Origin of the sequence: Streptomyces sp. NPDC057565, from assembly GCF_042801455.1 — a bacterium.
Lineage (GTDB): Bacteria > Actinomycetota > Actinomycetes > Streptomycetales > Streptomycetaceae > Streptomyces > Streptomyces yanii.
In genome coordinates this window covers 1-57,671 of record NZ_JBHVFU010000041.1, presented here as the reverse complement: position 1 = coordinate 57,671, position 57,671 = coordinate 1, and the positions used below count along the sequence as shown (strand labels likewise).

48 protein-coding genes and 1 tRNA gene (1 of these 49 running past the window's edge) are annotated in these 57,671 nt (G+C 69.7%); 19 read left to right on the top strand and 30 right to left on the bottom strand.

Annotated elements, in window-relative coordinates:
• The 6 genes from hflX to miaA all read right to left on the bottom strand — a co-directional run.
• Nucleotides 1-726, bottom strand: partial view of a GTPase HflX gene (gene hflX, locus ACFU8W_RS38570; RefSeq protein WP_345514357.1) — the 5' portion only. The gene continues 795 nt to the left of window position 1, outside the view; the window shows 726 of its 1,521 coding nt (coding positions 1-726); it begins with the start codon at nt 724-726; its stop codon lies off the left edge, out of view.
• 144 nt (nt 727-870) lie between these two features.
• The gene (locus ACFU8W_RS38565) at nt 871-2,325 is read right to left on the bottom strand and encodes a M1 family metallopeptidase (protein ID WP_384047885.1); all 1,455 of its coding nucleotides are present in this window, start codon (nt 2,323-2,325) and stop codon (nt 871-873) included.
• A gap of 99 nt (nt 2,326-2,424) precedes the next feature.
• Complete coding sequence (locus ACFU8W_RS38560; protein WP_384047882.1) at nt 2,425-4,578, bottom strand: RelA/SpoT family protein; 2,154 nt, start codon at nt 4,576-4,578, stop codon at nt 2,425-2,427.
• 142 nt (nt 4,579-4,720) lie between these two features.
• The gene (gene dapF, locus ACFU8W_RS38555; protein WP_384047879.1) at nt 4,721-5,593 is read right to left on the bottom strand and encodes a diaminopimelate epimerase; all 873 of its coding nucleotides are present in this window, start codon (nt 5,591-5,593) and stop codon (nt 4,721-4,723) included.
• Nucleotides 5,594-5,665: 72 nt separating this feature from the next.
• Nucleotides 5,666-6,103, bottom strand: a complete 438-nt coding sequence (locus ACFU8W_RS38550; RefSeq protein WP_345514361.1) for a hypothetical protein — start codon at nt 6,101-6,103, stop codon at nt 5,666-5,668.
• Nucleotides 6,104-6,210: 107 nt separating this feature from the next.
• The gene (gene miaA / locus ACFU8W_RS38545) at nt 6,211-7,149 is read right to left on the bottom strand and encodes a tRNA (adenosine(37)-N6)-dimethylallyltransferase MiaA (protein WP_384047876.1); all 939 of its coding nucleotides are present in this window, start codon (nt 7,147-7,149) and stop codon (nt 6,211-6,213) included.
• A gap of 235 nt (nt 7,150-7,384) precedes the next feature.
• On the opposite strand from miaA, the gene ACFU8W_RS38540 reads away from it, so the two are divergent.
• Both ACFU8W_RS38540 and ACFU8W_RS38535 read left to right on the top strand, forming a co-directional pair.
• On the top strand, nt 7,385-7,627 hold the full coding sequence (locus tag ACFU8W_RS38540) for a hypothetical protein (protein ID WP_384047873.1): 243 nt from the start codon (nt 7,385-7,387) through the stop codon (nt 7,625-7,627).
• Between the two features lie 23 nt (nt 7,628-7,650).
• Entirely contained in the window at nt 7,651-7,890 is a 240-nt protein-coding gene (locus ACFU8W_RS38535; protein ID WP_266980792.1) for an antitoxin, read from the top strand.
• Between the two features lie 118 nt (nt 7,891-8,008).
• Here ACFU8W_RS38535 and ACFU8W_RS38530 read toward each other — a convergent pair whose 3' ends face one another.
• Both ACFU8W_RS38530 and miaB read right to left on the bottom strand, forming a co-directional pair.
• Complete coding sequence (locus ACFU8W_RS38530) at nt 8,009-8,728, bottom strand: class III extradiol dioxygenase subunit B-like domain-containing protein (RefSeq protein WP_384047870.1); 720 nt, start codon at nt 8,726-8,728, stop codon at nt 8,009-8,011.
• Between the two features lie 110 nt (nt 8,729-8,838).
• Nucleotides 8,839-10,341 carry a tRNA (N6-isopentenyl adenosine(37)-C2)-methylthiotransferase MiaB gene (miaB, locus tag ACFU8W_RS38525; protein WP_266990422.1) on the bottom strand — a complete coding sequence of 501 codons (1,503 nt, stop codon included), beginning with the start codon at nt 10,339-10,341 and terminating at the stop codon, nt 8,839-8,841.
• A gap of 98 nt (nt 10,342-10,439) precedes the next feature.
• Between miaB and ACFU8W_RS38520 the strand changes: the two genes are divergently transcribed.
• Complete coding sequence (locus ACFU8W_RS38520) at nt 10,440-11,438, top strand: TAXI family TRAP transporter solute-binding subunit (protein WP_384047866.1); 999 nt, start codon at nt 10,440-10,442, stop codon at nt 11,436-11,438.
• 43 nt (nt 11,439-11,481) lie between these two features.
• Here ACFU8W_RS38520 and ACFU8W_RS38515 read toward each other — a convergent pair whose 3' ends face one another.
• The gene (locus tag ACFU8W_RS38515; RefSeq protein WP_384047863.1) at nt 11,482-12,876 is read right to left on the bottom strand and encodes an ATP-binding protein; all 1,395 of its coding nucleotides are present in this window, start codon (nt 12,874-12,876) and stop codon (nt 11,482-11,484) included.
• Between the two features lie 15 nt (nt 12,877-12,891).
• Complete coding sequence (locus ACFU8W_RS38510) at nt 12,892-13,584, bottom strand: response regulator transcription factor (RefSeq protein ID WP_345514371.1); 693 nt, start codon at nt 13,582-13,584, stop codon at nt 12,892-12,894.
• 340 nt (nt 13,585-13,924) lie between these two features.
• On the opposite strand from ACFU8W_RS38510, the gene ACFU8W_RS38505 reads away from it, so the two are divergent.
• From ACFU8W_RS38505 to ACFU8W_RS38470, 8 genes are all read left to right on the top strand, one after another.
• A complete protein-coding gene (locus tag ACFU8W_RS38505) occupies nt 13,925-14,710 on the top strand; it encodes an amino acid ABC transporter ATP-binding protein (RefSeq protein WP_358858882.1) in 786 nt (261 codons plus the stop codon).
• A 59-nt stretch (nt 14,711-14,769) separates the two neighbouring features.
• Nucleotides 14,770-15,612 carry a glutamate ABC transporter substrate-binding protein gene (locus ACFU8W_RS38500; protein WP_384047859.1) on the top strand — a complete coding sequence of 281 codons (843 nt, stop codon included), beginning with the start codon at nt 14,770-14,772 and terminating at the stop codon, nt 15,610-15,612.
• Between the two features lie 75 nt (nt 15,613-15,687).
• Nucleotides 15,688-16,353: an amino acid ABC transporter permease gene (locus ACFU8W_RS38495; RefSeq protein WP_345514374.1), complete on the top strand. Its 666-nt coding sequence runs from the start codon at nt 15,688-15,690 to the stop codon at nt 16,351-16,353.
• A complete protein-coding gene (locus ACFU8W_RS38490) occupies nt 16,350-17,261 on the top strand; it encodes an amino acid ABC transporter permease (protein WP_384047856.1) in 912 nt (303 codons plus the stop codon). The genes ACFU8W_RS38495 and ACFU8W_RS38490 overlap by 4 nt, the downstream gene beginning before the upstream one ends.
• Before the next feature lie 176 nt (nt 17,262-17,437).
• Entirely contained in the window at nt 17,438-19,054 is a 1,617-nt protein-coding gene (locus ACFU8W_RS38485) for an FAD-dependent monooxygenase (RefSeq protein WP_384047853.1), read from the top strand.
• Between the two features lie 33 nt (nt 19,055-19,087).
• The gene (locus tag ACFU8W_RS38480) at nt 19,088-19,174 is read left to right on the top strand and encodes a putative leader peptide (protein WP_311605579.1); all 87 of its coding nucleotides are present in this window, start codon (nt 19,088-19,090) and stop codon (nt 19,172-19,174) included.
• 73 nt (nt 19,175-19,247) lie between these two features.
• The gene (locus tag ACFU8W_RS38475) at nt 19,248-19,799 is read left to right on the top strand and encodes a cysteine dioxygenase (RefSeq protein ID WP_384047850.1); all 552 of its coding nucleotides are present in this window, start codon (nt 19,248-19,250) and stop codon (nt 19,797-19,799) included.
• Complete coding sequence (locus ACFU8W_RS38470) at nt 19,796-20,203, top strand: rhodanese-like domain-containing protein (protein ID WP_384047847.1); 408 nt, start codon at nt 19,796-19,798, stop codon at nt 20,201-20,203. Before ACFU8W_RS38475 ends, ACFU8W_RS38470 begins: the two co-directional genes overlap by 4 nt.
• Nucleotides 20,204-20,264: 61 nt before the next feature.
• On the opposite strand, the gene ACFU8W_RS38465 is transcribed toward ACFU8W_RS38470, so the two are convergent.
• The gene (locus tag ACFU8W_RS38465) at nt 20,265-22,826 is read right to left on the bottom strand and encodes an FtsX-like permease family protein (protein ID WP_384047844.1); all 2,562 of its coding nucleotides are present in this window, start codon (nt 22,824-22,826) and stop codon (nt 20,265-20,267) included.
• The gene (locus tag ACFU8W_RS38460) at nt 22,823-23,434 is read right to left on the bottom strand and encodes an ArsR/SmtB family transcription factor (protein ID WP_384047841.1); all 612 of its coding nucleotides are present in this window, start codon (nt 23,432-23,434) and stop codon (nt 22,823-22,825) included. The genes ACFU8W_RS38465 and ACFU8W_RS38460 overlap by 4 nt, the downstream gene beginning before the upstream one ends.
• Nucleotides 23,435-23,664: 230 nt before the next feature.
• Between ACFU8W_RS38460 and ACFU8W_RS38455 the strand changes: the two genes are divergently transcribed.
• Nucleotides 23,665-24,303 (top strand): hypothetical protein, encoded by a 639-nt coding sequence (locus ACFU8W_RS38455; RefSeq protein WP_384047838.1) that lies wholly within the window; start codon nt 23,665-23,667, stop codon nt 24,301-24,303.
• Nucleotides 24,304-24,448: 145 nt separating this feature from the next.
• Here ACFU8W_RS38455 and recX read toward each other — a convergent pair whose 3' ends face one another.
• Both recX and recA read right to left on the bottom strand, forming a co-directional pair.
• A complete protein-coding gene (recX, locus tag ACFU8W_RS38450; protein WP_384047835.1) occupies nt 24,449-25,171 on the bottom strand; it encodes a recombination regulator RecX in 723 nt (240 codons plus the stop codon).
• A 3-nt stretch (nt 25,172-25,174) separates the two neighbouring features.
• Nucleotides 25,175-26,305, bottom strand: a complete 1,131-nt coding sequence (gene recA / locus ACFU8W_RS38445; RefSeq protein ID WP_345514385.1) for a recombinase RecA — start codon at nt 26,303-26,305, stop codon at nt 25,175-25,177.
• Nucleotides 26,306-26,595: 290 nt separating this feature from the next.
• On the opposite strand from recA, the gene ACFU8W_RS38440 reads away from it, so the two are divergent.
• On the top strand, nt 26,596-27,480 hold the full coding sequence (locus tag ACFU8W_RS38440; protein WP_384047832.1) for an SDR family oxidoreductase: 885 nt from the start codon (nt 26,596-26,598) through the stop codon (nt 27,478-27,480).
• A gap of 98 nt (nt 27,481-27,578) precedes the next feature.
• Here the strand turns inward: ACFU8W_RS38440 and ACFU8W_RS38435 are convergent, their stop codons facing one another.
• Nucleotides 27,579-28,748, bottom strand: a complete 1,170-nt coding sequence (locus ACFU8W_RS38435; RefSeq protein WP_384047935.1) for an AI-2E family transporter — start codon at nt 28,746-28,748, stop codon at nt 27,579-27,581.
• Between the two features lie 186 nt (nt 28,749-28,934).
• Entirely contained in the window at nt 28,935-29,129 is a 195-nt protein-coding gene (locus tag ACFU8W_RS38430) for a DUF3046 domain-containing protein (RefSeq protein ID WP_384047829.1), read from the bottom strand.
• A 79-nt stretch (nt 29,130-29,208) separates the two neighbouring features.
• On the opposite strand from ACFU8W_RS38430, the gene ACFU8W_RS38425 reads away from it, so the two are divergent.
• Nucleotides 29,209-30,123, top strand: coding sequence for a hypothetical protein (locus ACFU8W_RS38425; protein WP_384047826.1), 915 nt, complete (start codon nt 29,209-29,211; stop codon nt 30,121-30,123).
• A gap of 200 nt (nt 30,124-30,323) precedes the next feature.
• Here ACFU8W_RS38425 and ACFU8W_RS38420 read toward each other — a convergent pair whose 3' ends face one another.
• From ACFU8W_RS38420 to ACFU8W_RS38410, 3 genes are read right to left on the bottom strand one after another with little or no spacing between them, the layout of a single operon-like run.
• Nucleotides 30,324-30,629 (bottom strand): AzlD domain-containing protein, encoded by a 306-nt coding sequence (locus tag ACFU8W_RS38420; protein WP_384047823.1) that lies wholly within the window; start codon nt 30,627-30,629, stop codon nt 30,324-30,326.
• Entirely contained in the window at nt 30,626-31,429 is an 804-nt protein-coding gene (locus ACFU8W_RS38415) for an AzlC family ABC transporter permease (protein ID WP_384047820.1), read from the bottom strand. The genes ACFU8W_RS38420 and ACFU8W_RS38415 overlap by 4 nt, the downstream gene beginning before the upstream one ends.
• A gap of 10 nt (nt 31,430-31,439) precedes the next feature.
• Nucleotides 31,440-32,333, bottom strand: a complete 894-nt coding sequence (locus ACFU8W_RS38410; protein ID WP_345514391.1) for an AraC family transcriptional regulator — start codon at nt 32,331-32,333, stop codon at nt 31,440-31,442.
• A 149-nt stretch (nt 32,334-32,482) separates the two neighbouring features.
• Here ACFU8W_RS38410 and ACFU8W_RS38405 point away from each other — a divergent pair, with 149 nt between their 5' ends.
• From ACFU8W_RS38405 to ACFU8W_RS38395, 3 genes are all read left to right on the top strand, one after another.
• Nucleotides 32,483-37,138 carry a DEAD/DEAH box helicase gene (locus ACFU8W_RS38405; RefSeq protein ID WP_384047816.1) on the top strand — a complete coding sequence of 1,552 codons (4,656 nt, stop codon included), beginning with the start codon at nt 32,483-32,485 and terminating at the stop codon, nt 37,136-37,138.
• An 87-nt stretch (nt 37,139-37,225) separates the two neighbouring features.
• Nucleotides 37,226-38,026, top strand: a complete 801-nt coding sequence (locus ACFU8W_RS38400; protein ID WP_384047813.1) for a DNA-formamidopyrimidine glycosylase family protein — start codon at nt 37,226-37,228, stop codon at nt 38,024-38,026.
• Between the two features lie 36 nt (nt 38,027-38,062).
• Nucleotides 38,063-38,827, top strand: a complete 765-nt coding sequence (locus tag ACFU8W_RS38395; RefSeq protein WP_384047810.1) for an SDR family NAD(P)-dependent oxidoreductase — start codon at nt 38,063-38,065, stop codon at nt 38,825-38,827.
• On the opposite strand, the gene ACFU8W_RS38390 is transcribed toward ACFU8W_RS38395, so the two are convergent.
• The 10 genes from ACFU8W_RS38390 to ACFU8W_RS38345 form a co-directional block, all read right to left on the bottom strand.
• A complete protein-coding gene (locus ACFU8W_RS38390; RefSeq protein ID WP_384047807.1) occupies nt 38,775-39,089 on the bottom strand; it encodes a hypothetical protein in 315 nt (104 codons plus the stop codon). The two genes, ACFU8W_RS38395 and ACFU8W_RS38390, sit on opposite strands and share 53 nt — an antisense overlap.
• A gap of 138 nt (nt 39,090-39,227) precedes the next feature.
• On the bottom strand, nt 39,228-39,431 hold the full coding sequence (locus ACFU8W_RS38385) for a hypothetical protein (protein WP_384047804.1): 204 nt from the start codon (nt 39,429-39,431) through the stop codon (nt 39,228-39,230).
• Between the two features lie 293 nt (nt 39,432-39,724).
• Entirely contained in the window at nt 39,725-40,108 is a 384-nt protein-coding gene (locus ACFU8W_RS38380) for a helix-turn-helix domain-containing protein (protein ID WP_018105285.1), read from the bottom strand.
• Nucleotides 40,109-40,217: 109 nt separating this feature from the next.
• On the bottom strand, nt 40,218-40,727 hold the full coding sequence (locus ACFU8W_RS38375) for a CinA family protein (protein ID WP_345514397.1): 510 nt from the start codon (nt 40,725-40,727) through the stop codon (nt 40,218-40,220).
• Nucleotides 40,724-41,428 carry a CDP-diacylglycerol--glycerol-3-phosphate 3-phosphatidyltransferase gene (gene pgsA, locus ACFU8W_RS38370; protein WP_345514398.1) on the bottom strand — a complete coding sequence of 235 codons (705 nt, stop codon included), beginning with the start codon at nt 41,426-41,428 and terminating at the stop codon, nt 40,724-40,726. Before pgsA ends, ACFU8W_RS38375 begins: the two co-directional genes overlap by 4 nt.
• Entirely contained in the window at nt 41,425-42,903 is a 1,479-nt protein-coding gene (rimO, locus tag ACFU8W_RS38365; RefSeq protein ID WP_345514399.1) for a 30S ribosomal protein S12 methylthiotransferase RimO, read from the bottom strand. Before rimO ends, pgsA begins: the two co-directional genes overlap by 4 nt.
• Before the next feature lie 123 nt (nt 42,904-43,026).
• The gene (locus tag ACFU8W_RS38360) at nt 43,027-43,827 is read right to left on the bottom strand and encodes a RodZ domain-containing protein (RefSeq protein ID WP_345514400.1); all 801 of its coding nucleotides are present in this window, start codon (nt 43,825-43,827) and stop codon (nt 43,027-43,029) included.
• 204 nt (nt 43,828-44,031) lie between these two features.
• Entirely contained in the window at nt 44,032-46,809 is a 2,778-nt protein-coding gene (locus ACFU8W_RS38355) for a DNA translocase FtsK (protein WP_384047800.1), read from the bottom strand.
• 168 nt (nt 46,810-46,977) lie between these two features.
• Nucleotides 46,978-47,655, bottom strand: a complete 678-nt coding sequence (locus ACFU8W_RS38350; RefSeq protein ID WP_266980848.1) for a two-component system response regulator — start codon at nt 47,653-47,655, stop codon at nt 46,978-46,980.
• Nucleotides 47,656-47,899: 244 nt separating this feature from the next.
• Nucleotides 47,900-53,329 (bottom strand): HAMP domain-containing protein, encoded by a 5,430-nt coding sequence (locus ACFU8W_RS38345; RefSeq protein ID WP_384047796.1) that lies wholly within the window; start codon nt 53,327-53,329, stop codon nt 47,900-47,902.
• Nucleotides 53,330-53,730: 401 nt separating this feature from the next.
• On the opposite strand from ACFU8W_RS38345, the gene ACFU8W_RS38340 reads away from it, so the two are divergent.
• Together ACFU8W_RS38340 and ACFU8W_RS38335 are read left to right on the top strand one after the other, a co-directional pair.
• Nucleotides 53,731-56,358 (top strand): SpoIIE family protein phosphatase, encoded by a 2,628-nt coding sequence (locus ACFU8W_RS38340; RefSeq protein ID WP_384047793.1) that lies wholly within the window; start codon nt 53,731-53,733, stop codon nt 56,356-56,358.
• A gap of 41 nt (nt 56,359-56,399) precedes the next feature.
• Complete coding sequence (locus ACFU8W_RS38335) at nt 56,400-57,305, top strand: oxidoreductase (protein ID WP_384047790.1); 906 nt, start codon at nt 56,400-56,402, stop codon at nt 57,303-57,305.
• 44 nt (nt 57,306-57,349) lie between these two features.
• On the opposite strand, the gene ACFU8W_RS38330 is transcribed toward ACFU8W_RS38335, so the two are convergent.
• Nucleotides 57,350-57,422: transfer RNA gene (locus ACFU8W_RS38330), tRNA-Thr, on the bottom strand.
• Nucleotides 57,423-57,671 lie beyond the last annotated feature (249 nt).

Below are 57,671 nucleotides of genomic sequence, written 5' to 3'. Positions count from 1 at the left end.
GGGACCACGGGTGGCCATGCCGCCACCGCCGCTGGAACCGCCGCCGCCCATCTGACGGGAGAGCGACTGCCCCCAACCGCGCAGGCGCGGCAGCATGTACTGCATCTGTGCCAGCGAGACCTGTGCCTTGCCCTCTCGGGACTTGGCGTGCTGGGCGAAGATGTCGAGGATCAGGGCGGTCCTGTCGACCACCTTGACCTTGACGACGTCCTCCAGATGGATCAGCTGGCCGGGGCTGAGCTCACCGTCGCAGACGACGGTGTCGGCTCCTGATTCAAGGACGATGTCACGCAGCTCCAGCGCCTTGCCCGAGCCGATGTAGGTGGCCGGGTCGGGCTTGTCGCGCCGTTGGAAGACGGCTTCCAGCACCTGAGCACCCGCCGTCTCGGCCAGCGCCGCCAGCTCCGCGAGGGAGTTCTCGGCGTCCTGCACGGTCCCCGAGGTCCAGACGCCGACCAGCACCACACGCTCCAGGCGCAGCTGTCGGTACTCGACCTCGGTGACGTCCTCAAGCTCTGTGGAGAGGCCCGCCACACGCCGCAGTGCCGCGCGCTCGGAGCGGTCGAACTGCTCGCCGTCCCGCTCTCCGTCGATCTCGTGGCTCCAGGCGACGTCCTCTTCCATCAGGGCGTGGGCCCGAAGGCTTTCGGTGAGGCTCTCGGTGACGTTCTCCGTGGCACTCTGCGCATTCTGCGCGTCCTGGGGAAGGGAAGAAGAGGAGGTCATTGGATCCTTACGTCGATGGGAGTCCGTTACGTCAGTCACAACGCGTGACCTGTCCGGAAGATTCCCGCTCGGGAGAATCTCCGGTCCGGCCGCCGCGGCGACCCGTCGATAGTGGCACGGCCCGGACGGCCCCGTCACCCGGGTTTACCGGTGTCCGGCGGGCTGCGTGCTGTGCCAGTCCGGGTGCCCGGGCATCGGCGGGGTCTTCTCGCCGTACAGCCAGCCGTCGAAGAATGCGGTCAGGTCGCGTCCCGCAATCTCTGACGCCAGCCGGACGAAGTCCGCCGTGGTGGCGGTGGAGTCCCGGTGCTTCCTCACCCAGCGGCGTTCCAGCCGGCCGAAGGCGCTCTTGCCGATCTCCTGTCGCAGCGCGTAGAGGACCAGCGCGCTGCCGTCGTACACCACGGGCCGGAAGAGGCTGATCTTCTGTCCCGGCGAGGGCGCGGAGGGACGGGCCGGCGGTCCTCCGACCGCGCGCCAGCCGTCGGACTGGGTGTAGGCGTCACGCATCCGGTTCACCAGGGACTTCTTGGCGTGCTCCTCCGCGTAGCGGGCCTCGTACCAGCTGGCATGTCCCTCGCTGAGCCAGAGATCGGACCATGCCTGCGGGGAGACGCTGTCGCCGAACCAGTGGTGGGCCAGCTCATGAACCATGAGCGAGTCGACGTACCACTGGGGATATGCCTTGTTGGTGAACAGGGTCCGTTCGAAGAGCGTCAGTGTCTGGGTCTCCAGCTCGAAACCGGTCTCCGTGTCGGCGACCAGCAGTCCGTACGTCTCGAAGGGGTAGCGGCCGACCTGGCGCTCCATCCACTCCAACTGTCCGGGCGTCTTCTTGAGCCAGGGCTCCAGGCGGGCGGCGTCCGCGGCCGGCACCACATCACGAACCGGCAGCCCGTGCGGCCCCGTCCGCTTCCGGACGGTCGAGTGCCCGATGGAGACCTGGGCCAGTTCGGTGGCCATGGGGTGCTCGGTCCGATACGTCCAGGTGGTCGAGGCGCCGTGCCGGACCGTCCCGGCGGGCAGGCCGTTGGCCACCACCGTCAGGTCCTTGGGGGCGGTCACCCGGAAGGTGAAGTAGGCCTTGTCGGAGGGGTGGTCATTGCTGGGGAAGACCCGGTGCGCGGCGTCGGCCTGGTTGGCCATGGCCAGGCCGTCGGAGGTGCGCAGCCAACCGCCACTGTCCTGGTCGCCGCGTGGGTCGCTGGTGTGCCGGACGGTGATCCGGAGCGGCACTCCGGCGGGCAGCGTGCCGAGGGGCTCGACGACAAGGTCCTCGCCCGTGACGGCGAAGTCGGCGCGCAGGCCGTTGACCGCGACGGAACGGACGGTGCCGCGGGTGAAGTCGAGGTTGATCCGGTCCAGCGGCTCGGTGGTCCGCGCGTCGATCGTGGTGACGGCGTCCAGGGGTGTGCGGTTGTTGCCGTGGTAGGTGAATCCGATGTCGTACGAGAGGACGTCGTACCCCGGGTTGCCGAGGGTGGGGAAGAGTGAATCCCCGATGCCGAGCGGCATGGGTGAGGGCAGGGTGGCGGCAACGAGGGTGGCCGATGCGGTGGCCAGCAGGGCGGCCCGCAGGCGGCGGGGGATGAGCGGCATGGACTACGGCTATCAGCGACCCGCGCGGGTACGGGCGCGGCACGCGCCGCGCCACTCGAACGAGGTCGCCAGGACAGCTGGGCGCCGCGGACGGCTGGTTCAGACGGCGGCGGCCGGGTGCTGGGCGCGGTTCACGTCGTACACCCCCGGTACGTCCCGCATCGCACGCATCAGTGCGGGCAGTCCGGCTGCGTCCGGGAGCTGCAGGGTGTAGGTGTGCCGAACACGTTGTTCGTTGGGCGGTTCCACGGTGGCGGAGATGATCGCCGCATCCGCCGACGCGATGGCCTCGGTGAGATCGGCGAGCAGCCCTGGCCGGCCGAAGGACTCGGCGACCAGCGTGACCCGGCATTCCGCCGCGTCGCCCCAGCCCACCGTGACGGGCGTCCGGCCCCCTGCCCGCATCCGGGCCACCCCGGGACACTCTCGCCGGTGTACCGTGACGGCGCCGCCGCGCACGGTGAATCCGGTGACGTCGTCGGGCGGTACGGGGGTGCAGCAGCCTGCGAGCCGTACGGTGGCGTCGGGCATGCCCACGACGACGGTCGCGGCGCGGCGTGCGGCCCGGTTGACTCCGGCGTCCGACGGGTCCGCCGGCTGCCGCTCGGGCCTGCGGCCCGCGGGCTGGCTGCCGTACGTCCCCTGGGCGCCCTCCGGGTGGGCGTCGAGCCACCCGGTGATGGCGATGCGCGCAGCGGCCGTACGGGCGTGGTCGAGCCAGTCCGGTGAGGGACCGGAGGCGGCGTCCTCGGCGAGCAGCAGCTGCACGGTGTCCCCGTCGCTGAGCACGGTGGAGAGCGTGGCGAGCCGACCGTTGACCCTGGCCCCGATACAGCTGTGGGCCTCGTCGCCGTACTGCGCGTAGGCGGCGTCGACGCAACTGGCGCCGGCGGGGAGTCCGAGTGTGCCGCCATCGGTACGGAAGACCGTGATCTCGCGGTCCTCGGCGAGGTCGGCGCGGAGGGTGGTCCAGAAGGTGTCCGAATCGGGGGCGGACTGCTGCCAGGCGAGGAGCCGGGAGAGCCAGCCGGGCCGGGTCGGGTCGGCGCGCTCGCCGTCCGCGGGTTCGGCCTGCGGCAGCGCGGAGGTGCCGTCCGCGGTGTAGGGGTTGCCGAGGGCGATCACACCCGCCTCGGCGACCTTGTGCATCCGATGGGTACGGATGAGGACTTCCGCGACTGCGCCCTCCGCGCCCACGACAGCCGTGTGCAGCGACTGGTACAGGTTGAATTTGGGAGCCGCGATGAAGTCCTTGAACTCGGAGATCACGGGGGTGAAGCAGGTGTGGAGCTCGCCGAGGACGGCGTAGCAGTCGGCGTCCTCGCCGACGAGCACGAGCAGCCGCCCGAAGTCGGTGCCGCGCAGCTCTCCGCGTTTGATCCTGACGCGGTGCACGGAGACGTAATGGCGGGGCCTGATGAGGACTTCTGCGGGGATGTCGGCGTCCCGCAGCACGGTTCTGACGTTCTCGGCGATGGCTGAGAGGAGGTCGCCGGTGGCTCCCGGGGAGCCGGATTCCGGTACCGAGGCCGCGGCGATCAGTGCCCGAGTGTGTGCGTACTCCTCGGGATGGAGGATCGCGAAGACAAGATCCTCCAGCTCGGTCTTGAGTGCCTGCACCCCGAGCCGTTCGGCGAGCGGGATCAGCACGTCGCGGGTGACCCTGGCGATCCTCGCCTGTTTTTCCGGGCGCATCACCCCGAGGGTGCGCATGTTGTGCAGCCGGTCGGCAAGCTTGATCGACATGACCCGGACGTCGTCCCCGGTGGCGACCAGCATCTTGCGGAACGTCTCGGGTTCGGCCGCCGCCCCGTAGTCGACCTTCTCCAGTTTGGTGACGCCGTCGACGAGGTAGCAGACCTCGTCGCCGAACTGTTCCCGCACCTGATCGAGGGTCACCTCGGTGTCCTCGACCGTGTCGTGGAGCAGCGAAGCGGTCAGTGTCGTGGTCTCGGCCCCGAGTTCGGCAAGGATCAGCGTGACCGCGAGCGGGTGCGTGATGTAGGGCTCGCCGCTCTTGCGCATCTGCCCCCGGTGGGAGGACTCTGCCAGGACGTAGGCCTTGTGGAGGATGCTGAGATCGGCGTCCGGGTAGTGGGCCCGGTGGGCCTCGGCGACGTGGCCGATCGCGTCGGGCAGCCGGTCACGGGAGACCGGTCCGAGCACGGCGACGCGGCCGAGCCTGCGGAGATCGATGCGGGGGCGGCCTCGTCTGCGGATGGGAGCACCTGGGTTGGTGGCCTCTGCGCTCATGGGGGCACCTCCGGCAAACGTCGACCGGCGGTGGGGAGGTGCGGACGCGCCTCCGGGCCGGTGCTTGATGCTACCGACCCCACCACGTGGGGGAGTCCGGCTCTCGCTCAGCGTGAACCGGATCACCCATTCGAGCGAGGCTCTAGCCAGTCACCGTTTCGAGCCAGGCCGGATCGATCTTGCCCTCGGCGACGATGACAGCGGCTCCGGTCATCTCGATCTCGCCGTCCGGCCGCTCGGTGATCACGAGGGTGCCGCCCGGCAGATCGACGGTGTACGTGACCGGCGTACCGGTCTCGGCGGGGTCCGCGCCGTCCCTACGGGCGGCGGCGACAGCCACGGCGCAGGCGCCGGTGCCACAGGAGCGGGTCTCGCCCGAACCGCGCTCGTGGACCCGCATCGCCACATGGCGCGGTCCGCGGTCCACGACGAACTCGATGTTGACGCCGTCGGGGTAGACGGCGGCAGGGCTGAACGGCGGTACGGAGCGCAGCTCGCCCGCGTGTGCCAGGTCGTCGACGAAGGCCACCGCGTGCGGGTTGCCCATGTTGACGTTGCGCGCGTCCCAGCTGCGGCCGTCCACGGTGACCGTGACGCCGTCCTCGGGGAGCAGGGCGCGCCCCATGAAGACCGTGATGTCGCCGCCCTTGGCGAGGTGGACCTTCTTCACGCCGCCGCGGGTCGCGACCGCGAGGTCGCCCTCCTCGACCAGGCCGGCGCGCTGCAGATAGTGGGCGAAGACCCGCACTCCGTTGCCGCACATCTCGGCGATCGAGCCGTCGGCATTGCGGTAGTCCATGAACCACTCGGCGTCGGCCGCCATGGTCCACGCCTCGGGGTGTGCGGCGGACCGGACGACGTGCAGCAGCCCGTCGCCGCCGATACCGGCCCGCCGGTCGCAGAGCCGGGCGACGACGGATGCGGGCAGGTCGACGGCGTTGTCCGGGTCGGGAACGATCACGAAGTCGTTCTCGGTGCCATGACCCTTGAGGAAGGCGATCTGCGAGGTGCTCACAGGGCAACTGTACGAGGCCGCGCCGACAGCGGACGAAGCCGGTCCGAACGGTGGACGGGCGCAAGCCCGGACTCAGCGCAGTCGCGCCACGCGCCAGATGGCCAGTGCGACCAGTGCGCCGGACACGGCCACGTACAGGGCGATCACGCGCCAGTCGGGGCGCTCCCCCGAGCCCCGGGGCGGCAGGCCCGGCCAGGTGTGGCCGACACGGCGGGCGGCCATCATCCCCCAGCCCGCCGCGCAGCAGCTGATCAGCAGACCGAGCATGGCGACGACCGCGCCCCCGTCGCCGAACTCGAAGGCGAGCGGGAAGGCGAACATCAGCGAACCGACCGCGGCAAGCATGACGATCGGGGCGAGCTGCCAGATCCTCAGACGGCGCGCGGGCCGCAGCTCGACCTCGACCTCGGGGGTCACCTGGGGCTCGTCGGGCCCGTCAGGGCTCAGACGTCCCGCCTCGTGCTGCGCGTTCGGTGCGTCTTGTTCTGTGTCGCGAGGGCCGGCCTCCATCGCCACGCGCCCTCCCAACTCGGACTCCACTGGTCGATCGATGCTCGATGATGGCACGCTCCCGGTCGCCTTCATGACGGGCAGGGCTTCCCGATGCCATCACGTGATCAGGCTGTAACCGCCCGTTCGACCAACGCCAGCGCCTGCTGCGGGAGTTCCCCGCGGTGCTCCGCAGCGCCGCTCAGCCACCGGACGCGGGGGTCGCGGCGGAACCAGGAGTCCTGACGCCGCGCGAAGCGTTTGGTGGCGCGAACCGTCTCGGCGCGTGCCTCGCCCTCCGTGCACTCGTTGGCCAGTGCGGCAAGCACCTGCTGATAGCCGAGCGCACGGGAGGCGGTGCGCCCCTCACGCAGACCGCGGGCCTCCAGAGTCCGCACCTCGTCCACGAGTCCTGCCTCCCACATCCGGTCGACCCGGACGGCGATGCGTTCGTCGAGTTCGGGGCGGGCCACGTCGACACCGATCTGGACCGCGTCGTAGACCGCTTCGTGACCCGGAAGGTTGGCCGTGAAGGGCTTGCCGGTGATCTCGATGACTTCGAGGGCCCGGACGATGCGGCGGCCGTTGCTCGGCAGGATGGCGCGACCCGCCTCGGGGTCCGCGGCGGCGAGCCTGCCGTGCAGTGCCCCTGAGCCGTGATCCGCCAGTTCCTGTTCCAGTCTGGCGCGCACACCGGGGTCCGTGCCGGGGAATTCCAGTGCGTCGATCGCACCCTTCACGTACAGCCCGGAGCCGCCGACCAGAACCGGGGTCCGGCCCTCGGCGAGCAGCCGGTCGATCTCGGCGCGGGCCAGCCGCTGGTACTCGGCGACGCTGGCCGTCTCGGTCACGTCCCAGATGTCCAGCAGACGGTGGGGTACGGATCCGCGCTCGGCGAGTGTCAGCTTCGCGGTGCCGATATCCATCCCCCGGTAGAGCTGCATGGAGTCGGCATTGATCACTTCGCCACCGAGCTGCTGGGCCAGGAATACCCCCAGATCGGACTTTCCGGCTGCAGTGGGACCGACGACGGCGATGACCCGCGGTGCGGGAGATGGACTACTCACCGCCCCAGTCTCGCAAATCTCCAGGCCTCTCCCCGAACGAGTTACGTGACGGCACGAAGCCGGGGTCGTTTGCTGTTCCGAGGTTTCGCGCGCCGGTTCGGACCGGCCCCCCGTCCGGCAGGTGGTCGGACGACCGAAGGCTCGACGAGGGCCGGCGAACGAGAGCCCGAGTGACACAAGGAGACGCTCCGGGCGGCGCGGAATTTCGATCGCACGAGTAAAATATGGAGCAAATATGGGCGTTTTTTCATGGTTCCGCCGTCCCTCCTCCGGAGCGGTCGAGGCGTCGGCCGAGGAAGCCGCCGGCCCGCCGACGGACGAGGCTTCCCAGGTCGCCGCGTCGGCCTCGTCCGGCGCGACGGTGGGCGAGTCGGTGAGGTCCACCGGGTCGGAGTCCTCCGAGGGCGTGGAGATCCCGAAGCAGCAGTCGGCCGACGAAGCGGTGGACAACGGGACCGGAGAGAACGCCCACACGTAGTCCCCCAGCAGGGAAGGTGTCCGATGGGCTTCATGGACAGTCTGAAGGCCAAGCTGAGTCCGGCGAAGGACAAGGTCGGCGGCCTCGCGCAGCAGCACGGGGACAAGATCGACCATGGGATCGACAAGGCCGCACGGACGGTCGATCAAAAGACAAAAGGCAAGTACAGCGACAAGATCGAGTCCGGCTCGCAGAAGGCCAAGGATGCGATTGACCGTCTGTCCCACATGGGCGAGGGCGGTACGCCGCCGCCGGCTTCCTGACCTCGGCACCTCGACCTGATCACGGTGGACGGCCGTGGAGCGGCTTCGCTCCACGGCCGTCACGTGCTGCGCCGCCCGGAGACTCTCCGGACCGGTCCGAAACCAACCAGGTCCGGTCTCAGGACCAGGTGGCGACCATGTATCCGACGCCGTACGGAGCGTCCTCGTAAAGCAGCCGCCCGCTCAGCCCGGCTCCTTCCGCCGCACCCGCCAGCACCTGCCACGGCGCCCGGCCCGCCACCTTCAGTTCGCACGCCAGCGACTCGTCCAGCGCACGCAGCACGGCGAGGTCCGCGGCGCCCAGGGCCCGTGCCACCTCCGTGTCGAACGAGAGGGCGCGCTCGTCCAGATAGCCGGGGGCCTTGACTGTGCGGCAGGCGCTGCCGTCGCCCATCACCAGCATGGCCACGCGGCGGGCCCTGGCCGCCAGCTCCCGTCCGGTGCTCGCGCAGAGCCCGGCTTCGAGAGTCTCCCCCACGCCGAGACCCTCGATCGGCGCGTCCGCCCACTTCGCACGGGCAAGGAGCCAGGCGCCGACGGAGAGGGACGGCGGAAGCGAGCGCTCCGCCGTAGCCCCGGGGGCTCCCCCGAGCCCGAGCCGGACGTCGAGATCGACGCCGAAGCCCTTGAAGGAGCCCGGGGCCCCCTCGGGATGCGACCCCCGGCCATCGGGATCCGCGGGCCCGACCACGATCAGCAGGTCGGGACGGGCCGCGGCGAGCACGCCGAGGGCGTCGATGCACGCGGTCCTCGCGGCTCGGAGCTCGGGCGCGGCTCCGGCGGCGACCTCGGGTACCAGCACGGGCGGACAGGGGCAGACAGCTGCGGCGACAAGCATGCTGGGAGCGTACTGCGTCAGCCGATTCCGCCTGTTTCCCCGTCCCCTCCGGCCACAGGTCCGCGACCCGGCGTACCGGCCGCGGGTTCATGCCGCCTTTTCCTGCGAGGTCAGTCGCACCCGCAGCCGGGAGCCGCCGCGGGCGGCAGCGGCGCCGGGGCGCCGATGCCGGGCAGCCCCAGCATCACTCCGGCCGGCTTGGCGGCCTCGGCGACGGTGCGCCTCTCCCAGGCGTCCCCGGACCGGGTCCGCCTCACGCCGAGCGGCGCGCCCTCGGCGAGCAGGTGGTGCGGGGCGGCGTAGGTGATCTCGACCGTCACCACATCGCCGGGGCGCACGTCCTCCTCCGGCTTCGTGAAGTGGACCAGACGGTTGTCGGGAGCACGGCCGGAGAGACGGTGTGTGGCGCCGTCCTTACGGCCCTCGCCCTCGGCGACCATGATCTCCAGGGTGCGGCCGACCTGCTTCTTGTTCTCGTCCCAGGAGATCTCCTCCTGGAGGGCGGACAGGCGCATGTACCGCTCCTGGACGACCTCCTTCGGGATCTGCCCCTCCATGTCGGCAGCCGGGGTTCCGGGCCGCTTGGAGTACTGGAAGGTGAAGGCGTTGGCGAAGCGCGCCTGACGGACCGCGTGCATGGTCTGCTCGAAGTCCTCCTCCGTCTCGCCGGGGAAGCCCACGATGATGTCGGTGGAGATAGCCGCGTCCGGCATCGCGGCGCGTACCTTCTCGATGATGCCGAGGAACCGCTCCTGCCGGTACGAGCGCCGCATCGCCTTGAGGATCGTGTCCGAACCCGACTGCATCGGCATGTGCAGCTGCGGCATGACGTTCGGTGTCTCGGCCATCGCCGCGATCACGTCGTCGGTGAAGTCGCGGGGGTGCGGCGAAGTGAAGCGGACCCGCTCCAGGCCCTCGATCTTCCCGCAGGCGCGCAGCAGCTTGGAGAAGGCCTCGCGGTCGCCGATGTCGGAGCCGTACGCGTTCACGTTCTGGCCGAGCAGGGTGATCTCGGAGACTCCCTCGGCGACCAGTGCCTCGATCTCGGCCAGGATGTCGCCGGTGCGACGGTCCTTCTCCTTGCCGCGCAGCGCCGGGACGATGCAGAAGGTGCAGGTGTTGTTGCAGCCGACGGAGATGGAGACCCACGCGGCGTAGGCGGACTCGCGGCGGGTGGGGAGGGTGGAGGGGAACGCCTCCAGGGATTCGGCGATCTCGATCTGCGCCTCCTCCTGGATACGGGCGCGCTCCAGAAGTACCGGCAGCTTGCCGATGTTGTGCGTTCCGAAGACGACGTCGACCCATGGGGCCCGCTGGACGATCGTGTCGCGGTCCTTCTGCGCCAGACAGCCGCCGACCGCGATCTGCATCCCGGGCCGCTTCGTCTTCATCGGGGCAAGCCGGCCGAGATTGCCGTAGAGCTTGTTGTCCGCGTTCTCCCGCACCGCGCAGGTGTTGAAGACGACGACATCGGCGTCACCGTCGGCGCCCTCGGGCGCACGTACGTACCCCGCGCCCTCCAGCAGCCCCGACAGCCGCTCGGAGTCGTGGACGTTCATCTGGCACCCGTAGGTGCGCACCTCGTACGTTTTCAAACCCTCTACCTCGCTCATCTCGTCCACCAGGGTACGAGGTCGTACGGGCACCCCGGGCCCCTCTTCCACAGGACCGGCCCTGGCCATCACGAGGAGTGAGCTGGCAGGATCGCGCCATGCTCCAGGCACTGTCCCGTATCGGCCGCCGACGCACTCTTCAGGGGGGCGCCGTCGTCGCCGTCGTTCTCGGGCTGCTGCTGTGGTGGGTACTGCCGCTCGGGGATCCGCCGCCGAGCGGATCGCTGACCTTCAGCACAGGGGTGCGCAGCGGGGTCTACCACCGCTACGGCGAGCGGCTCAGGGGAGCGCTCGCCAAGGACCTGCCCATGGTCTCGATACAGCTGCAGACCAGCGAGGGCTCCCAGCAGAACATCGAGCGGGTGGCGACCGGGAAGGCCGACTTCACCATCGCCACGACCGATGCCCTCGCCACATATCTACGGGACGGCAAGGCAGGGGCCGACCGGCTGCGCGGCTGTGTCCGGCTGTACGACGACTACATCCAGCTGGTGGTGCCCCAGGACTCGGACGTGCAGACCGTCTCGGATCTCGCCGGCAAGCGGATCGGGGTGGGGCAGAAGGGTTCGGGCGTGCGGTTGGTCGCCGACCGGCTGATGACCGCCGCGGGTCTTGATCCGACGCACGGCATCACTCCGGTCCCGGCCGGGATCGACACGATGCCGACGCAGTTGCAGAACGGCCTTCTCGACGCCTTCTTCTGGTCCGGCGGGCTGCCGACCACTGCTGTGCAGGAGCTGTCGGACCGCTTCCCGATCAGACTGGTGCCCCTGGAGGCATCGCTGATCAAGCGGCTGCGGGCCGGTGGCGGCCCCACCCGCTACTACCGCTCGGCCGTGATGCCTGCCGACGCGTACCGCAGCGCCCAGCAGGGATCGGCCATCACGACGGTGGCCGTCGCCAACGTGCTGGTCACCACGGACCGCACGGATCCGGCGATGACCGAGGCGTTCACCCGGACGGTGATCGACAGCCGGGACCGCATCGGAAGCGAGGTGCATGCGGCGCAGCTGGTGGATCTGCGGACGGCGATCTACACCGATCCGCTGGAGCTGCACGACGGGGCCAGACGCTACTACCGGTCGGTCAAGCCCTGACGCACTCCGTCGGGAAGCGCCGTCGCGGCACCCGGTACAGGAGTCAGTCGCTCGGACCGTTGCGCGGAACCGCCACCGTCACCCGCAGTCCGTGCGGCTCGTGCGGGGTATAGGAGAGAGAGCCGCCGCCCGCGGCGAGCAGTGCGTGGGAAATGGAGAGCCCGAGACCGGACCCCTGCACGTTCTGGTGCTGGGCGCTGCGCCAGAAGCGGTCGCCGATCCGCTCCAGCTCCTCATCGGTCAGCCCCGGGCCGCGGTCGGCGACCGCCACGGTGACGGTGTCGCGGTCGGCCGCGACGGTGACACGGACCTCTTCACCGGCGGGGGTGAACTTGCACGCGTTGTCGATGACGGCGTCGAGGGCACTGGACAGCGCGATGGGGTCCGCCCAGGCTGTCACGGCGGACGCCCCGTCCGCCGTCAGCCGTACACCGTTCTCCTCCGCGAACGGGCGCCAGGAAGCCACCCGTTCCGCGGTGAGCGCGCCTATGTCGGTGAGCTGGAGGTCGGCCGCGGCGTGCTCGGCCAGCGCCAGGTCCAGCAGGTCGTCCAGGACCTGCCCGAGGCGCTTTCCCTCCGTGCGGACGGAGGCGATCTCCTCGTTCCCCTCGGGGAGTTCGAGGGCGAGGAGCTCGATGCGCAGCAGCAGCGCGGCGAGCGGGTTGCGCAGTTGGTGCGAGGCGTCGGCGACGAAAGCGCGCTGCTGCTCCAGCACTTCCTCGACGTTGTCGGCCATCTCGTTGAACGAACGGGCCAGGCGTCTGAGTTCGGGCGGCCCTCCCGATGCCGCCACCCTGGACCGCATCCGGCCGCTGGCGATGTCGTGGGTCGCCGCGTCCAGGGTCTGGACGGGCAGCAGGACCCAGCCGGTGAGCCGGATAGCGGCGCCGACGGCCACCAGCATGGCGACCACCTCGCCCACCGCGATCAGCAGCCAGCCGCGCAGCGTGCGGGTGCGCATCTCGCCGGTGGGCGAGTCGAGGACGACGACGGCGACCACATCGCCGTCCCGTACGACGGGCGAGGCGACGACGACCCGGCCGCTCTGCCAGGGCCAGACCTGCGGCGGATCATGACTGCGGCGCCCGAGGAGCGCCTCCCTGAACGCCTCGCGGCCCGCCCCCTGGAAAGGGAGCCGCCAGTCGGCCGGTGCCTTCGCCATGGCGGTGTCGTCGCGGTAGAAGACGCCGGCCCGGATTCCGTACACCGAGTCGTACATCTCCAGCTCCGCCTGGAGCACGCGGCGCCGTTCGTCGTTGCTGCCGGTCGGTTCCGTGACGAACTGGGCCAGTGCGGCGAAGCGCGCCGTGTCGTCGATGCGGTCGATCACCACGCTCTGCTGCTGGGCGGCGGCCACGCTCACAGCCAGCGGAAAGCCGAGCGCGAGCAGCACGGCCGCCATGAGGACGATGAGCAGAGGGAGAAGACGGGTACGCACCGGGGACGTACGCCTTTACGCGGACGGGGCGACGAGCCGGTAGCCGACCCCGCGCACGGTCTCGATCAGTGCGGGCAGCCGCAGCTTGGAACGCAGGGACGCGACATGCACTTCGAGCGTGCGCCCTGTTCCCTCCCAACTCGTGCGCCACACCTCGCTGATGATCTGCTCCCGGCGGAACACCACGCCGGGGCGCTGGGCGAGGAGCGCGAGCAGATCGAACTCCTTGCGGGTGAGCTGGACTTCGGCGCCGTCGACACTGACCCTGCGGGTCGGCAGCTCAATGTGGACATGACCGAGGCGCAGGGCGGCGACGGGCGTCTGCACCGTGTCCTCCCCGGCTGACTTTCGCCTGCTGACCGCATGGATACGGGCGAGGAGTTCACCGGTGTCGTACGGCTTGACGACGTAGTCGTCCGCTCCGAGGTTGAGGCCGTGGATCCGCGACCGGACATCGGCCCGCGCGGTCACCATGATCACGGGGATGGAACAGCGCTTGCGGATCTTCCCGCAGACCTCGTAACCGTCCTGGTCGGGCAGTCCGAGGTCGAGGAGTACGACGCCGAAGGGCTCTGCCTCCGCCGGCAGCAGGGCCTTCAGGGCCTCCTCGCCGCTGCGCGCGTGCACGACCTGGATGCCGTGCCGGGCGAGCACCGCGGACAGGGCGGCCGCCACGTGGTTGTCGTCCTCGACGAGCAGCAGCCTCATGGCCCTCCTTCCTCTCCGCTTTCGCATCGTGGTGCAGACTTCCCGCACTCCCCGGTGACTGTCCATCTTCCCGGTACTTCCCCGTACCGAGGTGTTTCACGTCATCACGTACCAGGGCATCCACTCCGATGACCGGTACGCCAGTCAAGGGCCCACCTATTACATCGGGGTTTCCGTTATGCACCCGGTACGCCCCCGGTACCTCTCCCGTCGTCCCGTTCACGCGGAGTGTCCGGTTGCCGCCGGATCGTTATGCTCAATTTCCGCTCAGATGTGATGACGGTGGTCGCACTGCGTCACTAAGGTCCTTCCCAACCGAGGAGGACGGAGCAAAAAGCCGATGAGCGGAGTTTCAGTGACCAAGGCCGCCGAGGATGCCGTGCCCGCGGCGAACGACCTTGTCGTACTGAGCAACGTCAACAAGCACTTCGGCGCGCTGCATGTGCTCCAGGACATCGACCTGACCATCGCACGGGGCGAGGTCGTGGTTGTGATCGGACCTTCCGGGTCCGGAAAGTCCACGCTGTGCCGCACGATCAACCGCTTGGAGACGATCGACTCGGGCGCGATATCGATCGACGGCAAGCCGTTGCCCCAGGAGGGCAAGGAGCTGGCCAGGCTGCGTGCCGATGTCGGCATGGTCTTCCAGTCGTTCAATCTCTTCGCGCACAAGACGGTGCTCGAAAACGTGATGCTGGGGCAGCTCAAGGTCCGCAAGGCGGACAAGACGGCTGCCGAGGAGAAGGCGCGTTCGCTGCTCGACCGGGTGGGCGTGGCGACGCAGGCCGACAAGTACCCCTCGCAGCTCTCCGGAGGCCAGCAGCAACGTGTGGCCATCGCAAGGGCGTTGGCGATGGACCCCAAGGTCATGCTCTTCGACGAGCCGACGTCCGCGCTCGACCCGGAGATGATCAATGAGGTGCTGGAAGTCATGCAGCAGCTCGCCCGGGACGGCATGACCATGGTCGTCGTCACCCACGAAATGGGCTTCGCACGCTCGGCGGCAAACCGTGTCGTCTTCATGGCGGACGGGAAGATCGTCGAAGAGGCGTCGCCCGACCAGTTCTTCAGCAACCCGCGCAGTGACCGGGCCAAGGACTTCCTTTCGAAGATCCTGCACCACTGATTTCCGGATCAGCTGTTCACTCACATCGCGTCATCGCGTCAACACTAGGGAAGTTCACCATGCAGCTTCGTAAGGTCACCGCCGCATCGGCCGCCGTGCTCGCGCTCGCCCTCACCGCCACCGCCTGTGGCTCCTCCGACGACAAGGGCGGCGACTCGGCCGGCGGCGGCAAGAAGATCACCATCGGCATCAAGATCGACCAGCCCGGTATCGGTCTGAAGACGCCCGACGGCAAGTACACCGGTTTCGACGTCGATGTCGCCACGTACGTCGCCAAGGAACTCGGCTACGACGCCAAGGACATCACCTTCAAGGAGACCAAGAGCGCCGACCGCGAGACGGCGATCGAGCGCGGGGACGTCAAGTTCATCGCCGCCTCCTACTCGATCAACGACGAGCGTCTGCAGAAGGTCGACTTCGCCGGTCCGTACCTGCTGGCGCACCAGGACATCCTCGTCCGTGCCGACGACGACTCGATCAAGTCCCCGGCCGACCTGAACAGCAAGAAGCTGTGCTCGGTGACCGGCTCGACCTCGGCGCAGAATGTCAAGGACAAGCTGGCGCCGAAGGCCCAGCTGCAGGAGTACGGCGGCTACTCCGAGTGCCTCACCGGCCTGGAGAACAAGGCTGTCGACGCACTGACCACCGACGACAGCATCCTGGCCGGTTTCGCCTCGCAGAAGGACTTCCAGGGGAAGTTCAAGCTGGCCGGCTTCAAGATGAGCAACGAGAACTACGGCATCGGCCTGAAGAAGGGCGACGCCGACCTCAAGAAGAAGATCAACGACGCGCTCACCAAGATGGTCTCGGACGGTTCCTGGGACAAGGCGGTGAAGGCCAACTTCGGTCCGGCGAACTACAAGAACGAGCAGGCCCCGAAGATCGGCAACATCGTCAAGTGAAGCAGGGCTGACCCGGCGCGCCGTCCGTGAACGGCGGCGCGCCATGCCCTCCTACACGCGGAAGCGCGGGAGATCGTGTTCGACTTTCTTGAAGGTTACGACCTGTTGGGGGCCTTCTGGGTGACGGTGCAACTCACCGTCTACTCGGCCCTCGGCTCCCTCATATGGGGAACGCTGCTGGCCGGCATGAAGGTCAGCCCGGTCCCGCTGATGCGCGGTTTCGCCACCGCCTATGTGAACGTCATCCGGAACATCCCTCTGACCGTCATCATCGTCTTCTCGTCGCTGGGCCTCTTCCAGACGCTCACCATCAGCCTCGGAGCCAGCGATTTCAAGGACATCAACTTCCGGCTCGCGGTGCTCGCGCTGGTCGTCTACACCTCCGCGTTCGTCTGTGAGGCGCTCCGGTCGGGCATCAACACCGTGCCGGTCGGCCAGGCGGAGGCAGCGCGCGCCCTCGGACTGAGCTTCACCCAGGTGCTGCGGCTGATCATCCTCCCGCAGGCCTTCCGCTCGGTCGTCAACCCGCTGTCCAACGTGCTGATCGCGCTGACGAAGAACACCACGGTCGCCTCCGCGATCGGGGTCGCCGAAGCCTCGTACCTGATGAAGGGCATGATCGAGGCCGAGGCCCAGCTGATCCTGATCTCCGCGGTCTTCGCGTTCGGCTTCATCGTTCTGACCCTCCCGACCGGCCTGATCCTCGGCTGGGTGAGCAAGAAGGTGGCGGTGAAGCGATGACTTCCGTCCTCTATGACGCCCAGGGGCCGCGCGCCAAGCAGCGCAACGTCCTGTACACGGCGCTGTTCGTCCTGTGCGCCGCAGCCGCGGTGTGGTGGGTGTACGACAGCCTCGCTGCCAAGCACCAGCTCGACTGGATCAAGTGGAAGCCCTTCTTCACCAGCTCCCAGCCCTGGGAGACGTACCTCTGGCCGGGCCTGCAGAACACGCTCAAGGCGGCGTTCTTCGCCCTGATCATCGCACTGCCGCTCGGCGCCCTGTTCGGGATCGGCAGGCTCTCGGAACACCGATGGGTACGGATGCCGGCCGGCGTGGTCGTGGAGTTCTTCCGCGCCATCCCGGTGCTGATTCTGATGATCACCGCGAACGCGGCGTACTCTGAGTACACAAACATCAGCACCGATGTGCGCCCGCTGTACGCCGTGGTGACCGGCCTGGTCCTCTACAACGCCTCGGTGCTCGCCGAGATCGTGCGGGCCGGTATCCACTCCCTTCCCCAGGGCCAGACGGACGCGGCCAAGGCGATCGGCATGCGCAAGGGCCAGATCATGGTGTACGTGCTGCTGCCGCAGGCGGTGACCGCGATGCTGCCCGCTATCGTCAGTCAGCTCGTCGTGATCGTGAAGGACACCGCGCTCGGTGGTGCGGTGCTGACCTTCCCCGAGCTGCTGGCATCGGTCCGCCCGATGAGCGCGAACTACGGCGCGAACACCATCGCGTGCTTCACGATCGTCGCCGTGCTGTACATCGTGGTGAACTTCGCGCTCACCTCGTTCGCGGGCTGGCTGGAGGGCCGGCTGCGGCGCGGGAAGAAGAGCACGGGCGCCGTGGTCGGTGCCGCACCCGGCGGCGAACTGGAGACCATCGGCGCGCCGGCGCTCAAAGTCGATGGCGGAAGCGCCGTCTGACGGTTCGTCGGCAATGGCTGCGGAAGGGCGCCGGTGTATGCACCGGCGCCCTTCGCCGCGCTCGGGTGTCACTTGACGCAAGCACCGGCAGTGGGTTGCATACGTTCTGTGATCGCCGACCGAGCCCCCACTTCCGCTTCCACTCCTCCGACCGCACGGGCCCAGGGAGTCGCGCCGTGGACCCGGTGATCGTCGTCGGCGCCGGGCCCGTCGGCCTGACGCTGTCGCTCGCCCTCGCCGCGCAGGGCGTTCCCTCCCTCGTCCTCGACGAGGATCCGGGGAGGGACGAGACCCGTCCCGCCCGGACGGTGGTGCTGCGCGAGGACACCGCGGCCCTGGTGGAGCGGCTCGGGTGCAAGGCGCTCCGGGACGAGGGCGCCCACTGGACGGGCTGGCGCTCCATGCGCCGCAAGCGGCTGGTACGCGAACTGCGCCTCGGCGCGGACTCCCCGCACGGTGATCCGCTCCCGGCCCCACTCCATCTGCCCCAGCACGCCCTGATGCGCGGGCTGCGGGCCGCAGTCGCCGGGCAGGAGCTGGTGCACATGGCGCCGCCCAGCCGGATCGACACCCTTGAGCAGGATCCGGCCGGGGTCACGGTGCACACCAGGGAACCCGATTCGACCTGGTGGCGCGGGAGTTACCTGGTCGGCTGCGACGGCGCCAGATCCACCGTCCGCAAGCTCCTGGACATCAGGTTCCCGGGGCGCACAGCGGTGGAGCGACACGCCGTCGCCGCGCTGCGCACCGATCTGCCCTGGCCCGGCGAGGCCGTGCTGCACCGGCTGCCACCGTGGCGCACCGGGGGCGCCGAGGTCACCGCGCGCCCGCTGCCGGACAGTGCGTGGCGGCTGGACTGGCTGCTCCCGCCACGCGGCGAGCTCGTCACCCCCGACGCCCTGATCACCCAGGTGCGGGATACTCTCGTGGGCTGGTGCGGCGGCGATGCCCCGCCGTACGAACTGCTGGACACGGGCGTGTACACGCTGCATCACCGGCTGGCCCGGCGATGGCGGGTCCAGCGGGCGTTCCTTGCCGGGGACGCCGCCCATCTCCTCGGTGCACTCGGTACGCAGGGGCTCGACGAAGGGCTGCGGGACGCCGAGAACCTGGCCTGGAAGCTGGCGCAGGCCTGGCATCACGGCGCTTCCGACGTGCTGCTCGACAGCTACCAGGCGGAGCGCCGGGCCGCGGTCGCCTCCCGGCTGCGCGCGGCGGACCAGTCGCTGCCGATACTGCGCGGCGGCGGAGGACTGCGGACCATCGTCCCAGGGAGCGCACGGGGGCACGATTCACTGCTGGCCGACGGTCACCTGGGGTGCGGCCCACTGGGTGCGCCCCCTTCGTACTCGCACTCCCCCCTTGCGCCTGCGTACGCGGAGGCGCACACATCGGTGAGTACGCCCCCGGGCGCGCCGGTCGACGATGTACGGGTGACGGCGCCCGACGGCACGACCGTACGGCTGCGCGAGCGGCTGGGGCGGGGCCGTCTGCTGGTCGTGCTGGTCGCTCCGGGAACCGGGGTGTGGGACCGGCGCCACTGGTTGACCGCGGGCGTGATGCCCCGGCTCGTCGAAACGGTCGACGCCCTGCCGATGAGGGGGGAACTGCTGGTGACCGAGGCCTACCCGGGTGCCACGGCCCATACCGTGCTGCTGGTCAGGCCGGACGGGCATCTGGTGGCATCGTTCGGCGGGGTCCGGCCCGCGGAAATTTTCGAGGCTGCGGACGCGGTGCGCGGCGGTGCGCCACGTGCCTCCGTACGCTCCGACCGGACCGCGGACATCAATTGACCCCCACGGGCAGCACATGGTGTACTCCGAAATGTGACCGACACCGATGTGCGCCTGTGGCGGAGGGTCCATATGGACCTCGTCCGCTATGCGGGCTGCGTGTGTCGCCCGTCCTGCTGAATCGCCTCTCCCTGCCGCGGCGCGCGCTCCGTCGCACGCCGGGCATCACGCGCGAACTCTCAGGACGGTCACTGTGTCTGCCTCTCCCCCACCTTCTGTACGCACGCCTTCTGCCGGCCCGGACTCCGGTGCCGGTCCCACGGCGGCGGAACTGCTCGACTTCGTCCGTCGTACGGCAGCGGACGCCGGTCTGATCGCCTCGCTCCCCCTCGACCCCGAGGGCCGTACCTGGATCCGGCTCGACGGACCCGGCGGCAGCGAGGCCTGGCTGATCGGCTGGCCGCCACGCACCGGCACCGGCTGGCACGACCACGCCGACTCGATCGGCGCCTTCACCACCGCGGCCGGCACGCTCAGGGAGCATTCGCTCGCGGCCAGGCTGCCCGCCGACGGCTGGAGAACCCTCGAACTGGCCGAAGGTGTCGACCGGTCCCGGCAGTTGACGGCCGGCCGGGGCAGGGCGTTCGGCCGGCACCATGTGCACGAGGTGCTGAACGAATCCGGCACCGAGCACGCGATCTCGGTGCACGCGTACTATCCGCCGCTGCCGCAGATCAGGCGCTACAGCCGTACCGGTGCGCTACTCCGTCTCGAGCACATCGAACGCCCGGAGGACTGGCAGTGAGTGACGGGCACAACAACGGTGCGGCGCGGGTGGGGATCGACGAACTGCTGGAGCGGGTCCGGGCCGGGTACGACCGCATCGGCCCGCACGAGGCGATCGCCGCCGCAGCGGACGGCGCCCTGCTGGTGGACATCCGCTACGCGGCGCTGCGCGAGCGGGACGGGCTGATTCCGGGGGCACTGGTCGTCGAGCGCAATGAGCTGGAGTGGCGGCTCGACCCGCAGGGCAGCCATCGCGCGCCGGAGGCGGTCAGCCACGATCTGCAGGTGGTGGTGGTCTGCAACGAGGGGTACGCGTCGAGTCTCGCGGTCGCGTCCCTGAGGCAGCTGGGGCTGCACCGGGCGACGGATCTGATCGGCGGGTTCCAGGCCTGGCGGGCGGCGGGCCTGCCGGTCGGCGCCTGACCGGTGGCTGTCCCGGCCGCGCTGCGCCCTGCGCTGTGCCGCCCGCCACCGGCCGGCGGTGTCACTGCCTGGACGTCGCCACCTCCACCGGGCTGACCTTGAGTGCCAGCCGGCCGGGCAGCGTCGACGCGACGAGTGCCAGCAGTGCGGCTGCGCCCACCACCGTCACGTACACCGACGGCAGGACGCTGGGCGCCGCGCTGCCGGTCATGCCGATGCTGAAGGCGGTCAGCACGGCGAGGGCGATGCCGGTGCCGACGACGGCGGCGATCAGCAGAAGCGACAGGGCTTCGATACGGAGCATCCGCAGAACCTGGCGTCGAGTGGCACCGGCCAGCCGGAGCATGGCGAACTCCCGGATCCGCTCGGACGCCGACATGGCGAGGGTGTTGACGACCGCGATCGCGGTGAAGGCGAGGACCAGGCCCATGGCCAGATAGTTGACCTCTGCGTTCTGCTGCTGTCGGTCCGCCCGGAGCCGGTCGGCGGTGGCAGGGGCGAGCACGGCGATGCCGGGGAACTTCTGCAGTGCGGCGGCGAGCCGACTGCGGTCGCTCTCTCCGGCGACCAGGACCGTGGCGGCGAGGGGGTTGTCCATGTGACGGGCGACCAGATCGTGGGGCAGGGTCAGATCACCGAAACCGAGGCCGCGAGTGTAGACCGCGGCGACGGTGAGGGTGGTGGGTGTGCCGTCGCCGAGGTGCACTGTCAGCTCGCTGCCGGCGTGCAGCCCCAACTGTTCGGCGGCGAGTTCACTGATCGCGGCGGTGTCGGGACGGGCGGCGAAACCGGCGAGCGAGCCGCTGGTCACCTCGGGGTCCCAGGTGCGGGAGAGGCCGGCCTGGGTGACGCCCTGAGCCGTGAACTTCTCGAGGCCGACCCTGACCGTGGTCCGTACGACCTCGGTGACGGCCGTCACGCCCTGCGTCCTGCGCACGGTCTCGGCGGCGGCGGACGGGACTCCGGGCCCCTGGGAGGAGAGGACCCAAGTGGCACGGGTTCCTTCACGGGACTGGGCGCGGGCGGCGTCACCGAGGGTCGGCTGGACGAAGAGAACCGTGCAGGTCATCGCGATGAGAAGAGTGAGCGGGGTGACGACGGCGGCCATCCGGGTGGAGTTTCCACGGATGTTCGCGGTGGCCAGCGTGCCCCCGGAACCGGCAGGCCGGAGCGGGCCTGCGAACAGTGCCGCCGCCACCTTGACAAGAAGCGGTCCGAGCAGCGACACGGCCGTGGCCAGTACCACGACGGCCAGGAAGGTGACGGGGGTCGAGGCCGCCTCGGTGCGCAGGCTGCCGAGTACGGCGACGAGCGCTCCGCCGCCCGCGAGCAGCACCAGACCTGCGGCGATCCGGACCGCGGCCGGCCGCTCGCGCTCGACCGTGGACTCGGCCATGGCCTCGGCAGGGCGGATACGGGCGATCCTGCGGCCGGAGATCCTGGCGGCTGCCCAGGCGCCGAGGAGGGTGACGGCGAGGGCGGCGAAGACCGGGAAGATGCCCGCGGTGCGTTCCAGCGACGGTGGGATCGCGCCCATGTCGATGAATCGACTGTGGAGCCAGCCGGCGAGCGGCAGTCCGGCGAGCGAGCCCAGCACGCCGGCCACGGCCCCGACGAGCAGCGCCTCACGCCCGAGAAGACGGCGGACCTGGCGCGGTGTGGCGGCGACGGCGCGCAGCAGGGCCAGTTCACGGTGGCGCTGCTGGATGGAGAGCGCAAAGGTGCCGACAACCACGAGGATCGCGACGAGGAGTGAGGTGCCACCCATCGCACCGCCCATGGAAACGAGCTTGATCCTGGCGCCCGCGGCATCCAGGAACTCGACGGGGCCGCGGTCATCTCCTGTGGAGACCTGCGCGGTGGTGCCACCGAGCGCCTGCTCCACCTGCCGCTTCAGCCGGTCGAGGTCCGTGCCCGGCGCGGGCACCACACCGATGGCGGTGACCTGGCCGGGACGGGCGGAGAGGCGGGCGGCCTCGGCACCGGAGAAGAAAAGGGAGGTCTGCTGCCGGAGGTCGCCGCGGTGGGCCGGGGCCGCGACACCGCTGATGCGGTACGGGCGGGGAGCGCCGGTGGACTGCACGGTGAGCCGGTCTCCGGGCTTCAGGCCGGTCCGCTCGGCGAGACTCCGGTCGATCACCACGTCGTCGGCGGAGACGGGGGGACGGCCCGCGGTGAGAGCGAAGGGAGTGAGGGAGGCGGAGGCCCAGGAGTGTCCGTACGAGGGCGTGGAGGATGTGGCGGGCTTGCCGGTGGACCGGGCAACGGGCACGGCGAGGAAGGTGAGTTCGGGGACCACCTCGCGTACACCGTCCACGTTCCGGATCCGGTCCGCGGTGGCTGCGGGGAGCCAGGCGCGCTCAGCCACGGGTTTCGCCTTGTGCTTGACCTTCGTCTTCCCGTTGCCCTTGTGCTTGACGGTGGTCCGGTGGACATTCTGGTCGGCGGAGACGATGAGGGGAGCCGCGGCATAGCGCTCGGTCTCGATCCGTCCGCGCAGGCCGGTCTCCAGGAGCGTGCCGCAGGCGGTGACAAGGGCAGCGGCGCACATCAGAGCCAGCAGGGTGCCGAGGAACCCGCCCTTTCGGTCTCGGATCGTCTGCAGGGCGTAGCGCAGCATCATGATGCGTCCGTCTCTCTCGTGTCGTGGTCGGCGGCCGAGGGCGGGGCCGGGAAGGCGAGCAGCCGGGTGTGGACGATGCGGGCGCCCGGCGGAGTGTCGGCGTCGGACCGCTTGTAGCGGTTCATGAGCGCGATGTACTCCTCGAAGAACGCGCGGAGTTCGGGGAGCGTGAGCCGGATGGCGCCGCGTGAGTACGGGAACGCGTCGGCCCACTCGCCCCGTTCGCCGCTGTCGCGCTGAAGCTGCTCGAAGAGTGCGAGGTCGGCGGCGTATGCGTGGCGGTTCAGTTCGTCCATGGCGAGGCGCACCTCGGGGCTCTGGCGGGACCGGGGCGGGAAGCGTCGGTCGCCGGGAACGGCCCGCCACCACCTCGCCCGACGCCCGTCCGGCTCTTCGGCCGGGACGTCCTCCACGAAGCCGTACCGGGCCAGTTCACGCAGGTGGTAGCTGGTGGCCCCGGTGTTCAGCCCGAGGGCGCGGGCAAGGATCGCGGACGTCGCGGGGCCGTGCAGGGTGAGGTGTTGAAGGATCTGCTGCCGCCTCGGCTGCGCGAGCGCTCCGAGAGCGGCCAGCTCTGTGATGTCGGTGCCACCGGACTTCTCTGCCATGCGTCACACACTGCTCTGTGCACAGATACCTGGGCACTGGAGCGCGTCGGCGTCTTCGTACGGGGGTTTTCCCCCGGCAGCTGCTGTCGTGTCTCCCCTCGGAACCGCTCCGGAACCGACCGGGATCCGACCCGGCACGCACCCGAATGGCTCACCCCGGTGGAGCACCTTCACCACAAGGCAGACATTCACCTCATACAAGGGATCGATATGACGGAGATGCCACGCAGATGCCGAACGCCGCCCTCACCCCCGACCAGCTCGACCGTCAGGCCGCCCGCCTCCATGACACGGACGCCTGGCAGCAGATCGTCACGGGCTGGGACATCACCATCCCCGAACCGGTGCGTTCCGCCTCACCCGGCTCCCTGCCGCACCCGGCGGACCGGCATCCGGCAGACTGGCGCGATCTGCTGTCCGTGCCCGTCCATCAGCTGATCGCCGACTCGGTCCGCTCCGTGCCCCCGGCCGCCCCGCGCGAGCGCCCCCTCCCCGGGCGCCTCGGCGCAATCCTCCCCGATCGGTTCCACAGCTGGCGCCGCATCGGGCAGCCCGAACTGCGGCCCTCCACCCACCTCGCCTACGCGCGGCAGATCCTGACCGAGTGGGGCTGGCAGAACACCCCGTACCGGCTGCGGAACGCCCGCGGTGCCCGGTGCGTCTGCGGCGCCCTTCTCACCGCACACCGCCTGGGCTACGGCTCCCTCGACACCGTGGACCGGGCCGGCGCCTGGATCGTCGCCGAGCTTCGCTCGCAGGGCTGGACCGACCTGATCGGCCCCTGGAACCGACACCCCGGCCGCACCGCGGCGGATGCTGTGGCCCTGCTCGACGCCACCATTCGCCGCGCCTCACATGCCGGACAGTGACCTCCGCGCCTCCCCCGACCCGCAGCAACCTCAGCGTGCACACCGTCACCGTGCGTGCCCCCTGCGCGCAACGCCCGCGCCGTGTACATCCGCTGCGTGCACGCCCCCTGTGCGCACATCCCCGCACATACCGACAGGGACGCCGTCAGAACGGCTCGTCCAGGCCTTCCGTGTCCTCGCCCTCCGCTTCGAGTGCCTGACGCACCACTCGCAGGGCCATCCCCTCCCCGTACCCCTTGCGCGCGAGCATGCCCGCAAGGCGGCGCAGCCGCTTGTCGCGGTCCAGTCCGCGAGTGGAGCGGAGTTTGCGCGCGACGAGCTCGCGGGCCGTCTCCTCCTCCTGCTCGGAGTCGAGCTGCCCGACGGCCTCGTCGATCACCGTCGAGTCCACCCCCTTGGTGCGCAGCTCCCGGACGAGAGCGCGGCGGGCCAGCCCCCGGCCGTGGTGCCGGGACTCCACCCAGGCGTCCGCGAACGCCGCGTCGTCGATCAGTCCGACGTCCTCGAAACGCGACAGCACCTCTTCGGCTGCCTCGTCCGGGATCTCCCGCTTACGCAACACATCCGCAAGCTGCTTGCGGGTGCGCGGAGTCCCTGTGAGCAGCCGCAGACAGATATTGCGCGCCTGCTCGACCGGGTCTCGCGGCTCCCCCTTCTCGGCCCTCGACGAGGAAGGGGAACCGCTGTTCCTGGAGCGGGAGCGGGCACGACGGCCCGCACCCTCGCCGAATCCGCCGCCCGAGCCGGTGCCGTGACCGGCCTCCGGTCCGCATGCGGACTCGGACGCGGAATCGTCCGTGCGCCCGGCGGCTCCTGGGCCGGGACCGGCGCCGACGGCGCTGTCCGGCCACTCCGTACGACGCGTCACGGTCTAGCTCTTGGCCGCCGCAGCCTTGGCCGGCTTGGCCTTGCCGGCCGGAGCGGGCACCGACTTCGCGCCGTCGGCCGGAGCCGCAGCGCCGCCCGCCGCGTCCGCACCGGGCTCGGCACTCAGAGCCGCTTCCGGCCTGACGCCGATACCCAGCTTCTCGAGAATCTTCTTCTCGATCTCATTGGCGAGGTCGGGGTTGTCCTTGAGGAAGTTACGGGCGTTCTCCTTGCCCTGACCGAGCTGGTCGCCCTCGTACGTGTACCAGGCGCCTGCCTTGCGCACGAAGCCGTGCTCCACGCCCATGTCGATCAGACCGCCCTCGCGGCTGATGCCCTGACCGTAGAGGATGTCGAACTCGGCCTGCTTGAACGGCGGCGCGACCTTGTTCTTGACCACCTTGACGCGGGTGCGGTTGCCGACCGCGTCGGTGCCGTCCTTCAGCGTCTCGATGCGGCGGATGTCGAGGCGCACCGATGCGTAGAACTTCAGCGCCCGGCCACCGGTCGTGGTCTCCGGGGAGCCGAACATCACACCGATCTTCTCGCGGAGCTGGTTGATGAAGATCGCGGTGGTCTTGGACTGGTTGAGCGCGCTGGTGATCTTACGGAGCGCCTGGCTCATCAGACGGGCCTGCAGACCCACGTGCGAGTCACCCATCTCACCCTCGATCTCCGCGCGCGGCACGAGCGCCGCGACGGAGTCGATGACGATCAGGTCGAGAGCACCCGAGCGGACCAGCATGTCCACGATCTCGAGCGCCTGCTCACCGTTGTCCGGCTGGGACAGGATGAGGCTGTCGATGTCGACGCCGAGCTTCTTCGCGTACTCGGGGTCGAGGGCGTGCTCCGCGTCGATGAAGGCCACCGAGCCGCCGAGCCGCTGCGCATTCGCCACCGCGTGCAGCGTCAGCGTCGTCTTGCCGGAGGACTCCGGCCCGTAGACCTCCACCACACGGCCGCGCGGCAGTCCGCCGACGCCGAGGGCGACGTCGAGTGCGGTCGACCCGGTGGGGATCACCTCGATGGGCTCGTTCGGCCGCTCACCGAGGCGCATCACCGCGCCCTTGCCGAATTGCCGTTCAATCTGTGCGAGTGCGGCGTCCAGCGCCTTCTCGCGGTCGGTTCCTGCCATGGGTTCCACCCGATTTGCTTGAGTCGATCGCTTCACGTCAAAGACGCTAACCCCTGCCACTGACAATGGGCCTCGACGTCCTCCCGGCCTGTGGACAACTCCACGGTCGGGCCCGGGAAAACCCGGCCGGAATCCCATGAGAATGGATGTTCGATTTCAGTGTCAAGCGCACCACGCCGGACCGACCCGCCCCCAGAGTAGCGCCCTAGCATCGCGCATTTGGGGAGTCAAGGAAACGTGGTCGACCTCATGCTGGATTCCGACCATTGGGGACATCACCGGCAGAAGGAGTGGCCCTGGTCGCCGGCGCCACGCGCGGTGCGGGCCGAGGCATCGCCGTTCAGCTGGGAGCGGTCGGAGCGACTGTCTACGTGACGGGGCGGACGACCGGGACCCAACGGTCGGAGATGAACCGTTCGGAGAGCATCGAGGAGACCGCGGCTCTCGTGGACGAGGCGGGCGGCCACGGGATCCCGGTGCGGGTGGACCATCTCGTGCCCTCGGAGGTCTGCGCACTCGTGGCGCGCATCCGGCGCGACCACGGCTGCCTGCACGTTCTCGTGAACGACATCCGGGGAGCGGAGATCGAGTGGGGCACATCGGTCTGGGAGTCCTCCCTGGACACCGGCCTGCACACCCTGCGCCTTGCCGTCGACACCCACGCCATCACCAGCCACTACGCGCTTCCGCTCCTCATCGAGCAACCAGGGGGTCTGGTCGTCGAGGTGACCGACGGAACCGACGAGTACAACGCCGCAACCTACCGGGTCTCCTTCTTCTACGACCTGGCCAAGGCATCGGTGAACCGGATGGCGTTCGCCCTGGCGCACGAGCTGCAGCCGCACGGTGCGACCGCCGTGTCACTCACGCCCGGCTGGCTGCGCTCCGAGGCCATCCTCGATGCCTACGGCGTCACCGCGGCGAACCGGCGCGACGCGATCGCCCGCGCGCCGCATTTCGCCATCTCCGAGAGTCCCGCATTCGTCGGCCGGGCCGTGGCCGCGCTCGCGCAGGACCCGGAGGTCGCACGCTGGAGCGGACAGTCGTTGTCCAGCGGACAGTTGGCGCAGGTCTACGGCTTCACCGACCTCGACGGCAGCCGCCCCGACGCCTGGAGGTACGTCCCCGAGGTCCAGGACGCGGGCCTGCCGGCCGACGTGACGGGCTATCGCTGAGCCCACCCGCCGACCGCACCCGAACGCCCCCGCAACCCACGCTCCCGCACCGCACGCGCCACACAACCTGCCGGACCACCTGCCGTCCGGTTGCCGATTCAGGCCCGCGGACCCGGCACGTTCGACCGTTCGGCATCCGCGTCACCGTCGTTCCCCGGAGCCCCGGTCGTCGCGCGCCGCAGCCGTGAGAGCACCGACTCCCCGCGCCGCCACAGATGCCGGCCGTGCACCCGTGGGTCGTCCGTCACGTCGTAGCGCTTCACATAGGCACCGAGGAACGCCTGCAGCGTGGCGACGGCCGGGATCGCGATGAGCGCGCCCACGGCGCCCATCAGAGCCGTACCGGCGATGACCGAGCCGAAGGCGACCGCCGGATGGATGTCCACAGTCTTCGAGGTGAGCTTGGGCTGCAGCACATAGTTCTCGAACTGCTGGTAGATCACGACGAATCCGAGCACCCACAGGGCGTACCAGGGGTCGACGGTGAACGCGATCAGCATCGGCAGGGCGCCTGCCAGGTACGTACCGATCGTGGGAATGAACTGCGAGACGAGGCCGACCCAGACCGCGAGCGCCGGGGCGTACGGCACACCGAGGATCACCAGCAGGATGTAGTGCGCGATCCCGGAGATGAGAGCCATCAGTCCGCGCGAGTAGAGATAACCGCCGGTCTTGTCGACCGCGATCTCCCAGGCCCTCAGCACTTCGGCCTGCCTGGCGGGCGGCAGCACGGAGCACAGGGCGCGGCGCAGCCGGGGACCGTCGGCCGCGAAGTAGAACGAGAACAGGAAGATCGTCAGCAGCCGGAAGAGCCCGCCGAGCACGGTGGTCGAGACGTCGAGCACGCCGGTCGCACTGTTCTGGACGTATTTCTGCAGCCAGTCGGAGTGCAGCAGGCTGTCCTGAACCTCGACCCGGGAGAGATCGGTGCGGAAATTCTGGTTGATCCAGTTGATCACCGAGTCGAGGTACTTGGGGAATTCATCGACCATCTCGACGATCTGGCCCGCGAGCATCGAGCCGAGCAGCACGACGAACCCGGCGCCGGCGATCAGCACCGCGAGGAAGACCAGGAAGGTGGCCAGACCGCGGCGCATACCGCGCGCCGACATCCGGCTCACCGCAGGCTCTATGGCGAGCGCCAGGAAGAAGGCGATCAGGATATTGATCAACAGCCCGATGAGCTGGTCGAACGCCCAGCTGCCGAGCCGAAAGCAGGCGTAGAGCGCCAGGGCGAGAACCATGGCTCGCGGCAGCCACGCGGGCATTCGGGCCGACCCGCTGCCGGTAGGCGGGGCCGTCGGTGGCGCGGCCGGCGGGACGGGCGGGGTCAGGGGCTGCTGGGTCTGAGCTGTCTCGTCTGTCGGTGCCACGCATCCAGTCTCGCCTACAGCTGCGACAGCCGGCCGCCCACCCCGGGAACAGCCGAGGTCCAACGATGGGCGGGCACGGCGTCAGCGTTTGTCGGCGGGAATGCCGACCGCCATGCAGACACCACGCCAGACGTCCTTCGCTTCCCAGCCGTCGGCCAGCGCCTGGTGCACCGTACGCCCGCCGAGCTCGGCCATCACATGATCGCGCGCAAAGGAGTCGGCGTACCCCGCACCGAAGTGGTCCGCCATCCGTTCCCAGAAAATCGTCAACCGCATGACTTCAGTATCCCGCTCCTGAGAGTGCAGCCGGGCCGCTACGCCTCGTAGAGAGCGCTTACCGCCCTACGGTCGGTCCATGGCCGGAACAGGAGCAAGCCCCCTCAAGCGTGCCGAGCAGTTCATCTGGCTCACCGCCCGCGTCCTCGAGCAGCGGCGGTTCGCCCATCACTTCCTGGGCGGGAGCGCGGACGCGGTGGAGACCGCGCTCGCCGCATATCTCAATGAGGACGGCGGATACGGTCACGCACTCGAACCGGATCTGCGGGGCCCCGTCAGCCAGCCGCTGCACACGGCCCATGCGCTCAGTGTCCTGGACTCCATCGGGCGCTGCAGCGGCCTGCGGGTGGAGCGGATCTGCCGCTTCCTGACCGATGCGTCGGCCAAGGAGGGGGCACTGCCCGCGCTCCTCCCCTCGCAGCGCGGCTATCCGGCCGCGCCGTTCATCCCGATCGTCGACGACCCTGCGGCCCAGTTGCTGGCCACCGGCCCCGTCGTCGGACTGCTGCACCGCAACGCGGTGTGGCACGCCTGGCTGTTCCGGGCCACCGACTTCTGCTGGGCGGCGGTCGACGCGCTGGAGAAGTCGCATCCGTACGAGATCGAAGCCGCGGTCGCCTTCCTCGACGGTGCTCCGGACCGGGCACGGGCGGAGGCCGCGGCAGACCGCCTCGGGCGGCTGGTACGGGAACAGCGGCTGGCCGTACTGGATCCGGAGCGGCGTGCGGAGTACCCGGTGGCGGCCGGCTACGCACCGGGCGAGCAGCATTTCCCGTACGACTACGCCCGCACCCCCGAATCGCTCGCCCGCAGATGGTTCACCGACGAGGAGCTGGAACGCTCGCTCGACCATCTGGCGGCCGAGCAGCAGGCGGACGGCGGCTGGCCGGTGAACTGGCGGCAGTGGGCACCGGGCACCGCCCTGGAGGGCCGCCCCCTGGTGACGCTGAAGGCGCTGCTGACGCTGCGGGCCCACGGCCGCAGCATCGGCTGAGACCGGGCGGCGCAGTCGCTTCCGACGCCGTCGTCATGCGGTGGTCGCGCCGTCGGGCCCCGGGGGTGGAGCCGTGCAACAGCGGGGCAGCGCCACAGCGGCTGCGAGGACCGGGGCGCGACGGACGGCGCAAGGGGCTCGGTGGGCCGAGCCCCTTGCACGTTGCCTGTCCGAGCGCACTGTCTGCCCGGCCAGGTTGTCTATCCGAGCGCACGCACCCCGGCCGTGACGACGACGGCAGCTCCCACGACCACCAGGAAGGGTGCGCGCAGCACCAGGGCGAGTGCGGCGGCAGCGAGCCCCGCACCCCGGGCGTCGAGCACCAGTTGCTGTCCGTTCCCGAAGGTCTGCTGCGCTGTGAGGGCCGCCAGGAGCGCCACCGGCAGGAGCGCGGCAAGACGCTGCACGAGCGGGCGTTCCAGTGCCCCTGCGGGGACCAGCAGTCCCAGCAGCTTCGCGAGGTAGCAGCCGGCGGTGGTGAGAGCGATCGCTGTCCATACGTTCATCGGGCGTCCTCCGCCGTGGTCGCGTCCTTGGCCGGTCTCTCAGTGGCCGATGCCTTCCTGCGTCCCATCAGGAAGAGGACGGCAGGTGCGGCGAGGGCGGCGAGCAGCACGGGTACGCCCGCGGGCAGCATGGGCAGCGCCCCCAGGACAAGCAGGACGGCGAGAGCGGCCGTGATGCGCTCCGTGGTGCTCTTCAGCATCGGAGCGAGCAGGGCGAGGAAGACGGCGGGGCTTGCCGCGTCCAGCCCCCAGGTGTCGGTGTCGCCGAGCGCCTCGGCGCCCAGCGCCCCCAGCAGTGTGGTCAGGTTCCACAGCACGTACAGGGTGAGTCCGGTGACGGTGAAGCCGATCCGTGCGGCCCGCCGGGTGGGCTGCGGCAGCGTCACCGCGGTCGTCTCGTCGATCACCCAGTGGGCGGCGAGCGGTCGCACGGCGCGCGGGAGGGCGAGCAGCTGTGACAGCCGCAGACCGTAGAAGGCGTTGCGTACGCCGAGGAAGAACGCACCGGCGGCGGCGGTGTACGGGTTTCCGCCTGCGGCAAGGGCGCCCACCAGCGCGAACTGCGAGGCGCCGGTGAAGACAAGGAGGCTGAGCGCGCAGGTCTGGAGCAGGCTCAGGCCGGAGCCCGCCGAGGTGACGCCGAAGGCGAAGCCGGAGAGGCCCACCGCGATACCGACGCCGAGCGCGTCGCGGATGACGGCCGCGTCCGGCTTCGCCTCGCCGACGGCGGCAATGCCATCGGCGGTGACGCCGTCGGCGGTCTCGCCGAGTCTCTCTGAGGATGCTGTCTGTTCTGGCACGTCCGGAACGCTACGCGGACGAATCAGGACCGGTCTTGTACGTTTTTGCGCGTTCGCGCTGGTAGGCGCCGGGTGGCACCCCCACGATCCGGGTGAAATGACGGTTGAGGTGCGGCTGATCGGTGAAGCCGACCTCTGCCGCCGCGTCCGCCGGCGCGATGCCCGCATCGAGCATCCGGCGCGCACGCCGCACCCGGGCATCGGTGAGCCAGGTGTGCGGCGGCATCCCGTACTGCTTCTTGAACGCACGCAGCAGGGCGAAGGGGCTGGTGCCGAGCTCGGCGGCCAACGTCTCCAGTGTCGGCGGCTCGGCCATACGGCTCTCCAGCACCGCACGCGCCCGCTCCGCGTCCCGGGTGCCGGCCGACCGGGGAGCACGGGCGGGCAGCGCGCTGCCGTGGCGGCTGAGCAGCCGCGCGACCATGATCCGCAACATGCTGTCGGCGGCGAGCGCATTGCCCTCCTCGGCCGCCCGGTGCACCTCGCCGATGAGCCGGGCCGCCTCCGGGTCCAGGACGCTGGTCTCGGCGAAGCCGACCGTGCCGCGCAGCCGCGTCGTATCGGCCGCGATGTCGTTGATCACCTGCGCGGACGGGTACAGCGTGGCGTACACCCAGCCTTCGGGGGCCCCGGCCCGGGCGGTGTGCGGCACCTCCGGATTGATCATGACGACGGTGCCGGGACCCGCGTGCACGGTGCCGCCGGGCAGCCCGACGTCCTCAATGCCCCGGGTGATGGTGCCGAAGACATAGCCCTCGTGGCTGTGGCGCGGGAAGGTGTGGCGGACGTACCGGGCGCGCAGAAGATCGAGGTCGGGCAGTTCCGCGTACTGCCAGTACCTCGCCCACTCCCCCGCAGCCGAATCCGAATCCGGGGTCGGCCCCGGGACCGATCGTGCCGCCATACCCGGAATTCTCGCAGGTACGGGCCGTGGTCGGCGTCCGGTACCGGCCGTCCCCGCCCTCCGGTGCCGACCCTCGTCATCTCGTGGTGCCGACCCCGTCACCCTCCGACCTCACTCCGTTGTCAGTGGTCGGGTGCACGATGGGGGACATGGCCGGCTCTACTCTCGATGCGTTCTCCCCCGCCACCCGCAGCTGGTTCGCGGGTGCCTTCAGCGCGCCGACGTCCGCGCAGGAGGGCGCCTGGCGGGCGATCGGCGAGGGCTCGGACGTGCTGGTCGTCGCGCCCACCGGATCGGGCAAGACGCTCGCCGCGTTTCTCGCCGCGCTGGACCGGCTGGCAGCCGTTCCGCCGCCCGCCGAGGCGAAGAAGCGCTGCCGCGTGCTGTACGTGTCGCCGCTCAAGGCCCTCGCGGTCGATGTCGAGCGCAACCTCCGCTCGCCGCTGACCGGCATCCGCCAGGAATCGGTGCGCCTCGGCCTGCCCGAGCCCGACGTGCGGGTGGGTATCCGGTCGGGCGACACCCCGCCCGCCGAGCGCCGCTCCATGGCGACCCGCCCGCCGGACATCCTGATCACCACCCCCGAGTCGCTGTTCCTGATGCTGACGTCGTCGGCACGCGAGGCCCTGTCGGGGATCGAGACGGTGATTCTGGACGAGGTGCACGCCGTCGCCGGTACGAAGCGGGGCGCCCATCTCGCTGTATCGCTGGAGCGCCTCGACGAGCTGCTGCCGCGTCCCGCGCGGCGGATCGGTCTGTCGGCGACGGTCCGTCCGGTCGACGAGGTGGCGCGGTTCCTCTCCCCGCAGCGCAAGGTGGAGATCGTCCAGCCGCCGTCCACCAAACAGTTCGATCTATCGGTGGTCGTGCCGGTGGAGGACCTGGGCGAGCTCGGCGGTTCCCCCGCCACGGACCCGGACCAGGCGGGTCAGGCGGACAAGCCGTCGATCTGGCCGCATGTCGAGGAGCGGATCGCCGATCTCGTCCAGGCGCACCGCTCCACCATCGTCTTCGCCAACTCCCGCCGTCTCGCGGAGCGGTTGTGCAACCGGCTCAACGAGATCGCGTACGAGCGGGTCACCGGCGAGACGATGCCGGAGGCCCACTCCCCCGCCGAGATCATGGCCGAGTCCGGTGCGGCGAAGGGCGCCCCCGCGCTGCTCGCCCGTGCCCACCACGGTTCGGTCTCCAAGGAGCAGCGCGCCCAGGTCGAGGAGGACCTCAAGGCGGGCCGGCTGCCCGCCGTGGTCGCCACCTCCAGCTTGGAGCTGGGCATCGACATGGGTGCGGTCGACCTGGTGGTCCAGGTGGAGTCGCCGCCGTCGGTCGCCTCCGGGCTGCAGCGGGTCGGCCGTGCCGGACACCAGGTCGGAGCGGTCTCCACCGGAGTGGTGTTCCCGAAGTACCGGGGGGATCTGGTGCAGGCGGCGGTGGTCACCGAGCGGATGCGCACCGGCTCGATCGAGGCGCTCCGGATCCCGTCGAACCCGCTGGACGTGCTGGCCCAGCAGCTGGTGGCCATGGTCGCCCTGGACACCTGGCAGGTGGACGACCTGCTGGCCGTGACCCGCCGCGCGGCCCCCTTCGCCTCGCTCCCTGAATCGGCGTTCACGGCCGTGCTGGACATGCTGGCGGGCCGCTATCCGTCCGATGCCTTCGCCGAGTTGCGTCCGCGCGTGGTGTGGGACCGCATCGCCGGTACGGTCACGGGCCGCCCCGGCGCCCAGCGGCTCGCCGTCACCTCCGGCGGCACGATCCCCGACCGCGGGCTCTTCGGGGTCTTCCTCGCCGGGGCCGACCCCAAGAAGGGCGGCGGCCGGGTCGGCGAGCTGGACGAGGAGATGGTGTACGAGTCCCGGGTCGGCGATGTCTTCACCCTGGGCACCACCTCCTGGCGGATCGAGGACATCACCCGCGACCGGGTCCTGGTGTCGCCCGCCCCGGGCGTTCCGGGACGGCTGCCGTTCTGGAAGGGCGACCAGCTGGGCCGCCCGCTGGAGCTCGGTCGCGCGCTGGGCGCCTTCCTCCGCGAGATCGGCGGACTGTCACCCGAGGACGCCGGATCGCGGCTGCTCGCCGCCGGTCTCGACACCTGGGCCGCCGACAACGTCCTGTCGTACATCGACGAGCAGCGCGCCGCCTGCGGCCATGTCCCCGACGACCGCACCATCCTCGTCGAGCGCTTCCGCGACGAGCTGGGCGACTGGCGGGTCGTCGTGCACTCCCCCTTCGGCGCGCAGGTCCACGCCCCCTGGGCGCTGGCTCTGAGTGCGCGGCTCGCCGAGCGGTACGGCATGGATGCCCAGGTGATGCATGCCGACGACGGCATCGTGCTGCGGCTCCCCGACGCCGACATGATGGGCCTGGACCTCCTGGATTTCGATCCGTCCGAGGAACCGGTCCGGGAACCGGCTGCCCCGTTGGCCGCGGCATACGACAGCGACCAGCCTCCGGTCGGCGCCGCCGATGTCGCCTTCGACCAGGGCGAGATCAACCAGATCGTCACCGACCAGGTCGGCGGATCGGCCCTGTTCGCCTCCCGCTTCCGCGAGTGCGCGGCGCGCGCCCTGCTGCTGCCCCGTCGCAGCCCCGGCAAGCGCACCCCGCTCTGGCAGCAGCGCCAGCGTGCCGCCCAGCTCCTCCAGGTGGCCTCCGAGTTCGGCTCCTTCCCGATCGTTCTCGAAGCGGTCCGCGAATGCCTTCAGGACGTCTTCGACGTCCCCGGACTCGTGGAACTGATGGGGGACCTCGAAGCACGCCGCGTCCGCCTGGTCGAGGTGACCACCCAGGAGCCCTCGCCCTTCGCCCGCTCGCTCCTCTTCGGCTACGTCGCACAGTTCCTGTACGAGGGCGACTCGCCGCTGGCCGAACGGCGGGCGGCCGCGCTCTCGCTGGACTCCCGTCTCCTCGCCGAGCTTCTCGGCCAGGCGGAACTGCGCGAGCTGCTCGACGCCGAGGTGCTGGGCGAGCTGCAGCAGGAGCTCCAGTGGCTCACCGAGGACCGCCGGATCAAGGACATCGAAGGCGTCGCCGATCTACTGCGCGTCCTCGGTCCGCTCACCGAGACCGAGTTGGCCGAGCGCGGCGCCGAGCAGCCCTGGGCCGCGGAGCTCGCCTCGGCCCGCCGGGCCATCCGGGTCCGGATCGGCGGAGCCGACCACTGGGCGGCGATCGAGGACGCCGGCCGGCTGCGGGACGCGCTGGGCACGGCCCTCCCGGTCGGCGTCCCGGAGGCGTTCACCGAGCCGGTGAAGGACCCGCTCGGCGACCTCCTCGCCCGCTACGCCCGCACGCACGGCCCTTTCACCTCCACCCAGGCGGCTGCCCGCTTCGGTCTCGGCACCGCCGTCACGGACGGCGCGCTGCAGCGGCTTGCCGCCTCAGGCCGGATTGTGCAGGGCGAGTTCCACCCCGCCGGCATCGGCCAGGAGTGGTGTGACGCCACGGTGCTGCGCCGGCTCCGCCGCCGCTCGCTCGCCGCCCTGCGCCAGGAGCTGGAGCCGGTCCCGCCCGCCGCGCTCGCCGGCTTCCTTCCGCAGTGGCAGCACATCGGGAACAACAGCCTGCGAGGAATCGACGGACTGGCCCGCGCCATCGAGCAGTTGCAGGGCGCTCCGGTCCCCGCGTCGGCGCTGGAGAAACTGATCCTGCCGGGACGCGTCACGGGATACGCCCCCGCTCTGCTCGACGAACTCACCACCACCGGCGAGGTGATCTGGGCCGGTGCGGGTGCCCTTCCCGGCAAGGACGGCTGGCTGTCCCTCTATCTCGCCGACAGCGCGCCCCTGCTCCTCCCACCCCCGCACCCTCTCGAACTCAGCGCGCTGCACGAATCCGTCCTCACCGCACTGACCGGCGGATACGGGCTGTTCTTCCGGCAGATCGCCGATCAGGTACGCGCCACCACGCACCCGGACTGCACCGATCCGCAACTCGCCGACGCTCTCTGGGACCTGACCTGGTCCGGCCGGCTGACCAACGACACGCTGGCCCCGCTGCGTTCGCTCCTCGGCTCCGGACGCACGGCGGGATCGACGGCCCACCGCGCCAAGCGCAGCGTCCCGCGCGGCCGTTACGGCTCGCTCACCGCCACGGCCCGCCCCGCGTCGCGCACCGGTCCGCCCACCGTCTCGGGCCGCTGGTCCCTGCTCCCCGGAACCGAGCCCGATCCCACGCACCGCGCCCACGCCCTGGCCCGCACCCTCCTCGACCGGCACGGTGTGGTGACCCGAGGCGCGGTCCAGGCCGAAGGCGTCGAGGGCGGCTTTGCCGCGACGTATCGCATCCTTGCCGCCTTCGAGGACAACGGGCAGGCCCGCCGCGGCTATGTCGTCGAGGGGCTTGGGGCGGCCCAGTTCGCGATGGACGGTGCGGTCGACCGGCTCCGTGCGGTCTCCACCGCCCGCGACCGTACGGAACCGGGCTCGGCGCCCCGCGCCCTGGTGCTCGCGGCCGCCGACCCGGCCAACGCGTACGGCGCGGCCCTGTCCTGGCCCGAACCGCCGGACGGCGCCGGACACAGACCGGGACGCAAGGCAGGTGCCCTGGTCGTCCTGGTCGACGGCGAACTGACGCTGTACATGGAGCGCGGCGGCAAGACGCTGCTCGCCTGGCCGACCGACCCGGAGGACCCCGCGCTCCGGGCGGCCGCCGAGGCGCTGGCCGGTGCGGCGCGCGCGGGGGCACTCGGCACGGTCACGGTGGAGCGCACCAACGGCGCCTCGTCCCTGACCTCGCCGCTGGGCCGCACACTGGAGACGGCCGGATTCCACGCCACTCCAAGGGGCCTCCGACTGCGCGCGTGACCCCGCAGCACACCTCGGCCCGCACAGCGCCGCACGCACCCCCGATTCCCGCCCGCATGCCCACGCCGCACCGCGCATCATGGAGGTATGCCCGAAGGAGATACCGTCCTACAGACCGCCGAGCGTCTGCACAGCGTGCTGGCCGGTCAGGCCCTCACCCACTCCGACCTGCGCGTCCCCCGCTTCGCCACCGCGGACCTCACGGGCCGGACCGTTGTCGACGTCACCCCGCGCGGCAAGCATCTCCTCACCCGGATCGAGGGTGGCCTCACCCTGCACAGCCATCTGGGGATGGACGGCGCCTGGCGCCTCTACGCTCCGCGCGAGCGCTGGCGCGGGGGCCCGGGCCACCAGATCCGCGCGGTCCTCTCCACCGCCCACCACACCGCGGTCGGCTACCGGCTCCCCGTTCTCGAGCTCCTCCGCACAGCCGACGAGGAGAAGGCGGTCGGCCACCTCGGGCCCGATCTGCTGGGACCCGGCTGGGACCCCGACACCGCCCTGCGCAACCTGCTGGCCGACCCCGGCCGCCCCCTCGGCGAAGCCCTCCTCGACCAGCGCAACCTGGCCGGCATCGGCAACATCTACAAGGCCGAGCTCTGCTTCCTCGCGCGCGCCACCCCCTGGCTCCCCGTCGGTGAGCTGCCCGCCTCCACCGCCGCCCGTCTGGTCACCACGGCCAAGCAGCTCCTCGAAGCCAACCGCAACCGCACGGTCCGCACGACCACCCGAGCACAACCCAACGGATACGGCCCCCGTGAGCGTCTCTGGGTCTACGGCAGGACACACCGCCCGTGTCTGCGCTGCGGCACGCCCATTCGCGCGTCGGAACAGGACAATCGCCCCGCCTACTGGTGCCCCCGCTGCCAGTCAGGCCCCACACCATAGTTGACGCATCGTCAGATTCAGTCGTACGGTCCGGACATGCCTGTCACCGCGTACGACCTCACCGGCCGATCCGCGTTCGTCACCGGAGCGGCCGGCGGCATCGGCCGAGCCTGCGCCGTCCTGCTCGCGAAGGCGGGAGCCATCGCCCACTGCGCGGACCTCGACGAGAAGGGCCTCCTGGAGACCCGGGAGATGATCACTGCCGCGGGTGGCGCAGCCCACACCCATCCCCTCGATGTCACCGACCGCAGTCGACTCAGGAGCGCGGTCGCCGCAGCGGGTGAGGTCGACATCCTGGCCGCCGTCGCCGGAATCATGCATACGAGCAGCGTTCTGGAGACGGCTGACGAGGACCTCGACCGCGTCATGGCCGTCAATTTCAAGGGGGTTCTGTACGCCTGCCAGGAGGTCGCCCGCAGCATGATCGCGCGCGGCGCACCCGGCTCGCTGATCACCATGGCCTCGGGCGCAGTCGACGCCTCAGGTCCGGGACTTCTCTGCTACAGCGCGGCCAAGGCAGCAGTCGTCCAGCTGACCAGGACCCTGGCGACCGAACTGGGTCCTCAGGGCATCCGCGTCAATGCCGTCGCTCCCGGCTGGATCCGTACGCCGATGACCGCCCGCCACGACGCAGAGCAGCAGCATCGGGCCGAGGGGGCGATGGTACGGATATCCCCGCTCGGCCGGGTGGGTGAGCCCGAGGACGTCGCCCACACGGTCCTGCATCTCGCATCCGATGCTTCGGCCTTCATGACGGGCCAGATTCTCCGTCCGAACGGCGGCGTCGCCATGCCCTGGTAGTGCGCCATGCCGTCTCGACACCGCGCACCCCGGCCACGCACCACGCGCCCGCGGCAGCACCGAGCGTCTCCGCACGGGCCCTGATCGTTCCCGTGGGCCGGACGCTCGCGGCCACATGGACGGGCAGGAGGCTGAGCCCCCATCCGCCCACCGTCACCGCGCCCTCGACCAGCCCGGCATGTTCCGGCTGAAGGACCAGCCGGAGCACGGCCCACCACCACACCCCGCCGAGAACGAGCGCGGGCACCCACCTCCGTACCATGGCTGCCTCCTCCGGCCGAACCTAGTCCGGCCCGATCGCCCAGCGGGAGGGCGCACCGGCGCAGTACCGGCGCGCATGTCCGGGGCGGACACCGTTACGCGCTCTCCGTCTGGCTCGTCCAGTCGTGTTGCCGCAGGTTCACGGCCCGAGCTGCGCATGGAACAGCACCCCGGAACCGATACCGCTCAGGCACTGCGCGATCTCGGTGACCGTGGTGTTCCTCTCTGCAGTCTCGCCCGGGACCACCGGCGCCGCATCCAGAACCTCCGGTACGGCCTCCGGGTCCCCGAGGTGAACGATCGCCGGGCCGCTCCGACTGCCCCGATGCGCGCCGCTCGTCACGCTGCGATCATGCACCGTCCACCTCTGTCGGCCGTACCGCGACTGCATCGACCACGAAGCAGACCGCGTTCGAGCCAGGCTGTGTCCCGGTGCCGAAGAGCAGCTACTTCCACGAAGTGGATGAGCTGAAGCGGTGCTCCGGACACAGGGCGTCCTGAGACACACGCTTCGTTGACCGGCGCACGCATCCCTGACCGGCGCGCGAGTCCCCGGCGGCGTCCACACACACCAGAGCCCCGGCCACCCCCGCGAAGGGGCCGGCCGGGGCTCTGGTTCACACCGGACCGCGCGGGTCAGGCGGCGACGACATCCACCGCTTCCGCGGGTGCCTTGATCGTCACCCTTCCCGTCGGCACACCTGCCACCGACGTCACGGAGACGGAATTGAGCATTGGGCGTACCGGCACTGGTACCGGATCGCTGGCTGCTGCCGACTCGGCCAGCTCAGCCAGCGACAGCTCATCGCTCACTTCACGCATGAGCTCGGACATCCGTACGTCAAGCGCGTCGCAAATGGCGGAGAGCAGCTCGGAGGATGCCTCCTTCTGCCCCCGCTCCACCTCGGAGAGATAGCCGAGCGAGACTCGGGCGGACGAGGAGACTTCGCGCAGAGTACGGCCTTGGCGCTGGCGCTGCCGACGCAGCACGTCACCAAGCAGGCGACGGAGCAGAATCATCGGTGGCTCCCTCCTCGGACCGCGTAGCCGCATCCTTCACGCCCCACCGTACCGCCTCGCGCTGCGGCCGTGCGGGGAGCGATGTCGTGTTCACTCAGGGCTGCAAACATCAATTCCCCCCGTTCTGTTCCGTATCCTGTGCGCTCGCATTGTCGTCGAGTTCTCCGGAGAGCAGTTCAAGCAGGCTCCGTACGCTCTCTCTACGGATGTCCGCCCGGTCACCGTTCAACCGCAGAGCGGCCACTTTCTCCGCGCCGCCCGGCCCTGCCACGGCGACATAGACCGTTCCGACCGGCTTTCCGTCCTGTGCATCGGGTCCCGCGACACCGGTGGTCGCCACTCCCCAGTCTGCACCGAGAATCCGTCGGACACCGATCGCCATCTGCCGGGCGACCTCGGGATCCACGGCACCACGCGCTGCCAGCAGGGCCCCGTCCACGGCCAGCACATCCCGCTTCAGGGGCGTCGCGTACGCCGTCACGGACCCGCGGAAGGAGCGCGAGGCACCGGGTACGGAGGTGAGCTCCGCCGCAACCAGGCCGCCGGTCAGCGACTCGGCGACGGCGAGGGTCTCCCCTCGCCGCACGAGCTGCTGCAGCACCCGGGCCGCGGCAGTCACCGCTCGGCCTCCGCCGGGCCACGGACCCCGGACGCCTCGGCAGCCGCCGCTGCGGCCCGTTCGGCCGCCAGACCCTGGCGACGCAGCACGACGGCCTGACGCACGTAGTCGAGCCCGGTGACGACCGTCAGCACGACGGCCACCGCCATCACCCAGAAGCGCAGTGTGGCGAGCGGGCCGGTCAGCGCCAGGACGTACATCCCGACGGCTGTCCCCTGTGCCAGCGTCTTCATCTTCCCGCCGCGACTGGCCGGGATCACCGCATGCCGGATCACCCAGAACCGCATCAGCGTGATGCCGATCTCGCGGAAGAGGATCACTCCGGTGACCCACCACGGCAGATCACCGAGGTACGACAGGCAGATCAGCGCGGCCCCCATGATCGCCTTGTCGGCGATCGGGTCGGCGATCTTCCCGAAGTCGGTGACCAGGTTGTACGTACGCGCCAGATGACCGTCGAAGAGGTCGGTGATCATGGCGACGGCGAACGCCGCCCAGGCGAAGGACCGCCAGGCGGGGTCGTAGCCGCCGTTGTGAAGCAGCAGCACGACGAAACCCGGTACCAGCAGCAGCCGCGCCATGGTGAGGATATTGGCGATGTTCCACAGGCTGGCCTGGTTGACGGCCGCAGCGCCCAGCTTGCCGCCACGGACCGGCTTCGCGCCGGAACCGCCCGGCGCGGATGCCGGGACTCCCGTCATCTGGCTGCCTCCACAAGCTCGGAACACTCAGCCACCAGGTCCACTCCTTCGGTGCCCACCACCTTTGCCTCGACCATACGGCCCGGTACGAGACCCTCGCGTGCGGTGAAGAGCACCTGGCCGTCCGTTTCGGGTGCCTGGTGCGCAGCACGCCCGACCGCGCGCGGCTCGTCCTCGGTGGGCTCGACGGACTCGACCAGCACCTGCAGGGACTCCCCGAGCCGCTCCTCGGCACGCTGCGAGGTCAGCTCCTCGGCCAGCTGCGAGATGTGCGCGAGCCGCTCCGCGATGACGTCGGAATCCAGCTTGTTGTCGTAACCGACGGCCTCGGTTCCCTCTTCGTCGGAGTATCCGAAGACACCGATCGCGTCGAGCCGCGCGCCTGTGAGGAAGCGTTCCAGCTCGGCGAGGTCCGCCTCGGTCTCCCCGGGGAAGCCCACGATGAAGTTCGACCGCGCACCGGCCTGCGGCGCCTTGCTCCGGATGGTCTCCAGGAGCTCCAGGAAGCGGTCGGTGTCGCCGAAGCGCCGCATCGCCCGCAGCACACCGGGGGCGGAGTGCTGGAAGGAGAGGTCGAAGTACGGGGCGACCTTCGGCGTCGAGGTCAGTACGTCGATCAGACCGGGCCGCATCTCGGCGGGCTGCAGGTAGCTGACCCGGATCCGCTCGATCCCGTCGACGTCGGCGAGATCCGGCAGCAGTGTCTCCAGCAGCCGGATGTCGCCGAGGTCCTTGCCGTACGAGGTGTTGTTCTCGGAGACCAGCATGACCTCCTTGACGCCCTGCTCGGCCAGCCAGCGGGTCTCCTGCAGCACGTCCGAGGGGCGCCGCGAGATGAAGGAACCGCGGAAGGACGGAATGGCGCAGAACGAACAGCGGCGGTCGCAGCCGGAGGCGAGCTTCACCGAGGCGACCGGGCTGGTGCCCAGCCGGCGGCGCAGCGGGGCGCGCGGCCCGGAGACCGGAGCGACCCCGTCGGGGAGGTCCGCGGGGGCCGGGGCGGCTTCCTGCGCGTGTCCGGGCAGCGCGACGGCGGCGTCCTGCCGCTCGGCCGGGCTGATCGGCAGCAGCTTGCGCCGGTCACGCGGGGTATGGGAAGCGTGGATGCCCCCGTTGAGGATGGTCTGGAGGCGGTCGGAGATATCGGCGTAGTCGTCGAATCCGAGGACTCCGTCGGCTTCCGGCAGGGCTTCGGCAAGGTCCTTGCCGTAGCGCTCGGCCATGCAGCCGACGGCGACCACGGCCTGGGTCCGGCCGTGGTCCTTCAGATCGTTGGCTTCGAGGAGTGCGTCGACGGAGTCCTTCTTGGCGGCCTCGACGAACCCACAGGTGTTGACGACGGCGACATCCGCGTCGGAGGCGTCCTCGACGAGCTCCCAGCCGTCCGCTGCCAAGCGGCCTGCGAGCTCCTCCGAGTCCACCTCGTTACGGGCGCAGCCAAGAGTGACAAGGGCGACGGTACGGCGTTCGGGCATGGGCTCAAGACTACTTTGTCCTGGCACTGGCCCCGCCGAGCAGGGTTCCCCTGTGACAGCGAGTAACAACGGGTCGAGCGCCCGGCCGGACGGCCGGGCGCTCGTGTCACGACGTGCTGTCGGTCAGCCGACCTCGGGGTCGCCCTTCGTGTACGTGAGCCTTTCGACCTGACCCGGCTGGAACTTGTCCTCGACCTTCTTGCCGTTGACGAAGAGCTCGATCGAGCCGGCGTCTCCGAGGACGAGGTCGACGCGCTCCTTGTCCTGGAAGGTCTTGGACTGGCCCTTCTGCAGCAGACCGTCGAAGAGCATCCGCCCATTGTGGTCCTTGGCGGAGATCCAGCTCTTGCCCTGAGTGGCGCTGAGCTTGACCGTCACCTTGTCCCGCGGGGCTGCCGCGATGGCGCTGTCGGAGGGCGCGGGCTTGGGGTCGGTGGACTTGGTGGGCTTGGGCTTGGGACTGGTCGTGTTGGGCGTCGAGCCCTCGGCGACCCGGGTGGTCGTATCACTGTCGTCGCCACCCTTGAAGAAGGTGAAGCCGACGAAGCCGATGACGACCACGATCGCCGCGACCATGGCCGCGGTCCAGTTGGGCCGACGGGGATCGGAACGGATCCGTTCGGCTTCGAACAGCGGCGCCGCCGGTGTGGGCGCGGGACGGCCGCCGTGCTCGCCGTCGTACTGCGAAACCAGTGGTTCCGGATCGATGCCGACGGCACGCGCCAACGTACCGATATGGCCGCGGGCGTACACGTCGCCGCCACAGCGGGTGAAGTCGTCCTCTTCGATCGCGTGCACGATGGGAATGCGCACCCGGGTGGACGAGCTGACCTCTTCGACCGTGAGACCTGCGGCGATTCGAGCCTGCTGGAGCACTCGACCGATCGAAGGCCGGTCGTCTTCGGGGGAGTTGCCGATGGACACGGGGGCGCCTTTCGAGCGTGAGCCACCTGCTGGGTGTTCAGTCTAGGGGTGGTACGAAAGGGTGGGGCAACCGGGAGAGCGGACTTTGTACGCCATCAGATTCGAACACTGTCCTATTTACCGGACCGCCCCGTGGAAGTACATTCTGCTGTCCCTCCAGTCAAATTGACGTACGACCCGACGAAACGGTTGCTCTTCCCACCCTTACGACGCGGTTTCCCCGCGGATCTGGGCCAACACCCCGTCCAGCTCGTCGGGTTTCACCAGGACGTCGCGCGCTTTGGACCCCTCGCTCGGTCCGACGATGTTGCGCGACTCCATCAGGTCCATCAGCCGGCCTGCCTTGGCGAAGCCGACCCGCAGCTTGCGCTGGAGCATCGAGGTGGACCCGAACTGGGTGGAGACGACCAGTTCGGCTGCCTGGCAGAGCAGATCGAGGTCGTCGCCGATGTCCTCGTCGATCTCCTTCTTCTTGGCGGAGCCGACCACCACGTCCTCGCGGAAGACCGGCGCCATCTGATCCTTGCAGTGCTGGACGATGGCCGCGACCTCGCCCTCGGTGACGAAGGCGCCCTGCATGCGGGTGGGCTTGTTGGCGCCCATCGGCAGGAACAGTCCGTCACCCTTTCCGATGAGCTTCTCGGCGCCGGGTTGGTCCAGGATCACGCGGCTGTCCGCGAGCGACGAGGTCGCGAAGGCGAGCCGGGAGGGCACGTTCGCCTTGATCAGACCGGTGACGACGTCGACCGAGGGCCGCTGGGTCGCGAGCACCAGGTGGATACCGGCGGCGCGCGCCAGCTGGGTGATGCGGACGATGGCGTCCTCGACGTCACGTGGAGCGACCATCATCAGGTCGGCGAGCTCGTCGACGATCACCAGGAGATACGGGTACGGCGAGAGCTCACGCTCGCTGCCTTCCGGCGGCTTGACCTTGCCGTTGCGCACGGCCTGGTTGAAGTCGTCGATGTGCCGGTAACCGAACGCGGCGAGGTCGTCGTACCGGAGGTCCATCTCCCGTACGACCCATTGCAGGGCCTCGGCGGCGCGCTTCGGGTTGGTGATGATCGGTGTGATCAGGTGCGGGATGCCCTCGTACGCGGTCAGTTCGACGCGCTTGGGGTCGACCAGCACCATCCGCACGTCGTCCGGGGTCGCCCGCACCATGACCGACGTGATCAGGCAGTTGATGCAGGACGACTTGCCGGAACCGGTCGCACCGGCCACCAGCACGTGCGGCATCTTCGCGAGGTTGGCCATCACATAGCCGCCCTCGACGTCCTTGCCGAGCGCGACCAGCATCGGGTGGTCGTCCTCGGCCGCGTCCGCGAGGCGCAGCACATCGCCGAGGTTGACCATCTCCCGGTCGGTGTTGGGGATCTCGATGCCGACGGCGGACTTCCCCGGGATCGGCGAGATGATCCGGACGTCGGGGCTGGCGACGGCGTACGCGATGTTCTTGGCCAGCGCGGTGATCCGCTCGACCTTCACGGCCGGGCCGAGCTCCACCTCGTACCGCGTCACCGTCGGTCCGCGGGTGAAGCCGGTGACGGCGGCGTCGACCTTGAACTCGGTGAAGACGTTGGTCAGGGAGGCGACGATCGCGTCGTTGGCAGCACTCCTGGTCTTGCCCGGACCGCCGCGCTCCAGCAGATCGAGCGAGGGCAGCGCGTACGTGATGTCGCCGGAGAGCTGCAACTGCTCGGCGCGGGCCGGCAGAGGCTGGGACTGCGACGGATCGGGGGCGGGCTTCGTCAGATCGGGTACGCCGCCGGAGGTCACCGAGCCCTTCCCCGCCCCGGTGCCCGACTCGGCCTCACGGGCACCGGGCACCGGGGTTCCCGTGCGCTCGCGGTCACGCTCGACGGAGACGCCCTGGGTGAGATCGGCGACGATCGCCGAGGGCGGCATGCCGTTGAGCACCGCGCCGTCGAGCGCCGCGGCCGCGGCCGCGGCAATATCCACCGCGTCCATGGTGCGGTTCATCGCGGGTTGCACGGACGGCCTGCGCGGCCTGCGGCGCTTGGAGAGTGCCTCGGCCTCCGCCCGCTCGGGGGCGTACTCCTCGGGCGCCTCGGAACGGCGTACGGACGAGCGCCGCGAGCGGGCGGGAAGCGCCTCGCGCCACTGCTCGTCGTACCGCTCGTCGTCGCTCTCGCCCTCCGCCTCGGGGTCGTGCACCGGGTCGACGATCCCCAGCTTGGAGCCGAGCAGCCGCAGCCGCTGCGGAATCGCGTTCACCGGGGTCGCGGTGACGACGAGCAGACCGAAGACAGTGAGAAGAAGGAGCAGCGGCACGGCGAGGACCTCGCCCATGGTGAAGACCAGCGGCTTGGAGGCGGCCCAGCCGATGAGTCCGCCGGCGTCCTGTATCGCCTCGGTGCCGTCCCCGCGGCCGGGCGAACCGCACGCGATGTGGACCTGCCCGAGCACGCCGATGACCAGGGCGGAGAGCCCGATGACGATGCGGCCGTTGGCCTCGGGCTTCTCGGGATAGAGGATCAGCCGTACGGCGATGGCCCCGAGAAGTATGGGTACGAGCAGATCGAGGCGTCCGAAGGCACCGGTGACGAGCATCTCGACGAGGTCGCCGACGGGCCCCCGGAGATTCGACCAGGTGCCCGCGGCCACGACCAGCGCGAGACCGAGCAGCAGCAGCGCGACGCCGTCCTTGCGGTGTGCGGGATCAAGTCCCTTCGCGCCGCGCCCTATACCGCGGAACATGGCGCCGACGGCGTGCGCCGCACCGAGCCAGACGGCGCGCACCAGCCGGTACACACCCCCGGTGGGAGACGGCGCGGGCCTGGGCGCAGCCGCCTTCTTCGCCACCGCCTTCTTGGCCGGAGCCTTCTTGGCCGAAGCCTTCTTCGCGGGTGCGCTCTTCTTCGCGGGCGCGGCTTTCTTCGCCGGGCCCCCGGTACGGCCGGGACGCTTCGCGGTGCCCGCCGTGCCCTGGGAACCCTTGCCGGACGTACGTGAGGCCATGGGGCCGAGGTTACCGGTGTTGGCCGCCGTGAACACGTGCCCCTCTGGGTTCACCCAACCGTGTCGCCCTGCAGAGGCCGGAAACTGACGTGCCCTCACCAGGGGCGGATCGAGCGGCCGTCCCCGAACCCGGTTCCCGGACGGGGGGGGGTTCGGTGAGCGGCGGCGTTACGAGGGAAGCGCGGCCGTGCCGCTTCCGGTGCCGGGCTCCAGCGCATCGAGCGCACGCCGCAGTCCGGTCAGTTTCCGTTCGAGATGGGCCGCGGTGGCCACCGCGGCGGCGTCCGCCGACTCGTCGTCGAGTTGCTTGGAGAGCGCCTCCGCCTGCTCCTCGACGGCCGCGAGGCGCGCCGAGAGCTCGGCCAGCAGTCCGGCGGGCTCCTTCTCCTGGTCGGCGCCGGGGTGGCCGCCACCCTCCAGCTGCAGCCGCAACAGCGCCGCCTGCTCACGCAACTGGCAGTTCTTCATGTACAGCTCGACGAAGACCGAGACCTTGGCACGCAGCACCCAGGGATCGAACGGCTTCGAGATGTAGTCCACCGCGCCGGCCGCGTAACCCCGAAAGGTGTGATGCGGACCGTGGTTGATCGCGGTGAGGAAGATGATCGGGATGTCCCGGGTCCGCTCCCGCCGCTTGATGTGCGCGGCGGTCTCGAAACCGTCCATGCCCGGCATCTGGACGTCCAGCAGAATGACCGCGAAATCGTCCGTGAGCAGCGCTTTGAGCGCTTCCTCCCCTGACGATGCCCGTACCAGCGTCTGATCGAGCGCAGAGAGGATGGCCTCCAGCGCCAGCAGATTCTCCGGCCGGTCATCGACCAGGAGGATCTTGGCCTTCTGCACCATGGCCCGTCCTCCTCGCCCCGGAATTGCACCGGGCGCCGCCCCAGGGGACGACTCCCTTACGCCGTCCGTCCTTGTGCCGGTCATGGTAGCCGCACCCCGCCCGTCACCACACCCTGTCACCACGATGTCACTGTGCACGTACCGGAAACGCGGTGGGAAACCAGAAGGTTCCCCGCCCACCGCGTTCTCACACCCCTTCGAGCACAGTCGATCAGGAACTTATCGGGATTCGCTCCAGAGGTGATCACTCTCCGCGCATCCACTGCTCCATAACGGAGAGCAGATGATCAGGATCGGCAGGCTTGGTGACATAGTCGGAAGCACCGGAGTCGATCGCCTTCTCCCGGTCGCCCTTCATCGCCTTCGCGGTCAGCGCGATGATGGGCAACCCGGCGAACTGCGGCATCCTGCGGATCGCCGTCGTCGTCGCGTAGCCGTCCATCTCCGGCATCATGATGTCCATCAGCACGACCGTCACATCGTCGTGCTGTTCCAGGACTTCGATGCCTTCGCGCCCGTTCTCCGCATACAGCACCGAGAGCCCGTGCTGCTCCAGCACGCTGGTGAGCGCGAAGACGTTACGGATGTCGTCGTCGACGATGAGAACCTTCTCGCCGTTGAACCGGAAGACCCTGCGGACCTCGGGCTCCTCCTGACCGAACTGGGTCAACAACTCCTGAGCCGGTGCGGCCGGCTCGGTGCGTACGGTGCTCCTGGACGGCAGCGCCGTCCGCCGCTCCGCTCCGCCGAGCGCCTTGCGGCGCCGCCGGAACAGCCCCGCGGAACCGGCCGCATCGTGCAGCGCCGTCCCCGAACCCGCCTCCGGGACCAGGCCGCTCGGGGCCACCGCACCGTGCGTCTCGACAGAACCGGGGCCGATCTGCGGGTAGCCCTGCGGCGGCAGCTCGCTGAGCTGCAGCGGCAGATACAGCGTGAAGGTCGAGCCGCGACCCGGCTCGCTCGACGCATGGATCTCGCCACCCAGCAGCCGCGCGATCTCCCGGCTGATGGACAGCCCGAGCCCCGTGCCGCCGTACTTGCGACTGGTCGTACCGTCTGCCTGCTTGAACGCCTCGAAGATCACCAGCATCTTGCTGGACGCGATCCCGATCCCGGTGTCGGTGACCGAGAACGCGATCAGATCGGCGTCGGCGTCGCGCAGCGAACCCGCTTCCAGGAGCTGCTCCCGGATGGCGTTCGGCACATCCGCGCCGGCAGGCCGGATCACCAGCTCGACGGCGCCGCTGTCGGTGAACTTCACCGCGTTGGAAAGGAGGTTCCGCAGCACCTGGAGGAGCCGCTGCTCGTCCGTGTGCAGCGTGGCGGGAAGCTCCGGCGACACCCGTACGGAGAAGTCGAGCCCCTTCTCGGCGGTGAGCGGCCGGAAGGTCGCCTCCACGTAGTCGACCAGCTGGACCAGTGCGATCCGGGTCGGACTGACATCCATCTTGCCCGCCTCGACCTTCGACAGATCGAGGATGTCGTTGATCAGCTGCAGCAGGTCGGAACCTGCGCCGTGGATCGTCTCGGCGAACTCCACCTGCTTCGGGGAGAGATTTCCCTCGGCGTTGTCCGCGAGCAGCTTGGCGAGGATGAGCAGCGAGTTGAGCGGCGTGCGCAGCTCGTGCGACATGTTCGCCAGGAACTCGGACTTGTAGCGCATCGAGACCGCGAGCTGCTCGGCCCGCTCCTCCAGGACCTGCCGCGCCTCCTCGATCTCGGTGTTCTTCACCTCGATGTCGCGGTTCTGCTGGGCCAGCAGTTCGGCCTTCTCCTCCAGTTCGGCGTTGGATGCCTGGAGCGCCTTCTGCCGGTTCTCCAGCTCCTCCGAGCGGTCGCGCAGCTGCTCGGTCAGCTCCTGCGACTGCTCCAGGAGCTTCTCCGTCTTGGTGTTGACGCTGATCGTGTTGACGCTGGTCGCGATCATCTCGGCGAGCTGGTTGAGGAAGTCCCGCTGGATGTGGGTGAACGGCTGGAACGAGGCCAGTTCGATCACGCCGAGGACCTGCCCCTCGAAGAGCACCGGCAGCACGATGACATGCGCCGGCGGTGCCTCGCCCAGGCCCGAGGAGATCTTCAGATAGCCCGGCGGCACGTTGTCCACCTGGATCGTCCGCTTCTCCTCCGCCGCCGTGCCGATGAGCGTTTCGCCGGGCCGGAAGGACGTCGGCATCGAGCCTGCGGAGTAGCCGTAGCTGCCCCGCATGCGGAGTACGTACGCACCGTCCCGGTCCGCGTCCGCCACCACCGCGTCGGTGTCACCGGTGGGCATGGCCAGGAAGAACGCCCCGTGCTGCGCCGAGACGACCGGGGTCAGCTCGCTCATGATCAGCGAGGCGACGTCGTCGAGATCACGGCGTCCCTGCATCAGACCGGAGATCCGGGCGAGGTTGCCCTTGAGCCAGTCCTGCTCCTTGTTGGTGGCCGTGGTGTCGCGCAGGTTGGCGATCATCGTGTTGATGTTGTCCTGCAGGGCCTGGATCTCACCGGCCGCGTCCACATCGATCTTGAGGTTGAGATCGCCACGGGTCACCGCGGTGGCGACAGCCGCGATGGCCCGCACCTGACGGGTCAGGTTCCCGGCCATCTCGTTGACGGACTCGGTGAGATCGCGCCAGGTTCCGTCGACGTCCCGGACCCGCGCCTGGCCGCCCAACTGACCCTCGGTGCCCACCTCACGGGCCACCCGGGTCACCTGCTCGGCGAAGGACGACAGCTGGTCGACCATCGTGTTGATGGTGTTCTTCAGCTCCTGGATCTCACCGCGCGCGTCGATGTCGATCTTCTTGGTCAGATCGCCCTTGGCGATGGCGGTGGTGACCGTGGCGATCTGGCGCACCTGACCGGTCAGGTTGGACGCCATCGAGTTCACCGACTCGGTGAGGTCCTTCCACGTACCGGAGACGCCCGGCACCCGCGCCTGACCGCCCAGCTCGCCCTCGGTACCCACCTCGCGGGCGACTCGCGTCACCTCGTCGGCGAACGAGGACAGCGTCGTCACCATCGTGTTGACGGTGTCGGCCAGCTCGGCGACCTCGCCGCGCGCCTCGACGGTGACCTTCTTGGTCAGATCGCCGTTGGCCACCGCGGACGAGACCCGGGAGATGTTCCGCACCTGGCTGGTCAGGTTGTTGGCCATCAGGTTGACGTTGTCGCTGAGGTCCTTCCAGATGCCGGTCGCCCCGCGCACCCGCGCCTGACCGCCCAGGATGCCCTCGGTACCCACCTCACGGGCGACTCGCGTCACCTCGTCGGCGAAGTTGAGCAGCTGGTCGACCATCGTGTTGACGGTCGTCACCAGTTCGAGAATCTCGCCCTTGGCGTCGACGGTGATCTTCTTGGAGAGATCGCCCTTGGCGACCGCAGTGGTGACCTCGGCGATGTTGCGGACCTGCAAGGTCAGGTTGTTCGCCATGCCGTTGACGGACTGGGTGAGGTCCTTCCACGTACCGGACACGCCCTGCACCTCGGCCTGGCCGCCCAGAATGCCTTCCGTACCCACCTCACGGGCGACCCGGGTCACCTGCTCGGCGAAGTTCGAGAGCTGGTCCACCATCGTGTTGAGGGTGTTCTTCAGTTCGAGGATCTCGCCGCGCGCGTCCACGTCGATCTTCTGCGACAGATCACCGCGCGCCACCGCGGTGGCGACCTGTGCGATGTTACGGACCTGAGCGGTGAGGTTCCCCGCCATGCCGTTCACCGAGTCGGTCAGATCGCGCCACACCCCGGCCACGCCGGGGACCTGCGCCTGGCCACCGAGCCGCCCGTCGGTGCCCACCTCGCGGGCCACCCGGGTCACTTGCTCGGCGAAGGCGGAGAGCTGGTCCACCATCGTGTTGATGGTGTTCTTCAGTTCGAGGATCTCGCCGCGCGCGTCCACGTCGATCTTCTGCGACAGATCGCCCCGCGCGACCGCCGTGGTCACCTGCGCGATCTGACGCACCTGGGAGGTCAGGTTCCCGGCCATGAAGTTGACGGAGTCGGTGAGCTCCTTCCACGTACCGGAGACGCCGTCGACCCGCGCCTGACCGCCGAGGCGGCCCTCCGTGCCCACGTCCCGCGCCATCCGGGTCACCTGGTCGGCGAAGGACGACAGCTGCGCCACCATCGTGTTGACGGTGTTCTTCAGCTCCAGCATCTCGCCGGCCACATCCACGGTGACCTTCTGCGACAGATCACCGTTCGCGACCGCGGTCGTCACCTGCGCGATGTCCCGCACCTGGCCCGTCAGGTTCCGGAACGCCGTGTTCACCGAGTCCGTGAGGTCCTTCCACGTGCCCGCCGCACCCGGCACCTCGGCCTGCCCGCCCAGCCGGCCCTCGACACCGACTTCCCGGGCGACCCGGGTCACTTCCGAACCGAAGGACTGGAGCTGGTCCACCATCGTGTTGACGGTGTTCTTCAGCTCCAGCATCTCGCCGGCCACATCCACGGTGACCTTCTGCGTCATGTCACCGCTGGCCACCGCCGTGGTCACCTGTGCGATGTCCCGCACCTGCGTCGTCAGGTTCCGGAAGACCGTGTTCACCGAGTCGGTGAGGTCCTTCCAGGTGCCCGCCGCACCCGGCACCTGCGCCTGGCCACCGAGCAGGCCCTCGCCACCGACCTCGCTGGCCACCCGCGTCACTTCGTCCGCGAAGGTCCGCAGCGTCTCGGTCATCTGGTTGATCGTCTCGGCCAGCTGCGCCACCTCGCCGCGGGCGCTCACGGTGACCTTCTGCGACAGGTCGCCACTGGCGACCGCCGTCGTCACCTCGGCGATCCCACGCACCTGCGAGGTGAGGTTCCCGGCCATCGTGTTGACGGAGTCGGTGAGGTCCTTCCACACGCCGGCCACACCGGGCACCGTCGCCTGCCCGCCGAGTTCACCCTCCGTGCCCACCTCACGGGCCACCCGGGTCACCTCGGAGGAGAACGAGGACAGCTGGTCGACCATCGTGTTGACGGTGTTCTTCAGCTGCAGCATCTCGCCGGCCACATGGACGGTGACCTTCCGCGACAGATCGCCCTTGGCGACCGCCGTCGTCACCAGGGCGATGTCCCGCACCTGCGCGGTCAGCCGATACGCCATGGTGTTGACGGAGTCCGTGAGGTCCTTCCAGGAACCGGACATTCCTCGCACCTGGGCCTGTCCGCCCAGCTTGCCCTCGGTACCCACCTCGACCGCGACCCGCGTCACCTGCTCGGTGAATGCCGCCAGTTGGTCGACCAGGTTGTTGACCGTACGGGCCACCTTCAGGAACTCGCCGCGCAGCGGTCGCACGGTCTCGTCGGCCGTGTGCGACCGGAGCTCCATCCGCTGTTCCAGATCGCCGTCGGCCACCGCCGACAGCACCCGCCCGACCTCCGAGACCGGCCGCGCCAGGTCGTCGACCAGCTCGTTCGAGGCATCGATGGCCGCGGCCCAGGAGCCCTCGCAGGCCCCGGTCTCCAGGCGCTCGGTGAGCTTCCCCTCGCGCCCGACCACGCGACGTACCCGGGCCAGCTCGCCGGTGAGGTGGAGATTGCGGTCGGCGACCTCGTTGAAGACCGCCGAGATCTCCGCCATCGGCCCCTCGCCCGAGACGGTCAGACGCCTGCGGAAATTCCCGTCGCGCATTGCCACCAGGCCGGCCAGCAGTCTGTTGAGCGCCGCGGCGTCCACTTCGATGGTTCCATTGCGCTGTTTCTTCACGGACTGTCCGCCTTTTGTGCGCGTTTCTGATCCCCGCGCCGCCACGCCAGACTCCACCGTGTCCCTCCCGCAGGGGTTGACCGTATCGCTCGGGCCTTGCCTGGGATCTTGCCCAGTTCCACATTGGCTCACCGCCACAGTCCACCGTCGACGGGTGACCATGCGGACGTCAAATCGTTGAAAGCTACCAGGCCGGAACTGATCGAGGTGGAACCTCCAACGGTTGTCCCGCATCCCTCCGTTGGGAAGACCACACTTGTCCGACCGGACATCGTTTCCTGGTCGCGCTTGCCCGAAGTCGGCCCTCGTGTACCCGATACCGAGAGCGAGCGTCTAGCCTGGCAAGCGAATCGAAGCGGCGAGAAACGGGCACAGGACTCGGGGAAGCGACGAGACACCAAATGGGGAGTGCTGTGATCACCGCGCGCGCGGCTGCCACCTTCGACCCGGTCGGGCGCTCCGTCGCGACCGCCCGCGCCTTTGTCCGCGACACCCTGCAGGGGTGGGGGTACACCGACATCGTCGACGACGCGGTCGTGCTCACCAGCGAGCTCGTGACCAACGCCGTGGTGCATGCAGGCACCGCCGCCGACGTGCTGTGCCTGCGTACGGAACACGGCGTCCGGGTCGAGGTATCCGATCACTACCCGGAGCGGGAGATCCCGCTCCAGAGCACCGGACTCGACTTCGGCAGCCCCGATCGTGAGGGCGGCCGCGGTCTGCTGCTCTGCGCGGCACTCGCTTCCCGGTGGGGTGTCGAGTACACCCCGGCGCACAAACAGGTCTGGTTCCAGCTCGATCTTCCCGAGCGCCCGGTGGGCATCCGTTCCGCGGGCCCCCTGCTCCCCACCGACCTCCTCCCGGTCGCGGACGACCGCGTCCGGGTCGCCGTCGTACAGATCGATCACTCCGGTTCCATCGCCGGGTGGAACGACGACGCCGCGTTCCTCTTCGGGCACACCGCGGAACAGGTCACCGGCAAACAGCTCACCGACTTCACCGCCTGGCCGCAGACCCCCGGCACCAGCACCGGAATCGTCGACGCGCTCCAGCTCTCCCGCTGGGAAGGCAGTTACGGCATCCGGGGCGCCGACGGCCGTACCATCCCCGTGTACGCCTCCCACCTCAGAGTCCGCGACACCCAGGGCGAACCGTCCACGGTCTGTCTTCTGGTCCGCGACCACGAACGTGCCGTACTCCAGTCACCGGTGCGCGCCCCGGTCACCGACGCAGGCTCCGAGAACCGTAAGACGGACCCCTTCGAGGTGTTCATCGGCTCCCCCGCCCCCGACGACCTCGACGGGCTGCTCCAGCGCACCGTCGAACGGGCCCGCGACATGCTCGATGCGGATTCGGCCTTCCTGCTGCTGGCCACCGATGACGAGACCGAACTGGAGGTCCGGGCCACGACCGGCCTCCCGTCCGCCCGTCAGCGCTTCGCCCGCGTCCCCGTGGAAGCGGGCACGGGTCGGTACGGCTCCGCCCGGATGCCGGCCGTGCACGAAGACCTCACGGTCGTCCCCGGCGCCGTGCCGCTGCTCAGCGACACCGGTATGCGCTCCGTCGTGACCGTCCCGCTGAAGGTCGAAGGACGCCTCACGGGGTCGCTGGGCGTCGCGGCGGAATCGCCCGGCCGGTATACCAACGAGGAGGCCCTGCGTCTCCAGTTCGCCGCGGACCGTATCGCTCTCGCCGTCGAATCGGCCCGCCTCGGCGAACTGGAACGGCTCCGCCGCGGTTCGCTGTCCTTCCTCGTCGAGGCGTCCGACCTCCTCGCCGGCACCCTCGACCGGGACCAGACCCTTGCCCTGATGGCCCAGATGACGGTCCCCACCCTGGCCACCTGGTGCGCCGTCTACACGATCGCCGACCAGTCCTCGGAGCCGTACCTCTCGTACGTGCTCCATGAGGACGAGGAGCTCATCGACGGTCTCAAGGCCCTGCTCTCCAAGATCTCCCCGCCGGACCCCGTACCGACCCCTGGCGCCCGCGTCTGGGCCGCCCCCTCCAAGTCGGCCCACGAGGCGGCCCTAGGCGCCTCCATGCGCAGTCTCGGCCGCGACCACCCCGACGACCTCGGCTCCGGCATGCGTACGACTCTGGCCACCGCGGCTGCGGTGGGTGGCGAGACAGTGGTCCTCCCCCTCGTCGCCCGCAACCGTGTCATCGGCATGCTCACGCTCGGCAAGCCGTCCGACGACCACTTCCGTCAAGAGATCCTCGAACTCGCCGAGGACCTGTCCCGCCGCGCCGCGCTCGCACTCGACAACGCCCGCCTCTACTCGGAACGCATGGCGATCAGCCAGTCACTCCAGCGCAGCCTGCTGCCCCCGGGCCTGCCCGACGTCCCCAATGTCGAGATCGAGGTCATCTACCGGGCGGCGGGCGAGGGCAACGAGGTCGGTGGCGACTTCTACGACGTCTTCCCGATCCGCGACGGCGCCTACGGTTTCGCCATCGGCGACGTCTGCGGTACGGGCCCGGAGGCCGCGGCCGTCACAGGACTGGCGCGCCACGCCCTGCGTCTGCTCGCCCGCGAGGGCTTCGGCGGTCCCGCCGTCCTGGAGCGCCTCAACGCCGCGATCCTCGACGAGGGCTCCCGCAGCCGTTTCCTCACCCTGCTCTACGGGGAGTTGTGGCCGCAGGAGGACGGCAGCGCCCTGTTGAAAGTGGTGTGCGCCGGGCATCCCCTCCCCCTGCGCCTGCGCCAGGACGGCACGGTCGAGGCCGCGGCCGAACCGCAGCCGCTGCTGGGCGTCATCGAGGACCTCGAACTGTACGAACAGACCGTCATCCTCGACCCGGGCGACGTCCTGCTGTGCGTGACGGATGGCGTCACGGAACGCCGCGAGGGCACCCGCATGCTCGGCGACGACGGTCTGGCCGATGTGCTCACAGGATGTACGGGCCTGACGGCCGGAGCGGTGGCGGGCCGGGTCCTGCGGGCAGTGGAGCGCTTCGCCGCCGATCCCGCCTCCGACGACATGGCCATCCTGGCCATGCGTGTCCCTGAACCGCCCGCCGTCTGACTGCGCCTCATCGGTGAGTCGCCTCTGACAGACTCCGGATCATGACCTCAGAGACAATCACCGCGGATACCGCAGGCACGTGGCAGCTCGGCGACCTGACCGTCAACCGTCTCGGTTTCGGGGCAATGCGCCTGACCGGCAGCGCCGCCTTCGACCTCGGTACGCCGAGCAACCGTGAGCAGTCGATCGGGGTGCTCCGGCGCGCGATGGAGCTCGGTGTGAACCACATCGACACCGCGGCGTTCTATTTCTCGTCGCTGCGCTCAGCCAACGAGCTGATCAACCGGGCACTTGCGCCGTATCCCAAGGACCTGGTCATCACCACCAAGGTCGGCCCGGTCCGCGACCCGTCGGGCGCATGGCAGCCCCACGCCCGGCCGGAGGAGTTGCGCGGTCAGGTGGAGGAGAACCTGCGCCAGCTGGGCCGCGACCACCTCGATGTGGTCAACCTCCGTCTCATGGGTCAGGATTCGGTCTCCGAGCACTTCGGCGCCCTGGCCGAGCTCCGCGAGGCCGGCCTCATCCGCCACCTCGGTCTCTCCAACATCAACAGCGAACACCTCGCCGAGGCACAGTCCGTGGCCCCGGTGGTCTGCGTGCAGAACCGCTACGGCGTCCAGTCCAGGTCCACGGACGCCGACGCCATCCTGCGGCTGTGCGGGGAGCAAGGCATCGCGTTCGTGCCCTTCTTCGCCATCGCAGGCGAAGGCCGCGAGCAGGGGGCCAGTGCCGCCGACTGGAGCGGCGACGAGGTGTTGCGCTCCATTGCCCGCGCGCACAGCGCGACGGTCGCACAGGTCCGCCTGGCCTGGACCCTGCAACAGGGCCCGCATGTACTGGCCATACCTGGGACCGGCAATCCGGACCATCTCGTGGAGAACGTGGCCGCGGCGGCACTGCGACTTTCAGCAGACGAACTGGCTCGCCTCGATTCGCTCCATGGGTAAAGCGAAAGGCCCCCACCGATGGTGGGGGCCTTTCACTTTGACTGAGCCCCAATACGGAATCGAACCGTAGACCTTCTCCTTACCATGGAGACGCTCTACCGACTGAGCTATTGGGGCCTGCTGCCCTGCGGCAACGAGATAGAGCATACCCCGAACTCCGGGAAATACATAACCACGCGCGGCACCGTCCGAAACACCAACCGGCCATGCGGAGCGGCGGGCACTACAGGGACGCCACGACGGCCGGCATCGTGAACGCAGAAAAGCCCCGCACCAGAGGTGCGGGGCTTTCCCGGAATAATTGTTCGGCGGCGTCCTACTCTCCCACAGGGTCCCCCCTGCAGTACCATCGGCGCTGAAAGGCTT

What these genes read in the sequence shown, in the direction of transcription:
- ACFU8W_RS38565 (WP_384047885.1), bottom strand. Translation starts at nt 2,325, where the DNA reads ATGCCGCTCATCCCCCGCCGCCTGCGGGCCGCCCTGCTGGCCACCGCA.
- ACFU8W_RS38560 (WP_384047882.1), bottom strand. Translation starts at nt 4,578, where the DNA reads ATGAGCGCAGAGGCCACCAACCCAGGTGCTCCCATCCGCAGACGAGGC.
- ACFU8W_RS38550 (WP_345514361.1), bottom strand. Translation starts at nt 6,103, where the DNA reads ATGGAGGCCGGCCCTCGCGACACAGAACAAGACGCACCGAACGCGCAG.
- ACFU8W_RS38540 (WP_384047873.1), top strand. Translation starts at nt 7,385, where the DNA reads ATGGGCGTTTTTTCATGGTTCCGCCGTCCCTCCTCCGGAGCGGTCGAG.
- ACFU8W_RS38535 (WP_266980792.1), top strand. Translation starts at nt 7,651, where the DNA reads ATGGGCTTCATGGACAGTCTGAAGGCCAAGCTGAGTCCGGCGAAGGAC.
- ACFU8W_RS38530 (WP_384047870.1), bottom strand. Translation starts at nt 8,728, where the DNA reads ATGCTTGTCGCCGCAGCTGTCTGCCCCTGTCCGCCCGTGCTGGTACCC.
- miaB (WP_266990422.1), bottom strand. Translation starts at nt 10,341, where the DNA reads ATGAGCGAGGTAGAGGGTTTGAAAACGTACGAGGTGCGCACCTACGGG.
- ACFU8W_RS38520 (WP_384047866.1), top strand. Translation starts at nt 10,440, where the DNA reads ATGCTCCAGGCACTGTCCCGTATCGGCCGCCGACGCACTCTTCAGGGG.
- ACFU8W_RS38510 (WP_345514371.1), bottom strand. Translation starts at nt 13,584, where the DNA reads ATGAGGCTGCTGCTCGTCGAGGACGACAACCACGTGGCGGCCGCCCTG.
- ACFU8W_RS38505 (WP_358858882.1), top strand. Translation starts at nt 13,925, where the DNA reads ATGAGCGGAGTTTCAGTGACCAAGGCCGCCGAGGATGCCGTGCCCGCG.
- ACFU8W_RS38500 (WP_384047859.1), top strand. Translation starts at nt 14,770, where the DNA reads ATGCAGCTTCGTAAGGTCACCGCCGCATCGGCCGCCGTGCTCGCGCTC.
- ACFU8W_RS38490 (WP_384047856.1), top strand. Translation starts at nt 16,350, where the DNA reads ATGACTTCCGTCCTCTATGACGCCCAGGGGCCGCGCGCCAAGCAGCGC.
- ACFU8W_RS38465 (WP_384047844.1), bottom strand. Translation starts at nt 22,826, where the DNA reads ATGATGCTGCGCTACGCCCTGCAGACGATCCGAGACCGAAAGGGCGGG.
- ACFU8W_RS38460 (WP_384047841.1), bottom strand. Translation starts at nt 23,434, where the DNA reads ATGGCAGAGAAGTCCGGTGGCACCGACATCACAGAGCTGGCCGCTCTC.
- ACFU8W_RS38455 (WP_384047838.1), top strand. Translation starts at nt 23,665, where the DNA reads ATGCCGAACGCCGCCCTCACCCCCGACCAGCTCGACCGTCAGGCCGCC.
- recA (WP_345514385.1), bottom strand. Translation starts at nt 26,305, where the DNA reads ATGGCAGGAACCGACCGCGAGAAGGCGCTGGACGCCGCACTCGCACAG.
- ACFU8W_RS38435 (WP_384047935.1), bottom strand. Translation starts at nt 28,748, where the DNA reads ATGCCCGCGTGGCTGCCGCGAGCCATGGTTCTCGCCCTGGCGCTCTAC.
- ACFU8W_RS38430 (WP_384047829.1), bottom strand. Translation starts at nt 29,129, where the DNA reads ATGCGGTTGACGATTTTCTGGGAACGGATGGCGGACCACTTCGGTGCG.
- ACFU8W_RS38425 (WP_384047826.1), top strand. Translation starts at nt 29,209, where the DNA reads ATGGCCGGAACAGGAGCAAGCCCCCTCAAGCGTGCCGAGCAGTTCATC.
- ACFU8W_RS38420 (WP_384047823.1), bottom strand. Translation starts at nt 30,629, where the DNA reads ATGAACGTATGGACAGCGATCGCTCTCACCACCGCCGGCTGCTACCTC.
- ACFU8W_RS38410 (WP_345514391.1), bottom strand. Translation starts at nt 32,333, where the DNA reads ATGGCGGCACGATCGGTCCCGGGGCCGACCCCGGATTCGGATTCGGCT.
- ACFU8W_RS38405 (WP_384047816.1), top strand. Translation starts at nt 32,483, where the DNA reads ATGGCCGGCTCTACTCTCGATGCGTTCTCCCCCGCCACCCGCAGCTGG.
- ACFU8W_RS38400 (WP_384047813.1), top strand. Translation starts at nt 37,226, where the DNA reads ATGCCCGAAGGAGATACCGTCCTACAGACCGCCGAGCGTCTGCACAGC.
- ACFU8W_RS38395 (WP_384047810.1), top strand. Translation starts at nt 38,063, where the DNA reads ATGCCTGTCACCGCGTACGACCTCACCGGCCGATCCGCGTTCGTCACC.
- ACFU8W_RS38390 (WP_384047807.1), bottom strand. Translation starts at nt 39,089, where the DNA reads ATGGTACGGAGGTGGGTGCCCGCGCTCGTTCTCGGCGGGGTGTGGTGG.
- ACFU8W_RS38380 (WP_018105285.1), bottom strand. Translation starts at nt 40,108, where the DNA reads ATGATTCTGCTCCGTCGCCTGCTTGGTGACGTGCTGCGTCGGCAGCGC.
- pgsA (WP_345514398.1), bottom strand. Translation starts at nt 41,428, where the DNA reads ATGACGGGAGTCCCGGCATCCGCGCCGGGCGGTTCCGGCGCGAAGCCG.
- rimO (WP_345514399.1), bottom strand. Translation starts at nt 42,903, where the DNA reads ATGCCCGAACGCCGTACCGTCGCCCTTGTCACTCTTGGCTGCGCCCGT.
- ACFU8W_RS38355 (WP_384047800.1), bottom strand. Translation starts at nt 46,809, where the DNA reads ATGGCCTCACGTACGTCCGGCAAGGGTTCCCAGGGCACGGCGGGCACC.
- ACFU8W_RS38350 (WP_266980848.1), bottom strand. Translation starts at nt 47,655, where the DNA reads ATGGTGCAGAAGGCCAAGATCCTCCTGGTCGATGACCGGCCGGAGAAT.
- ACFU8W_RS38340 (WP_384047793.1), top strand. Translation starts at nt 53,731, where the DNA reads ATGGGGAGTGCTGTGATCACCGCGCGCGCGGCTGCCACCTTCGACCCG.
- ACFU8W_RS38335 (WP_384047790.1), top strand. Translation starts at nt 56,400, where the DNA reads ATGACCTCAGAGACAATCACCGCGGATACCGCAGGCACGTGGCAGCTC.